Origin of the sequence: Chryseobacterium elymi, assembly GCF_003385495.1 — a bacterium.
GTDB lineage: Bacteria > Bacteroidota > Bacteroidia > Flavobacteriales > Weeksellaceae > Chryseobacterium > Chryseobacterium elymi.
Genome location: NZ_QNUH01000005.1, coordinates 115,344 through 173,014, shown reverse-complemented (window position 1 = coordinate 173,014; position 57,671 = coordinate 115,344). Strand labels below are relative to the sequence as shown.

The window sequence follows — 57,671 nt, the reverse complement described above, 5'->3', positions numbered from 1 at the left end:
AGAAAGGATAAACTCTTTGACATCAGTGAGCTTTTCGTCTGAATTCTCATTGAACCCATTGATAAGGGAAAAAGTTCCGTTGGTGGCAAAAACCAATGCCAAAACAATAGTGAGATTACTAATGCCTTTCATATTCGGGATGATATTGGTTTCAATATACCCTCTTACATCGCCCTCCATATCAGAAGGAAAAACGTTATGCATCAGAACTTCAAAAATATAAAACTGCAGCTTGTCATAATGCGGCATATATGGCAAAACGGAAAGCAAGAAGAGCAGAAAAGGAAACAAACTGATGGTAAAGCTCCATGAAATGGCTGCCGCCTTTCTTCCAATATTGCCTTTGAAAATTCCGGAAATATAGATCTGGAACATCTGCCAAAGTGATATTCCCAAAACAGGAATATGTATACCATCAAAAAACTCTTGAATCTTCAAGATAAATCTGGGAACTTTTATACTCATCTATTTGGTGCATTTTCCTTACTAAACAGCTTCTATACCTCCTAAAAGGAGAAGCATCCGCTGTTTCAAATAAGTCTTATATACAAATATAAACATTTTCTTTATCCTGTTATAAAGCTGAAATTGATTGTTATGCATCAATTGTACAGAATAGCTATTATCTCCCCATCTCAGGAAAGAAAACAGTATTTGAAAAGTAATAGATGTTCTAAAAGTTTTGAATCTGTATAACAGGTTTTAAGTGTTAAACTGTCGCAGATGATGATCCATATGCTTATAAACAAAAATCCCAATCTCTTCTCTCTTCATTTTACCAAAAAAATCATGAATAAAATCCGGATTTGAAAAGTTTTCATAAGCTATGATCTGCTGCATCCAGATCTTTTTTTCATTTTCCAAGTCTCCCTCGGTTTCTTTTATGGCAAAGCTTCCTGCAGGTATGTTTTTCTTAATCGGGGTTTCATCTTTTACAAGACCTTTTAGCGCCATTTTCCCAAACAACCGTCCTAAAAATTCCTGTCTGTAGGTCTGATTATTTTTTCCCAGTATCCAATCGTTCCATACCGTGCAGTGTCTTGTCATCTGGAAAAGATTCATTTTTCCCCATTGTGCCGTATTCTTTGGTCCCAGTGAACCAATTCTTGTAATCAGTTCTTCTCTTACGTTGTGATCAAATATTGTTTTCATAATACATCTTTTTGTAAAATTATGATGGTTAACATTAAATCCTGATACGCAAAAACGACATTCAACAGTGTATTTTGTGCCATAATTTACATAACTTTATAAACAATATACATATAGCGATGAAACATGTCTCGATTATAATATATGAAGGCGTACTGTCTACAGCCGTATCCAATACCGCTTCTCTTCTGATGAGTGCCAATGAAGCAGCTGAGAAAAAAGGGTTTGACGTTCCGTTCCTGATAGAACTGATCGGTGTCCAGAACAAAACAGTACAATCTAATCTTCCCTTACAATTCTGCTGCAGCAAAATGATCTCCGAAAAGTTTGAGACCGATGTTATCATTATTCCGCCAATGGATACGGATCCTGCACATATTGATGCATTTTTAGCTAAAAACAATGCCCTCATCAACTGGATCAAAAGAAAATACGATGAAAAAGCGCAAATGATCAGCCTTTGTACGGGGGCTTATTTTCTTGCAGAATCAGGTTTACTGGATCATATGTCTGCTACTTCACATTGGGGTGCCATGGAGGATCTGCAGAAAAGGTATCCACGCATAGATTTCAAACCTGATCATGTGGTGACGCATTCAAAGGCCATTATTACCGGTGGAGGCGGTTTTTCCTCTTTAAATGCCATGCTGTATTTTATAGAACAAAGCCTGAACAAAGAAATAGCTGTTGAGCTGAGCAAATTTTATGCACTGGATTATGGACGAACCTCACAAAACATTTTCGCTGTTTTTTCGGGACAGCGTCTTCATGACGATGATGAAATTCATAAGGCACAGAGCTACATTGAGAGAACATTCAGAACAGATATCTCCGTAGAGCAGATTGCCGGCCAGGTGAATATGAGCAGACGGAATTTTATCCGGAGATTTAAGAATGCGACCCGGTTAAATCCTATTGAATATATACAGCGTGTGAAAGTGGAAGCTGCAAAAAAAGCATTTGAAACCGGAGAAGCCAATATTGCAGATGTTACCTACAGCATGGGATATAATGATTTAAAAACATTCAGAACAGTCTTCAAAAAGATTACCGGATTCACACCTGCTGATTACAGGAATAAGTTTAAAGGACAGGAAATAAGCAGTTAATTGAAAGAATGAAAAAATTTAAAGATTTAATATTTAAGGCCGAGTCTTAAAATACTCTAAGGTTAACCTTTTCTTTTTTAGCATTAAAAAATGGTATCTTTGTTCTTTAAAATCCTCTATACATGCGAATCAGCTTACTTTGTATCGGTAAAACAGATGACAAGGAGATCATGTCCCTGATCAATTACTATCTTACCCGTCTTCCCAAACACTGGAATTTTGAAATCATTGAAATTCCGGATATAAAAAACGCAAAAAACCTCTCACCTGAACTTTTGAAGAAGGAAGAATCTAAGCTATTCTTAAATTATATTGATAAAAATGAACTTGCTATACTCCTAGATGAGAAAGGCAAGCAGTTCACCAGCCGTGAATTCGCGCAGAAAATTGATACTTGGATGAATTCTTCGGTAAAAAAAGTTCATATCCTTATCGGAGGTGCCTATGGTTTTTCTGAGGAGATGTACAGCCGGGCCAATGAAAAAATGTCTTTATCAAAAATGACTTTTACCCACCAGATGATCCGTCTGTTTATTGTTGAACAGCTTTACCGTGCTGATCAGATCTTGCAGGGAAAACCGTATCATAATGATTAATAGACTTCAGATATTAGATTTCAGATTGCAAGCTTAACACACAGACTAAAAACCAACAACCAATCCCCTACACCTTCAGATCAATCTGCCTTTTGGCTTCGCCAATGACAAAAGCAACGGAATTGGCAATATTAAAACTTCGGATCAGTTTTGACATAGGAATAGTCAAATGATTTTCGAACTGCTCTAAAACTTCCTTACTCAAACCCACACTTTCCTTGCCAAAAACCAACCAGTCACCATCCTGGAAATTATTTTCCAGATAGGACTTTTCAGCACGTGAACTCATTAAGAAAACGCGGGATGGATCTGGGATATTCCTTATCCATTCTTCAACATTTGCATATTCAGTAACATCAAGATGCACCCAATAATCTAAACCAGATCTTTTCAGGTTCTTATCATTGATTACAAATCCAAACGGATGAACCAGGTGCAGTTTACTTTCCGTCCCCACACATAGCCGCCCAATATTACCTGTATTATTGGGTATCTCGGGTTCTATAAGAACAATATTCAGCATTTATTTCTTTATTTATGACTTATTTTGGCTTATAATCATTCTTTACGGGCGCGGCATTTCATGCCGCGCCCGTAAAGAATGATTTATATAAGGTTTATTTTTTCACACATTTAGCATAATAGTCCGCTAAAATAGCTTTTTCATAGCCCAGGCTTACTGCTTTATCCAGATTTTCACAAGCTTCTTTAGGTTTTGCCGTGTCAAATAGAACCAATGCTTTGGTTACATAAGAATGGGAAAATTTCGGATCTATGGAAATGGCTTTATTAACGTCTGTGAGAGCCTCTTTGGACTTTTTCATTTTGAAGTAGACATCTGCCCTACCATTATAAAGAAGGGATTCCGGTTTTTCAGCAATCAACTGATTGTAGTCTTTTAAGGCACCGTCCAGATCACCGTTATTTTTCTTTAGATTGGCCAGTCCCGTTTTGGCAAAAATATTATCCGGTGCAAAAGTCAGGATCTGTTCAAGATCATTCAGGGCGAGATCTTTTTTCCCCTGGCTGTCATAGATCTTGGAACGGGTAAGATAAAATTCAGGATTTTCGGCATCGATTCTGAGACCGGTGGAAATGTATTCCAATGCTTTGATCTTATTTCCTTTCTGGCTGTTCAGTGATGCAAGATTGGCATATACAGGAGCTGATAAAGGATTGGCCTTTAAAGCGGATTCATAAGATTTCAAAGCTAGTGAAGACTTTCCAAGCCTCCTTTGGGCTGTCCCCAGATTATTATAGTATTCGGACTGAAATTTCTGGATCTGCTCTTTTTCTGCAAGCTTAGTGTATTGCTCTTCCGCACACTTGTAATCAGCTTTTTTAAAGCATTCTTCGGCTTTACTCTTATCCTGTGCAAAAAGACTGAATGAGGAGTATATGAATGCTGTCAGTAATAAAGATTTTTTCATGAAGCTATATTTTGTTTGTTGATGACTTTTTTGGCGAGTACTCCAAATATCACTCCCAATAAAGATCCAACAAACGCCCCCACCAAAATATCTATCGGGAAATGCACTCCTAAATATATCCGGCTGTAAGAAACCACCACAGCCCATGCAAATATAGCATATGGAAACCAATTGAGCTGCTTTTTCAATAAAATACTTAAATAAGCTGCCAGGAAGAAGGTATTGGATGCATGGGCAGAATAAAACCCGTACTGTCCACCGCACTTCACGATCCTCATGTAATGTTCTAAGCTGGGATCATGACAGGGCCGAAGCCTGGCCACTCCATATTTGAAAACACTTGCCAGCTGATCAGAAACGGTAGCTCCAAGTGCAATGAATATAAGAATAAAAATTAAGGATTTTAGTTTATAACTCTTGTATAAAAAGTAAAGAAACATGATGTAAAGCGGTACCCAGATCCATGTACTGGAAATGAGCATCCAAAACTGGTCGAAGGAAGTATCGCCCAAATTATTAAGGTATAGAAAAACCTTTTTATCTTCCTGAATGATTTCTTCCATGAATTATCTGCTTACAGGCCCTTCGTAGGTTTCGTCATCGGCAGGCTTTAGTTTTGGAGGTTCATTAGTAGCGGAAGGTTCTGTCACAATATCTTTTTCAATATTCTTCATAGGATTGAAATTTTTTGCAGCATCCTTTACCTTCTCAATTTCGCGTTTGATCTCAGAAACAGGATTGTCTGTTTCCTTCATGATCTCAGTTTTAATATCTTCCACAGCTCCACGCATTTTTCTAACACCTGACCCTAAGTCACGTGCTATCTGAGGAAGTTTATCCGGACCGAATAATACAACAATCGCCACCGCGATCAGTGCCATTTCTCCAATGCTTAATTCCATGTTGTAAAATTACGAAAGTTTATACATTTATTTATAGGAAACTAAAATTTTAAACAAATTTTAAGATTTTGGACGTTTTTAGGTTTCAAGTTGCAGAATTTGGGGTTTGAGTCTGTGGGTTTGAGCATTTTTGCTTTGTACTGTTCTTAAACGTTTTTGATTTACGCCTCTGTTTTTGATTGATCCGTTAAATTATTACGTCTGTTAAATATCCATCCGTCCATTGATAATTTTCCAGCACCCTCAAACAGTAAGGCTAAAGCAATTCCAATGACTAGAATATCAAACTGGCAGCCCTCTCCTTTCTGAGTTCCGAACCAGTTCATAAAGAAACCGTTCTCCACATGAGCCGTCAGCATAATTCCTGTCATTAATCCGATAAATGACAACGCCCAAAATCTTGTACCTAACCCCAAGAGCAGAAGAAATGATCCTAAAAACTCAACCATTATTACTGTAAACGCAGCAATAAAAGGCAGATTAAGATCATGTATAAAAAGGTCCATGGTTTTGGTAAATCCCATTCCACCAAAGAGTCCGAATGTCTTCTGCAGGCCATGCGGGATAAAAACAATGCTTAATGTCCATCTGAGAAAAGTTCCGGTCCATGTTTCATTCGTTTTAAAAAATAAATGTTTCATAATAAAGGATTAAATAAATTGTTTGATAAGTTTCAACAGGTTTAATTGTATAAAATAGTAAGCTTTATATTTTTAGTTAAATAATCTGGCAGCAGCAAATACCCCGTAATTCTGCTTACTTTCTTTAAAAGGTCCGTAAGTGTCAAAGTTGGCGCCTGCACCAAAAGTGATCAACTTATAGCTTACCCCAAGTCTGAGCATCAGATAGCTGCGGGCATGTTCTCCGTCTTTTATGGTTTCGGAATACAATCCCTGAATTCTTGAGTATCCGTTCCAGTTTTCACTGATTTTAGGTTTGTACTCTATCATAACAAAACCTTCGGCAATACTGCTTTTGGAAAAGCCAATAAATCTTGGATTAACCACCAATAAGAAATCATTAAAATTCCGGGAATACATAAATCCGGCAGTAGGACGCAGACCTGTTGCAGGTGTATAATGAGAACCGCCCAGTAAACGGATGTTTTTGATGATCTCAAAGGTAATGTTAGCCTGGATCATGGCATCTTTAGAATTATCCTCCGACCATTTCGAGGAGATATTGGCCACACTGAAGAACTCCAGTCTTTTGCTACCTTCAAATGCTTTATTCACTGTCATCTGGGAAGCAAATCCTTTGTTTCCGGCTAAAGCTTCAAATATAACAGGTGGATTTGAGAGCTGGATATTATTTTGAGAACAGAACAGTAAGGGAGCTAAACCGGCTGTTAGAAATAGTATTTTTTTCATGTTTTATCCGTCATCAATTATACCAGCAAAATTCTGAAATAAAATAGAATATGGTTAGAACAGACAAATCTATTATTAGGACAAATCAATCCCTTTACGATAATCCGAAGGGCTTACACCACTATGCTTTTTGAAAAAGCGGGAAAAATAGGAAACATCGTCTACTCCCAATGCAAAGGCAATTTCTGAAACAGAAAGATGAGATAGCGAAAGAAGGGCTTTGGCTTCCATCAATAAAGATTCATTGATAATTTCTGAGGCTGTTTTACCCGTAGCATTTTTTACAGATTTGTTTAAATGATTGGGTGAAACACTGAGCAGATCAGCAAATTCTTTCACTGAATGCAGGTTTTGGATCTGGCTGGTGATCAGCTTCCGGAAACGGAATACCAATGTTTCACTAACAGAAAGATTTGGAAGTGGAAGCTTCTCTATAAAATGCCGGATCTCTCCCAATAAGGTAAAAAGATACAGCCGGATAAGATCTAAGCTTTGATTTTGATGATAAAGGGCCTCCATCTGCTGAAGGACAAGAAAGATCCTCTCCCGATGTTCATCATCAAGAAAAAGGGTCGGATTGTAAATAATATCAGCATGATGCAGGATATCCTGTAAGTATTTCAGACCAGGGCCATCGGCAATGAATTCATTGGAAAAGTGGCAGTAAAATCCTTCTACATCAGGTGTATTATTGATGAATGTCCGGATTTTATGTGGTGGGAGAAGCATGATCATTCCTTCCTGCACTCCATACAGGCTGGAACATACCATTTTTTCTATACTCCCTTTCCTGATGAATATAAAATCATTGACTGTTTTCCTGTGCGGCAGAGAAGGGGTTTTAGCATCTTTGAGGACGTGAAGCGGTTCTATAAAAAATTCATTCAGATCTTTTTTTGCTGCACTTTTCTCGGTCCAATCTATATCAAGGATCGGATTAAAGTCATCGGGCTTATATTGAGGAATACGACCCATACGATCTATTTAATTTAAAACAATTTCAATCTTTAAGCTCCTTCTAATTACAATTTTTTGATCAGCTTTTTATCTTTTTTCTGAAAAGCATAATAGGTCATTATCACACTTATCGCCATTAAAATAAATGCCAGGAAGAATGGTGCTCCTGAAAATTCAAATGGGGCTTCATCGTGGGTAAAGAAATAAAACAGGTTGGTCATCAACGGCGGTCCTATGATGGAAGTGGCACTCATCAAACTGGTTAATGCTCCCTGAAGCTCTCCCTGCTCGTTGGAAGGAACGCTTTTCGTAATCACTGACTGCAACGCCGGCCCACAGATTCCTCCCAAACAGTAAGGAACCAAAAACGCAAACATCATCCAACCTTCTGTAGCAAACGCAAACAATAGCATCCCTAATGCATACAGTGCTAATCCGTAATAGATACTTTTTTCCTCGCCAAGTCTGGGAGTTGTCCAGCGTATAAGAACACCCTGAACTAAACCAACTAAAAGTCCTACAACTCCTAATGAAATCCCAACCATTCTTTCTGTCCAGCTAAATTTATACATGGTGAAAAAACTCCAGTTGCTCTGCACAGCATGTCCTGCAATATAGATTAAAATCAGGGCAAATATCAATCCTGAAATTTCCGGGTGCTTCCCTAAAAACTTAAATGAACCAACAGGATTTGCACGCTTCCAGTCGAATTCTCTTCTCTTATCTTTATCTAAACTTTCAGGAAGAACGAAATAACCGTAAAGGAAATTTAAAAGACATAAACCTGCCGCTGCATAGAAGGGCACTCTGGCACCATAATGTCCCAGAACTCCTCCCAATACAGGGCCAATAATAAACCCCAAGCCAAATGCAGCCCCGATAAGACCGAAATTTTTCGCTCTATCTTCGTCTGTAGAAATATCAGCAATATAGGCACTAGCCGTTGTTACACTGGCCCCCGTGACTCCGGCAATAACCCGCCCCAGGAAAAGCCACCAGATTGTGGGTGCAAGAGCAAGAAAAATATAATCTACGGCAAATCCAAAGAGAGAGATCAGTATAATAGGTCTCCTTCCGTATTTGTCACTTAGATTTCCTACCACCGGAGAAAAGATAAACTGGGTAAATGCATAGGCAAAACCAAGCCAGCCACCATATTTTGCTGCTTCACTGATATCGGCATGAATAAGTTCCTCAATTAATTTGGGAACTACCGGAATAATGATTCCCCATCCAGTAATGTCAATGAGCAGAGTAATAAATATAAAGCCGATAGCTGCTTTTTTCCTTGAATTTTCCATAATGCTGCAAAAATAATGAAATCTGGAAATATAATGGTTCTAAATTGTGGAGGAACAGCCAAGATCAAGAGTCAAGATTTTAGATGCCACACTTCAAATGCGGGTTATACAAATATCAATTTTAACCTTGAATTTTAAATATTAAATTGAAATCCTAAATTACAGGCTAACCTCAATCCGTTCTGTATAATTCAGACAAAAAGACCGCTTCTTTCGAAACGGTCTTTACTTATTTATTGTAGTTGATATTATTTTGAAGCAAGCACTTCTTTGCTGGAAGTGGATTTACCGTGTACCTCTTCTTCTTTTCCTTTCTTAAGGAAATCATAAGCGATTGCCGATGCAACAAAGATAGACGAATAAGTTCCAAATCCGATACCTATTAACATGGCAAACATAAATCCTCTCAGGTTTTCTCCACCAAAAATAAAGATTGCTAAAATTACAAGGATGGTTGTAAATGAAGTGTTGAATGTTCTGCCTAATGTACTTGAGATAGAGTCATCAAATAATCCAGCCAATGTTAAAGCTTTCTTCTCTCTTAGATACTCTCTAATTCTATCGAATATAATAACGGTATCATTGATTGAGTATCCTAATACCGTAAGAATTGCTGCAACGAAATCCTGATTGATCTCCATATTAAACGGCATGAATTTATGAAGCAATGAATACGTCCCTAAAATAATGATTGCATCATGGAATAGAGACACAACAGCTCCCAGTGAAAATTGCCATCTTCTAAATCTTAACAAGATATAGATAAAGATCCCTGCTAAAGCTGCTGCTACAGCAAGCATACCGTGAGTTTTGATATCATCTGCTACCGTAGGTCCTACTTTTTCAGAAGAAATGATTCCCGCTTGTTCTTTATCTGCAGATTTGAAATCACGCAGTGTAGTATTGGCAGGTAAGCTGGTCTTTAATCCTTCGTATAATTTTTGTTCTACAGTCTGGTCAGCTTTTAAAGATTCATCATTGATAAGATAATCTGTAGTGATTTTCAACTGTCTGGTGTTACCGAATGTTTTAGCTTCAACAGAAGAGTTCTTACCGTCTTCTGTTTTGAATACTTTTACTAAGTTTTTTTCGATATCCTCAGCATTAACATCTTTATCAAATCTAACCACATAATTTCTACCTCCTGTAAAATCAATTCCATATTTGAAACCGTTCATAGCAATAGATGCGATACAAACTAACGTCAAAATCCCGGAAATGACATAGGCATATTTTCTCTTTCCGATAAAATCGATCCAGGTATTTCTGAATAGGTTCTTCGTTGGAGCAGTCCAGACAGAAAGATGTTTTCCTTTATTTAATCTTGTGAAGATCATTACCCTGGAAAGCAATACAGAAGTAAAGAATGTCATTAAAATACCAATTCCTAAAGTCAGTGCAAATCCTTTGATAGGACCCGTTCCGAATAAGAAAAGTACACCAGCCGTCAGTAATGTTGTTAAATGACCATCAATGATCGCACTTAATGCATGTTTAAAACCGTCTTTATAAGCTTCCAGAATGCTTTTTCCTGCAAATAATTCTTCTTTGGTTCTTTCGTAAATAATTACATTCGTATCGACTGCCATCGCCATCGTAAGAACGATACCCGCGATACCAGGAAGTGTCAATGTAAAGTCTCCGGAATCCATAATTCCGAAAATATAGAATAAGTTGATGATCATTGCAATTACAGCGTATACACCTGCACCACCATAATAGAAAATGATATAAATAATAATGATAAGGAATGCGATAGCAAATGAGATAACTCCAGCATTAATAGATTCCTGTCCTAATGAAGGTCCTACTACTGTAGCCTGAACTACTTTTGCACCCGCCGGTAATTTACCGGCTCCTAAAACGTCTACCAGTTCTTTAGCTTCGTCCTGAGAGAAGTTACCTGAGATCTGTGTTCTACCGTTAGGAATAGCGTTCACAACATTTGGAGCAGTATATACTCTGCCATCCAATGTTACCGCTACCGGTCTACCAACGTTTTTCTCAGTTAATGTTTTCCATTCTTTAGCCCCTTTAGAATCCATCTGCATATCTACGACCACTCTGCTTAGCTCATCGTAGCCAATGCTCGCCGTCTCAACAGCACCGTCTACCGGAGCTTTTTGGTTGATATTACCTCTGATCGCATACAATACTAAACTTTCTGCATCTGTAGCTTCAGGTTTGTAACCCCACATGAACTGGGTATATTTAATGTTGGATGGACGTAATGACTGACCAACTTTGCTGCTTAAAATTTTATTTATCACAGCAGTATCTGAAAGTTTCACGCTTGCAACACCATTTGATCTTAATTTGTCAAGGTTTAAAAGGCTCATGAAGTTGGTATTCTTCGCAACCCCCATAGAATCACCTTTTATAGCCACCATTGTAGCCAATGTCTGGAAATATGGTGCTATTTCAGGAACCTGCTGTACTTCCCAGAACTGTAGTTTTGCGGAAGTCTGAAGCATTTTCTTCACTTTGTCGATATCTTTCATACCAGGCATTTCAACAGAAATTCTTGCCGTACCCGGTACTCTCTGAACGTTTGGCTGCACGGCACCCATTTTATCGATTCTGGTTCTGATTACTTCGAAAGCAGTACCTACAGAAAGGTCAATTCTTCTTTTAATAATACTTTTTACCTGATCATCAGTCGTATTGTACTTGATCTCCGATAAATTGGTATTCCCGAAAAGTTCAGTATCTGCAAGCTTAAGATTGGTCCCTTTTGCTTTGTTGATCGCTTCAAACTGATCGAAGAAATTATCGATGTAAGATTTTGTAGAATTCTTCTGAACTTCATCCGTCTTGTTTAAAGCCTCAATAAGGACAGGATTGGTAGAATAATTGGTTAAATCATTCACCAGATCTCTTTGGTTGATTTCCAAAAGAACGTTGATCCCACCTTTCAAGTCAAGACCAAGTTTCATTTCCTTGTCTTTGGCTTTAGTGTAATAAAGTTTTGTGAATCCCAGGTTCAAAGTATCCTTAGAAAGTCTTGTAATTTCTTTCTGATACTTTTCTGGATTGTCTCCTGCAACAGCAGTCGCCTGCCTTTCAATTTTGCTGGCGTACCAAGTTGGTAATAGCTCATTTAAGCAAATTAACCCTAGTACAATAGCAACAATTGTAATAAGTCCTTTTCCTTGCATTTTGTTATAACTACGTTAAATTAAGTCGGCAAATATAATGATTTTATTATTATTTTATGAATTTTTTAACAGCAGAAACGGTTTATTTTCAGATATATCCGGGTTTTAACTTCTATTTAAGATTTAATAATTTTTCTTCCTTATCGTAATGAAATTTTCAAATTCCGATTGGTATAAAATTTTCATTCACTTATCAATACACTAAATATCAAAATATTATGAAAAAACTATTTTTTACACTAGGCGTTTTTTCTTCTTTAATCGTTAATTCTCAAAACATTAATTTAGTAGAATTTGCGTCAGGGCTCACCAGCCCCGTTGAAATTACAAATGCCAATGACACCCGCCTTTTCGTTGTACAGCAGAATGGGATCATCAAGATCGTTCAGCCTAACGGAATGATCAACAGTGCTGATTTTTTGAATATCAGCTCTAAAGTTCTTTACGGAGGAGAAAGAGGCCTTCTTGGCCTTGCATTTCATCCCCAGTACGCAACCAACGGATATTTCTTTGTGTATTATAACAATACCGCCGGAAATATCATTGTAGCAAGATATTCTGTGAGTTCTGCCAATCCTGACGTTGCAGATCCTGTTTCTGAAAAAATCCTCCTGAATATCCCTAAACCGTTTGCCAATCATAACGGAGGAAGCATTCATTTTGCTTCCGACGGAAATCTTTGGATCGTTACAGGAGATGGCGGAAGCGGTGGAGATCCTAATAACAATTCCCAAAATATAAATTCACTTCTGGGAAAAATGTTAAGGATAGATGTGAATGCTACAGAACCGTATAATATTCCACCCGGAAATCCTTTTGCAGGAACTTCAGTAACCGGGGCTGATGAGATCTGGGCCTATGGACTTAGAAATGCCTGGAAATTTTCGTTTGATACTGATACAGGAAATGTAATGATCGCTGATGTAGGCCAAGGGGCCATCGAGGAGATCAATAAAATGCCTGTTACCCAAGCCGGAATCAATTACGGATGGCGATGTTATGAAGGCAATAATGCCTACAATACAACAGGATGTGCCCCCATGTCCACGATGACGTTCCCGGTTGCTGTGTATGATCATTCAGGAGGAAAATGCTCCATAACCGGAGGATATGTTTACAGAGGAAGTCAGTATCCCGCACTTCAGGGGAAATACTTCTTTGCAGATTACTGTTCTTCACAGATCGGAATTATGAATCCGGATAATTCCATTGTGTGGAATTCTGCAAGTACAGGTAACAATTTTTCTACTTTTGGACAGAATTCTCAGAAAGAATTGTTTGTGGCAGCGGTAAACAGCGGGAAAATATTTAAAATTACAACCGGAGCGCTGGCAACATATGAAACAGACCGCTTAACTTCCATATACGTCCATCCCAATCCTGCTTCCGAAAAGGTATTCATTGAAGGTCTGGCAGATATGAAAAGTACTGCAGATCTTATCAGTACGGAAGGAAAAATAGTTCTGGAGAAAGCAAAAATTGAAAATGACGGCAGCGTTGATATTACAGGAATTCCTTCCGGAGCTTATTACCTGATCATCAAATCGGGAGATGTGAAATCTTACAGCCAGAAACTTATTATTAAATGACAGCAATTTTACTTCAATAAAAAAGCGGTTCTGATGGGAACCGCTTTTGTTTTATATCGTCATAGAAAAAATTCTCGTTTCAGGTTTATTCCTCATCATTCTGAGATCGAAAACCATTGCAACATTTCTCGTAAACGCTCTTCCTTTTTCTGTAATCTTGATTTGACTGTCGTAGATCTCCACCAATTCATCTCTTTCCATTTCTTTCAGCATTTCAAACGCATTTTCCAGTTCCGGGAAAGAATTTTTATCAGTAAATGTCGTTTCAAGCTGACACATCAGATTCAGGATATGCCTTCTTACGGTAAGATCTTCTTCGTCCAGAATATGACCTTTTACCACTGGAATTTTACCTTCTTCGATAATCTTCTGGTATTCTTCCACCGTTTTTACATTCTGGGCAAAAGCATACCAGGAATCTGAAATGGCAGACATTCCAAGACCTACCATCAGCTGGGTGTTGCTTGAAGTATAGCCCATAAAGTTTCTGTGAAGCTTTTTATGAATCAGGGATTGGTACAGGTCATCATGTTCAAGAGAAAAATGATCCATTCCCACTTCTATGTATCCTAAATTCTCAAGCAGTTTTTTCCCGTCTTCATATAAACGGCGTTTTTCTTCGCCCGTTGGGAGATCATTTTCATCAAATCCTCTCTGTCCTACCCCTTTTACCCACGGAACGTGTGCGTAAGAATAGAATGCAAGCCTGTCCGGCTTCAGCTCCATTGTTTTTCTGATGGTATGCTCCATAGCATCCCAACTCTGGTGTGGAAGTCCGAAAACCAAATCATGACTAATTCCTCTGTAACCGATTTCCTTAGCCCATTCTGTTACATTTTTTACATTTTCAAAGGATTGTATTCTGTTGATGGCCTTTTGAACTTTAGGATCATAATCCTGAACGCCAAAACTTACCCTCCTGAAGCCAAGATCGTATAAAGTCTGAAGGTGATCCCTTGTTGTATTATTCGGATGTCCCTCAAAAGAAAATTCAGGATGTTCTGCTATTTCTACGGTTTCAAAAATACCTTCTAATAAGGTTTTTAAATTTTTTGGCGAAAAAAATGTAGGGGTACCGCCTCCAAGGTGAAGTTCTTTCAGCTTTGGTCTTTCTTCAAAAAGTTCCAGATAAAGCTTCCATTCCTTTAAAACACTTTCCAGATATGGAATTTCAACGCTGTGCTGTTTTGTAATACGCTTGTGGCATGCACAGAACGTACACAATGCTTCGCAGAAGGGCAGATGAATATAAATAGAAATTCCCTCCTCTGCATTGCTCTCATGAAATGACCTGATCACACTCTCCCTCCACTTTTCAGAAGAAAATGTAGATTCGTCCCAATAAGGAACTGTGGGATAAGACGTGTAACGCGGTCCGGGAATATTATACTTATCTATTAAAGAATCCATTTCAAAATTTAAAATATTATCATTATGAAATTTAACATAAAATAAATTTCATCCTGCAAAATTAACCATTACGAATGAATTTTAAACCATGAAATATATTAGGTCGTATTTTATAATGAGTCTAAATATGATTGCTACGGGAATCCTTCAAATAATGATAAATTCTATCCCTAAGATTTAAAATTTTAATTTCATGACTGAGATCCTGTCTTTTCCTGCAAAAACAACGGTATTGCCATCTATCCAACTGCAAACAAAAAATCCTTTCTCATCAGAAATCTTTTTCCAGGTTTTCCCGAAATCAGAAGAATAGCTGATATGTTTATCTCCTACCGAGATGATCTCTCTACCTTTTGAACCTGGCTTAATTTTCACACAGGTCGTGTAGCCTGCATTTTGTCCGGAAGCCTGTATTTGCCAGGTTTCACCACCATCGTTTGTCGTGGCAATATTATTGATGTTCTCATCCTGCTTGGTGTAATCTCCGCCTACTGCAATCCCAAATTTATCATCATAAAAATCTATTGAATACATTCCCTGAGAAGATTCTCCCTGGATAAAAGGGGTTTCGAAAACATGGATACTTTCTTTTTTTAAATCCATTCTTAAGATTCTTGATGCTTTTCCGCCAGTTGCAATCCACAGATATTTTTTTGTTGAAGCGATATTGGTATTGCTTGCTGCAAAAGCCGCTTCACCGCTGTTCAGTTTTATATCACTTTTGAACATTCTCCATTTTCCATTACTGTAAACAGCCAGTTTCAGTAGATTATCCTTATCTGCATCACTGAAAGTATAAGCCAGCTGATGATTCACGAAATGCAGAGCATCATAAAAAGCAGTTTTCACAGTATCAGTAAAGATAATTTCTGACTTCAGATCTTTTTTATTAATCTTAAAAAAATAGGCAGGACTTTCAATATTAATAGCATAAAAAGAACTCTTATCCTGTGCCAGCGTTCTAAACTGAAGCTTTTTATCCGATAGACCCAGCTGTTTTTGGTCTTTGTTATTTTTAAGATCAACAAAGCCAAACTTTGAATCTGTTCCGGTATACCAGACTTTATTATCATAAACTTCAAGAGCTCTTATGCTTATCTTGTCATTTAAAATAGTGGTAAAGCTTTCTATTTGCTGGGAAAACATAAATATTCCCAAGCATACCAATAAAATGGAAAAAGTTTTTTTCATAGAGACAAAAATAAAAAATCCACAGAATTCTGTGGATTTTAAGTTGATATTTTTTATAAATCTATATCAGGTTTTTCTAAAGGCTCCTGTTCTGCTTTAAAAGTTTCTCCAAAACCTCCGTTCTGAAGCTTGGAATGCTTTTTACTGTACAGGAAGTACACAAAGAATCCGATGATCAGCCATGCAAAAGAATACATCTGCGCTTCTTTGCTCAGGTTAAAGATCAGATAAACATTGATCGCGATACCTAAACAGGCAATAAGAGGTAAAGCCGGAACTTTAAAGTTTCTCTGTAAATTAGGCTCTTTCACTCTTAATACCCAAACTGCTACACATACCATTGTAAACGCGAACAAGGTTCCGAAACTGGTCATATGGGCAAGATCATTAATCGGTGTAAGAGAGGCAATAATAGCAATTACCACTCCTAAAATAAGAAGGTTTTTTGTAGGTACTCCAGTTTTAGGGTTTACTTTTGAAAAAGTAGCCGGGATCAATCCGTCTTTAGACATTCCAAGGAAAATTCTTGACTGTCCCATAATCATTACCATCAGTACAGAGATCAATCCTATTGTAGCAGCAATGGTAATAATGTAACCAGCCCATGCATATCCGGCAATATCAAATGCATATGCTACAGGTGCTTTGATCGCATCCGGATATTTACCCAACGGGTTAAAGTCTGTATAATGCATCATTCCTGTTAACACCAAAGAAACAAGGATATATAAAAGCGTACAGATGATCAACGAAGCGATGATTGCAAACGGTACGTCTTTTTTAGGGTTAATAGCTTCTCCCGCCTGTGTGGAAACGGCATCGAAACCTACATATGCAAAGAAAATAGCTGATGCTCCCGCAACCACACCTGCCAGACCGTAGGCGGAATGCGAGACTCCATTTTCGGTAATAGTGGTTGGATCAGGAATAAAAGGAACCCAGTTTTTAAAAGGTTCAGCTGAATTTAAAATAATAAATGCTCCTGCAACGATTACAAAAATAATGGCAGAAACTTTAAGAACTACAATAAAGTTATTGGCTTTAGCAGCACCTTTGGTTCCTCTTACCAGAATAGAAATTACAAAGAAAACAATTAAAAATGCGGGTAAGTTCATGGAAAACCCAGAGTTTCCTGCTGCAATATAGGTTTGCGGATCTGAGGTAAGATAAGCAGGAAGATGCAGTCCAAACATTTTGAGAAGCTTGGCAAAATATCCTGACCAGGATACGGCGACCGTCATGGATCCCATAGCGTATTCAAGTATCAGCCCCCATCCTATGATCCATGCAAAAATTTCTCCTACTGTACCATAAGCATAAGCATAAGCTGAACCTTCTACGGGAAGTATGGAAGCAAATTCTGCATAACAAAGTGCTGCAAATACGCAGGCTATCCCTGCAATTACGAATGAAAGTGCCAGTGCAGGCCCTGCATTATAATACGCACCTGTTCCTGTAAGTACAAAAATTCCTCCTCCAATGATTGCTCCGATTCCGATAGCAGTAAGGCTCCATTTTCCCAGAACGCGTTTCAGCTGACTCTTTTTGATATCAGCTTCATAAGCGCTCATTGGCTTCTTAACCCAAATTTTAGACATGTTTTTTTATTTAATTAAAGATTTACGAAAATATAAAAAATTTATAAACCTTAAGGTTTATTAATAAACTTTCGTGATTTATTTTAAATAAAAAATTTAAAAAACTGATTTACACATTATTTAATTTATTTTCAAAAGTGCTAATTTTTGCTTATTTTTGATCGCATGAATTTATATGATCTTTTTGTAAAGCCGTATGAAAACTACAGTAGTCTACAAATTTTACTGGAAGCCACCGGTACATTTTTCGGAATTTTGAGCGTCTATTTTTCAATAAAAAAGAATATCTGGGTATACCCTACAGGTATCATTTCTACGTTGATCTACGTTTATATTCTGTTTAACTTTGGTCTTCTGGGAGATTGTATGATTAATGTGTATTATACCGCAATGAGCATTTACGGCTGGGTACTTTGGTCAAAAAATTCTAAAGATCATATTCATGTAGAGGTAAGCTGGGCAACAAATAAGGAAAGAATATTCGCCGGGATACTTTTTGTATTAAGCATAGCACTGGTTACCCTTATTTATTATTACAAACCTTATATTGACAATCAATTTTCTCTGGAGGGCACTCATTTAGGGTTATATCATCTGGATTGGGCGAATTGGCTGGATGTGATCACCACTTCTATATTTTTAGTAGGTATGTGGTTTATGGCCAAACAGCGAATTGAGAACTGGATTTTCTGGATCATCGGAGATTTTATTTGCATCCCTATGATGATTTTTAAAGAACTCGCTATCACTTCGGTTCAATATTTGGTATTTACTATAATGGCGATCTTAGGATACCTTAATTGGAAAAAAAGTTTAAAAGAAAAAAGTACAATAAAGTCATGAAAAATTTATTTAAAATAGCATTCAGTATCGTAGCTATAAGCAGCTTAACATCGTGTTTGGCATATAGTGACGGATATGCAAACAATGGCGGCTACGGAGATCCGTATTATAATAACGGATATTACTATGCCCCTTCCGGATATTATGGAAACGGCGGTTATTATGGAAATGACGGCTATTATTACAGAAACGATATCAATTATTATTATGACAATGGTATTCCATATTATTACTATAATTCAGGGAACAGCCGAAGAAAAGTATACGTTGAGAGAAAAACTACGGTAACTTCACAGAGACCTAATAACGGATTCCAGAATACACGTACCAATAACAACAACGGAGGTAATAATAACAGTGGCTTCAATAACAACAGAGGAAGCAGCACAAGAAATAACAGTAGTAATAACGGATTCAGAAATTCGAATAACAACAATTCTAATAACAGCCAAAGACCACAGAGTAATCAGAACAATGGGGGCTTTAGAAATTCAGGCGGAAATTCTCAGAACAATCAGGGAAACCAGAAGAACCAAAGCAGTAGTGGGTTCAGAAATACACAGCAGTACAAACAAAACCAGAACAACACCAGAACAGAATCTTCCGGTGGGTTTAGGGGAAGCACAAGCACCCAGAATAACACTCAGCAAAACAGCAGTTCTACGAGACAGCAGTCAAGCGGAGGCGGATTTAGATAAAACGATTATAAATAAGAAAACGGACAGCTAACACTGTTCGTTTTTCATTTTAAATATATTAATTTTGCTCGTTAATTTTAGACTAAAAAATATGGAATTTTATAAATATCAGGGGACCGGAAATGATTTTGTAATGATTGATAACCGTGATCTGCAGTTCCCTAAGGAGAAAGATATTATTGAAAAATTATGTGACAGACGTTTCGGAATTGGTGGCGATGGGCTTATCCTTCTGGAAAATGACGATGCCTATGATTTCAAAATGGTATACTATAATTCTGATGGCGGCGAAAGCACTATGTGCGGAAATGGCGGAAGATGCCTGGTAGCCTTTGCTTTTTTTCTTGATATTTTTGAGGATAGATGCAAATTCATTGCGACAGACGGTGAACATGAAGCAGAAATCCATAACGGTATCATTAAATTAAAGATGATTGATGTGAATACAATTTCGGCCGATGGAGAAGACACCGTGATGAATACAGGATCACCTCATTATGTAAAATATGTGGAAGATCTTGTGAATTACAATGTTTTTGCAGAAGGACACGGCATCAGAAATTCCGAAAATTATAAGGAAAAAGGCATCAATGTGAATTTTGTAGAAAAAATTACTGATGATGAAATTTTTGTAAGAACCTATGAACGAGGCGTTGAGGATGAAACTTACAGCTGTGGAACAGGAGTTACGGCTTCTGCTTTAACTTTTCTCCAAAAAAACAATCTAATCTCCGTAAAAGTTAAAACTTTAGGGGGTAATCTTAAGGTTCATGCTGAAAGAAACGAAAATTCTTTTCAAAATATTTGGCTTGAAGGTCCCGCAAAGCAAGTTTTTAGAGGTAAAATAGATCTTATTTAAAAACTAAACTTTTAATCAAATTTTTAATAATGAAAAAAACTGTTCTCATTATCGCTCTCATTATTGTAGGAGCGGCAGGATTTTTTGGTTTGAGATTTTATAATAAATACTATGGAAACAACGTAAAGAAAGACGGATATGTACTGATTCCCCACAAAGCGGATTTCAAACAGATTCTTGACTCGGTGGCTCCATATGTAAAAGATAAGGAAGCTTTTGAAGCGGTTGCCAGGGATAAAAATCTTGATAGATTTTTTAAGCCGGGCCGCTACCATTTTCAGTCAGGAGCAGGAAACACTAACCTTGTGAATATGATCAAGGCCGGGAATCAGTCGGAAAATACCTTCAGAATCGGCGATTTTGGAGACATGTACCAAATGATTGGAAAAATCACAAAAAAAACGGAACTGGACTCTTTACATTTTGTAAACGATCTGAATAAAGTAGCATCAGAAAAAGGGCACAAAAATGCAGAGGATTTGAAAAAATATTTTTTCATTGATACTTATAATTTTTTCTGGACAGTAAGCCCGAGAGAGTTCTTCAAAAAATTTGATGAGCAGTATAATGAATTCTGGACAAACGAAAGAAAAAACAAGGAACAGCAATCCGGCCTGACGAGAGATCAGATCTATGCCCTGGCGTCTATCGTTTATAAAGAATCCGGCGGAAAAAAGGATGAAATGAAAACGATCGCAGGATTATATCTGAACCGATACAGAAAAGGAATGAAGCTACAGTCTGATCCTACGGTGATCTATGCAATTAACAAACAGACCAATTTTAAAGATCCGATCAAAAGAGTACTTTATAAACATTTGTCTACGCCATCACCATACAATACCTATGCAAATGCAGGAATTCCTCCAGGGCCTATCTGCGTGGTAGATAAAAGCTCTGTAGATGCGGTTTTGAATGCAGAAAACAACAATTATATATTTATGTGTGCTGACCCTGCAAGATTTGGCTATCATAAATTTACAGCAAGCGCTGAAGAGCATGCCATCAATGCAAAAGCTTATCAGGACTGGCTGAATTCAAAAAATATCAAATAAAAAATTAATTTAACTTTATTTAACAATACGCTAATTAACATTTAACAATTATATACGACTTATACATCTATAAATAATACATAAATCGTAATACTTTGAAATCAAACCCAATTAATGATTTCACAATATTAAGACTTATATTCTTACGATTTTACACAAAAAATACCTTATGAATCAGACGGAAATTGTCAACATTTTCACAAAAAAAACGTTAGCACTCACTTTTATACTTTCGGCAGCTGCAATGGCATTTGCCCAGGATAAAGCAGGCGTTACGGGAATGATTGTCAACAAAAACAACCAGCCGGTTCCCTATGCTTCTGTGACGTTCAGCAACAAAGCGAACAAATCATTAAGCGATGCTGTACTGACCGATGAAAAAGGACAGTACAAACTGGAACTTGCCCCTGGAAATTATGATATTACAGTAGAGGCAATCGACTATAAAAAAAGTATAGTCAATAAAAGTATTGCAGGTCCCGGAAATATTGGTGCATTATCCATACAACCTGAGGCAACAAGCACTTTAGACGGCAAAACCCAGGAAATACAAGGTGTGGTGATTACTGCTGCAGCTACAAAGCCTTACAAAGTTGAACTTGATAAAAGAACTTACGATCCTTCGCAGGACATTGTAAGTAAGGGAGGAAATCTTCAGGATGTCCTTTCGAATGTTCCTTCTGTTTCTGTGGATACCGACGGTACGGTTTCGATGAGAGGTAGCTCCAATGTGAAGTTCCTGATCAACGGGAAACCTTCTGCCCTTCTTGGGATAGATGATGGCGCCAATGCACTTCAGAGTATTCCGGCAGATCAGATCGACAGAATTGAAGTAATTACTAATCCTTCTTCTAAATTTGAGGCTAGCGGTACAGCGGGTATTTTGAATATTATTTTAAAGAAAAGCAAGAAAACTGGTTTTAACGGTAGTGTTATCGGAACGTTAGGCTACCTTCCTCAAACCAACCTGAATACTAATCTTAACTGGAGAAAAGGGAACTTTACATGGTTCCTAAATGGCGGAGGTGGCTACAGGGAATCAAAAAATACCAGTAGAACAGATGATTATTTTACTAATGCGGTGAAAAGTGATGATTTAATTACCAGAAATCAGGACTCTGAAACTAAAAGTAAAAATAATAACTATAATGCTTCTGCAGGTATCGTTTATGATGTTTCTGAAAAAACATCCGTAAACGCATCAGGAACTGTAAGAACTTTTGACAGTGAAAGTTTTGGAAATATTGATTATAAATATTCTTATTTAGCAAATCCGAATGGTGTTTCTAACAGAACAACCTTTGGAACTAATAATAATTTAGCCTTCCAGGGAGATTTTGGTTTAGACCATAAATTTGATGATAAAGGTCAGAATCTATTTCTATCATTAAGCTTACAAAGAAGCAGATCATATAATGACACTCATGTTGATGAGACTCAAAATGGAGCATTTTTACTTAAAAATGTGGTTAACCAGAATACAATAAATAAAGCTGTTATAGGTAAAGCTGATTATGAATTACCTATCGGTGAAAATTCAAAATTAGAGGCGGGTTACAGGATAGACATCAACACTAATGATTACAGTAATGATGTTTTGCAGAGTACTGTTTCAGCACCTACTTTAAGCTTCCTTAAACCATATACTTATGATGCGACATATAAAGAGACTTTCAATGCTTTTTATTTACAGTTTAAAAGTAAAATAGGTAAATTAGGATATCAGTTAGGATTAAGAGATGAATTATCTAAAGTAGATATTAATTATCAAAACCTTGACCCTACGAAACAACCGATTGTTACCACTAAAAATTACAATAACTTATTTCCAAGTGTTTATTTAAGTTATGAATTTGCAAAGAATAATCAGTTGTTGGTAAATTATACAAGAAGAATTGACCGCCCAAGATCTTTCTTTATGATTCCTAACCCAAATTATAGTGATAACCAAAATATTTTTGACGGAAATATTAACCTTAACCCATCATACGTAGATTCTTTTGAATTTGGTTATAGCATTTCAAAAAAGAAATTTACAGTCAACCCAACATTGTATTACAGACATCAGACTGATGATACAAAAATGTTAGTATTCAACCTCAAGGAAAAATATATTGATACAGATCTAACTGAACGTGAACGCATTGTATCCCATACAAAACCTATTAATCTCGGAACAGATGACCGTTTCGGTTTAGATTTAAACTTTAACTGGGATGCAACAAGTTGGTTGAAATTCTTAGGTAATGTAGATTTGTTTGGTTACAATACAAAAGGCAGCACTCTATATGATACCTTTGATAAATATGGCAATCCTATTCAGGCAGTTGCTGATTTTAATGGTAAAGGATTTTCAACAAGAGCGAGACTTACTTCAACGGTTAAAGTTGATAAAACATTCAGTTTCCAACTACAAGGGTTTTACAGAGGAGCCCAGAAAACGGCTTATCAGGACAGAAAAGATATGTATGCCATCAGCTTCGGCGCATCTAAAACAATTTGGAAAGGTGACGGAACTTTAGCATTTAATGTTCAGGATATTTTCAATACCAGAGCGATGAGATTTACAACATATACAGCAAATAGCGTAAGAGATTCTTATATGCAATGGCAGCCAAGACAGTTCTCAGTTTCTCTGACCTACAGGTTCAAGCAGGGTGAGAAGGTAGAGCAGCCTAAAAGGAAAAAAGATATTAACTCCAATGCAGCGGGCGACGACCAGCAAGTTCCCATGTAATACACAAAAAATCCCGGAAAAAATATTTTCCGGGATTTTTTTATTTTACGGTTTCAGTGTGTTTGGACTTTTCCTTCTCAGCTTCATAAATTCTTCTTCTAAGGTCGCTGGTTGAAAACCTGTGATCTCTTTTATTATAAAAAATCTCAATTCCTTTCTCTTCACAATACTTTTTACCGGTAAAATCCCTGTCCATATAATCATCACCAATAATTCTTACATCAATAACAAAAGACTTTAAAATATCTTCAAGATCTTCTTCTGTGTAATACGGGATAATTTCGTCAACAGCATTTACAGCCTTTAACTGAATGTATCTTTCTACAATGGTCTGGCTCGGCCTGTTCTTATTGGGCCGGTCGTGGGAAGGGTCTATCTGAAGCCCTACAATTAAGTAATCACATACTGTTTTAGCTTCTTCAAGCATTTTGATATGCCCTGCATGCAGCAGATCAAATGAGGAAAATGTAATGCCTATTTTCTGTGTTTTCATAATAGTTCAATTAAATTCCGCTACAACAATTATTCTTTTAGCCGATAAAAGACCAATATTGAGGGAAGGGTTTTATAATTTGTTTTATCTTTTAAATTTATTAAACAGCTTTGGATTCAAGGTACTGCTGCCATTTCCAAACGGTTCTCAAAGCTTCTTCCAATGGAGTTTCAGACTTCCAATGAAGCTCTTTTTCGGCTTTATCAGCATTAGCATAAGCAATGGTAATATCACCTTCTCTTCTCGGACAGATCTGGTAAGGAACCTTTACGTCATTGGCTGTTTCAAAAGCCTTCACCACTTCCAATACAGATGAACCCTTTCCTGTCCCTAAGTTGAATATATCAATCACTGTTTCTTCGCTGCTCTCGAGTAATCTTTTAAGAGCACTTACGTGGGCCTTAGCCAGATCTACAACATAAATATAGTCGCGGATCGCTGTCCCGTCTTCCGTATCATAATCGTCACCCCAGATATTCAGTTTCTCGCGGATTCCTGCTGCTGTTTGGGTAACATAGGGAATTAAGTTATTAGGAACTCCTAGTGGAAGTTCACCTAATTTCCCTGAAGGATGAGCTCCTATCGGATTAAAGTATCTTAAAAGAGAAATTTTTCTGTTATACGCTTTTGCAAAATCAATCAGAATTTCTTCTCCCATCTGCTTTGTTTTACCATAAACACTTTCAGGAAGCTTCAACGGTGTATTTTCGTCAATAGGCATTTTCTCTGCCTGTCCGTACACCGTACAGGAAGAGCTGAAAATAAAATTAGAGATCCCCCTTTCTTTAAATTCCTGAAGGATGTTAATCAGCGTAAATAAATTATTTTCATAATAATCCACAGGTTTTACCTGACTTTCTCCAACTGCTTTGGATGCTGCAAAATTGATACACCCTTCAATTTTATGGGCATCGAACACCTGGGTAAGAAGTTCTCTTCTCTTTAAATCAAAAGGATAAAAAACGGGCTTTTTACCTGTAATTTCTTCGATATTTTTTAAAATAAACCTCTCCGAATTGGATAAATCATCCACAATTACAACTTCATAACCATTATTGATGAGTTCTACTACGGTGTGGGAACCTATATATCCTAATCCTCCTGTAACAAGTATTGCCATTTTTTTGTTTAATATTTTTTAATCGTTGTGTTTTCCTATATTTTCAATTTCGTTTTTTGCTGGAGTATGTTTAAAGTAATTTATAAATAATGTTGGCCCTATTAAAAACAAAGTAAGACCAAATAAAAAAGAATATATATACTTTCCCCATATTTCATCATAGTTGATATAAAAGCTCAGTGATCCCAAAATTATTATCAAAACACATGTCATGTTTAAATACATAAACATTTTTTTTGATTCTTTGAAAACATGTACAAATGTCACAATCAATAATGTAAATACTATAAAATTTAAAAAATAAATAGGAATTCTGAATTTAATATACTTTTCTACTAATCTATAGCCTTTTAGTAAAACATTAATTACAAATACTCCATAATAAATAATCCAACCTAAAATAAAAATAATTGTAAAAAAATAGGCAAACTTATTTTTAAGTATTCTTTCATCGTGAAGCATAGTCTTACTTCATAAATTCCAATACAGCATCCGTAATATACTTCAGCTGTTCTTCATCCAGTTCTGTATGCATTGGAAGAGAAATTACCTGATCCAAAAGCTTGTCTGTATTCACAAAATCCGCATCATTACTTTCCTGATAGTATGCTTTCTGTTTTCTCAATGCCACTGGATAATAGATCATTGCCGGAATTTCTTTTTCTGTAAGGAACTTTTGAAGTTCATTACGTTTTCCATTCAGGATTTTTAAAGTATATTGATGGAATACATGGGTAGAATTTTCAGATCTTTGAGGGGTAAGGATATCTGCATGTCCTGCAAAAGCTTCGTCATAATAATCCGCAGCTTTTCTTCTAGCTTCGTTGTAAGAATCCAGGTGAGGAAGTTTTTTTCTCAAAACCGCAGCCTGAATACTGTCTAATCTTGAATTCACTCCTACCTCATCATGATAATATCTCTCGTACATCCCGTGGTTAACAACTCCTCTTAAACGGTGCGCCAGTTCATCATTATTGGTAAAAATAGCTCCACCATCACCATAACAGCCTAAATTTTTAGAAGGGAAAAATGAAGTAGTTCCCACAGTTGCCATGGTTCCTGCATATTTCACAGTTCCGTCAGAGAATGTATATTGCGCTCCTATTGCCTGTGCATTATCTTCAATGACATAAAGATTATGCTCTTCTGCAATTTTTAAGATCTCCTCCATATTGGCACACTGTCCGAAAATATGCACCGGGATAATCGCTTTTGTTCTTGGCGTAATCGCTTTTTTAATTTCTTCTGTAGAAATGGTGAATGTATCGTAATCTACATCTACCAGCACTGATTTCAGTTTAAGCAGATGAATAACTTCTACTGTAGCAGCAAAAGTGAAATCTGCGGTGATTACTTCATCTCCTTCTTTAAGATCCAAAGCCATCAGCGCAATCTGTAAAGCATCCGTTCCGTTAGCACACGGGATCACATGCTTTACATCTAAATAAGATTCCAATTCATTCTGGAAAGACTTTACTTCCGGGCCATTAATAAAAGCCGCAGAATCCATTACATTTAAAACTGCATTATCTACATCATTCTTTATTTTGTAATACTGACTTTGCAAGTCAACCATCTGAATTTTTTTCATAAATAAATATTTGTGTAAAAATAAGGAATTTAAAATCCTATCAAAAATTTTATTGATTTTGTTTTATCTTTATAGAAAATAACTTTATGAAAAAACTTTTACTCTTTTGTCTTTTAGTGGGTTACTCTACCGTAAATGCACAGACGGAGCTTGTTTTTGTTTATTTTACGGGTAAACCGAATAAAGCTGCTTTTTATACGAATCCGCTTTCAGAACTTACTCAAAAATCCCTTACCAGACGTATTTCGCTGGGTATTCCGCTGAATGATCAGGATGCCCCGATTGAACAGTCCTATATCCAAAATCTTCAAAACCTTGGTTTTACTGTTACAGATTATTCCAAATGGCTTAACGGAGCGGCTGTAAATGCAACTCCGGCACAGATAACAGTTTTACAGGCTCAACCCTATGTATCGTCAGTAGAACGCTTTGCAAGAAACAATAGTTCTGTTCCCAAAACAGCTCAGCAGGATAAATGGAATTATTCTTCTGAGGCTCAAAAGACTCAGACCTTTTTTGATTATGGTTCGGGTTCTGCACAGATCGACCAGATCAATGTAAGACCTCTTCACCTTGCCGGATTTACAGGGACAGGAATTTCCATTGCAGTTATCGATGCAGGTTTTCCTTATGTAGATACAGGATCTGCTTTTGAAAGATTAAGAAATAACAATCACATTAAAGCTGTTTACGATTTTGTCACCAAAACAAACAATGTGTACAGCACTGCTATCAGCAATCACGGGTCTGCTGTGCTGGGAGCCATCGGAGGTTATATAGAAAACACCTTCGTGGGATCCGCACCGGATGCCGATTTTTATCTTTACCGCAGTGAAAATGCTGTTGGTGAAATTCCGGAGGAGGAATTGTATTGGATTGAAGCTGCAGAAGAGGCTGACAGAAAAGGGGTTGATATCATTACGTCTTCTCTTGGATACAATGTTTTTGACGATTCCCGGTACAGTTACAGCTACTCCGACATGAATGGAACCACTTCTTTTATTGCAAGAGCTGCTGAAATAGCTGCCAATAAAGGAATTTTTGTGCTTGCAGCATCAGGAAATTCAGGACTTCAGCCGTGGCATTACATCATGACTCCTGCAGACAATGCCAAGGTATTCAGCATAGGATCAGTAGATGCGACAGGGAGCTCTTCAGGATTTTCATCATATGGCCCAAATGCGCTTGGCGTGGTAAAACCTGATGGAAGTGCAAGAGGAACTGCATCTGCTACAGTTAACAATAGCACCCTAGTTTCGGTAAACGGAACTTCTATTGCAACGCCAATTGCAGCTGGCGGCGTTGCATGTTTCATCCAGGCTTTCCCTTCCATGAACAGGGAGCTGATGAGAACAAAATTACGCCAGACCGCTTCTCTCTATCCAGCTCACACAGACCAGATGGGTTACGGTATTCTTAATTTTGGAAACCTTTATAATCAGGTATTAAATACTTCTGAAATGGTGAAAAAAGAAAAGTTGGCCATTTTCCCTAATCCTGCTAAAAATATTTTAAATGTTGCTTCTGAAAATGAAGTTATTTCGTTGGAAATCTATGATAATTTAGGAAGATTGATTACAAAAGTTAACCATCAGAAATCTGTAAAAGTTGAAGATTTTGCAAAAGGAGTCTATTACCTGAAAATTCAGACAAAGGATAAATTTTATTATGAAAAGTTTATAAAAGAATAATTTTTCTAAGTTTAATTCTACGCTGCAAAAAGTTCAGGAAGCTATTTTTTGTTATAAAAATCTCATTTTTTGAAATTTAATTGAAAAACAACCAAAAGTTGTCATAAAACAACTAAAAATAGCGTAATTACAACTATTAGATTCCGTTTTCATCACAGTTTTTGGAACTGACATAAATATCTTTGCTTCATCAAACAAAGAAAAAATTACATTATGTTAAACACTAAAATCATTGGCAATAAAATTGTCAAAGCACGAAAAGAGACTAATATGTCTCAGGCACAACTTGCAGAACTTTTATTTATCAGCCCTCAGGCAATCGGAAAATGGGAACGAGGAGAATCAATTCCGGACCTTATCACCTTCAATCGTCTTGCGGAAATTTTAAATGTTGATCTTAATTATTTTTCAGAAAACTTTCAGTCTACAACCAATAAGTTGATATCCAATGAAGTTTTGGAGAAGCAGACTTCTGAATCTACACCCGAAAAAACGGACAAAAAGCCTAAATGGAATATGTCACTCGGAAATTGGATAGATGCCGACTTTTCCGGATTGAAAAACCTTCATGAAAAATTCAGTTCCTCTAATATGCAACGTTGTAAGTTTATCGGCTCAGACTTGTCAGGACTTATTCTAAAAAATAACCAAGTGGATAGCTGTGACTTTTCAAGGTCTGACATTAGCAATAGCTATTTTCATTACTCCCACATCGTTAACACCCTTTTTAAGGATTGCTCTCTTAATGAAACCGAGTTTTCAGGAAGTCACATCAAAGGCTGCGATTTCTCCGGGGCCGATTTTACCGGAACAGTCATTAAATCAAGTTCTTTTCAGAAAAGTATACTAACCAATGTAGTATTGAACCGTACTTCTTTCAATGCTACAGATATTTCTGATATGATTTTTGAAGGCACAATAGAAGATTGTTATTTTGAAAACAGCACATTTTCAAAGGTTACATTTCAGAATTCAAAACTTATTCATACTTTCTTTAAAAGCAGAAGTCTGAAACACATAAAATTTATTGATTGTCAGGCTGATCGTATAACTTATGAATTCTTAAAAAACGGTAAAGCCGATGTAAGCGGCATTATTTTGTTAACTTCATAAAATGGATATAAAAGTAAAGAGACTGCCTCGGAGAGAAACAGTCTCTTTAAATAATTTTACGCTGAATTCCTACTCGCATTAATATTCCCAAACAAAGAGCGTGTCACAAGCTTCTCATAAGCTTCTTTATTTCCCTCTCCTTTCTGGATCTTCATCAGTGCATACTGCTGGATACTCAACAGCGGAAGGACTATTTTTTCACGAATCTTGACTGACTTTCTGGATAACGGATCTTCTTCCTGCAGCATGTTGAAACCGGTAAGCTCAAGCATAATATCTCTTGAAAGAACATATTCATCAAAAAGCACATTCCAGAATATTCCGAATTTCGGATTGTTTTTAATGTAATACGTCAACGGAAAATAAGATTTGTTCATACTCATCATCGAATTCAGAACTAAGGTTTTAAAGAAATCAGAACCTTTATACAGCTCTTTTACTTCATCCAGTCTTCCCTGCTCTTTCATCTGCTGCATAGCAAATCCGAACCCGAAAAATCCGGGAACATTCTGCTTCAGCTGAGACCATGAACCTACGAATGGAATAGCTCTAAGGTCTTCGAATTTCAGTTCAGTGCCATTTCCTCTTTTGGACGGGCGGCTTCCTATATTTGTTTTACCGTAATATTCCAAAGTACTCATCTCCTGGAGATAAGGAACAAACATTGGGTGAGCTTTAAGGTCTGAATATTTTTTGTAACTGATATCGGCAAGCTCGGCGATCAGTTTTCTTTCTTTTTCTGTAAGATCTTTTTTGGAGTTTTTAAAGACATCATTTTCAACTCCGGCAGTAAGAAGCTGCTCAAAATTGTATTTGGCCTGTTCTTTATTTCCGAAAATACTGGTGATCGTCTGTCCCTGAATGGTCAGTTCAATTTTATTGTTGGCAATCGTATTTCCCTGTGATGCATAAAAATCATGGGTCTTCCCTCCTCCTCTTGCCGGCGGACCACCTCTGCCGTCGAAAAACACTATTTTAATTCCATTCTGAACGGAAAGTTTAGTTAAAACTTCTTTCGCCTTATAAATTTCCCAGTTGGCTTTCAGATATCCGCCATCTTTTGTTCCGTCTGAAAAGCCAAGCATAATGGTCTGCTGATTTCCTCTGCTTTCAAGATGCTTTTTATAAACCGGATTCTGGTAAAGCTCGTTCATTACATTTTCGGAATTGGCAAGGCCTTCCATGGTTTCAAAAAGCGGAACAATATCCATTTTAATCTCTTCATCCTGATATCCGCAGATCTTAAAAAATGCATATACATTCATTACATCCTTTACAGCATCGGAATTGGAGATAATATAGCGGTTCATTCCCCTTTGTCCGTTCAGATCCTGGATCTCAGAAACCTGTGAAACCGTTAATAAGGTATCTTTAACAATATCTTCAAACTGATCTGCATCAACTTTGTTATCAAGCTGGATAAGCTTATTGAATTTTTCTTCTGAGCTGGCTTCAATAGTCCCGTATACTTTTGCAAAAACCTCATCAATAACCTTCTGATGGATCCTACTATCCTGACGGATATCCAGTGTTGCAAAGTGAGTACCGAAAATTTTCACCCGGTCCCTGAAATTCGCCAGAAGATCTAAAAACAGGGAATTGTGATCATTCACCAGTATTTTTTCTGCTTCATCTGCCTTTTTTAATATATCCTCTGCTGTGATCACATTTCCGTTGAAAATGGCACCGTAAAGCTCATCACTTAGCGCCGTCAAGACTTCAGATACACCCCTGAAGCTTAATCTTCTCCTAATAAATTTCAAATGGCTGTAATAGGATTTCAGAATTGCAGAACGAAGCTCTTCTGCCACTCTTTTGGTAACATCAGCGGTTACAAACGGATTACCGTCCCTGTCACCACCCGGCCAGAAACCAAGCTGAATAATATCTTCATGAAGATGGAAATGTCCGTTTCCAAAAGTCTTTTTGATTTTGGTAAACAGCTCTCCGATCGTATCGTAATAGACATATCTTAAATAGGAAATAATGCTAAGCGCTTCATCAATTGGAGTTGGTTTTTCTTTATTAACGAAAGGTGTTTTTCCCAACTGCTGCAGAAGCATATCGATCTGGGTAACGGAATCGCTGGTAATAGCCCCCCGTAAATCCTGAATGATCCTCTGTACCGAGCTTGGATAAAATTGGGTCGGGTGCGCTGTAAAAACTACTTTTACTGTAAAATCCTTCAGTTTTTCACGAACTTTTTCAAGCTTATGGTCCTGATATGAGCGTTCAAACAGATTGGTTACTGTTCCGCTGTCACTTTCAGAATGGAGGTTTGGAAATGCAGCATCTTCTATACTGTCAAATAAGACCACCTGTCTTTCGATGTACTGGATAATTTTAAAAAGCAGTTCTACTTTCTGTTCCTCCGCCTGGAGATCGGTATGGTTTTTAAAGAATTCTTCGACAATTTCCTCAGGGGTTTTGCCATCTTCATATCCGTTTCGGCTTTCCTCGTAAAGGAAGGGAAGAAGCATTCCGATATTGGTCATTTTATCATAAGGCAGGCTCATAAACAATGAATTGTAGATCTGGAACTTATTCTCCACGATCTGCCTGAATTTTTCTGCTCGTTGGTCGTGTATCATATAACAAATGTAATGGATTTTGAAATTAAACCAATTGACAAATGACAAAAAACGGAGTGTCCCGGAACAAAAATCATATTTTCTAAGGACTTCCGTAGATTGAGTTTAAAATATATCTTTGCAAAAAATTTACAGCATAAATGAAATTTGGAATCATTTTCTATACAATTTTAGGGATTTTAGCTTTATCAATAGGCGTTTATTTACTTCAATATTTTTTCATCCTTTCCATAATATTTTTTATTGGAGCATTTATCAATGGAGTTTTTATCTATAAAGAATATAATATTCATAAAAGCGATAAAATTGAATATGATGAAAATACACTGCCTGATGAAATTATAATCAAATACTCACGTTCAGGCAGAATCATTGCTATTTCTGCCTATAGTATTTTTGTGATTCTGGGAATATTTTTTCTTTCCTGCATCATTATTACGTTCAACTTTATGACGATGTTTATAGTTGCATTATTAACAGCATTTACGATTTATTTTCTTGCAAAAGTTATTTTGGAAATTAAGAAAATATCTACAGTAATGATTTTCATCAGTGGAAAAGGAATTCAAATAAAAGATAACCCAACCTATTTGTGGAATGAAATTAAGCTTGAAAAAATTATTGTAAAACGTTTAGTAAGTCGTGAATCCAAACATAATTACCAACCTGAAGTTAATTATTTATATTTTTTTCATAACAATGAAAAAATAGAAGTTAACATCGACGATTTTGATATTACGGATTATCAGCTTGCACAGGTTCTAAAAATATTTAGGATCCGTCATAACAATTCAGGTTTATTATAGTTTAGAATACAACAGTTTAAATGATTAATTTTACTTTTAACAGAAATTAATCAACATCTCATGAAAAATATATTCATATTCCTTTTAATCGCTTTTATTTTCACAGGCTGTGGTGAAGACTGCTATAATGCTCCTCAGACGATAGCTTTTAAACTCGTTAATGCTGATGATGAAAATCTGATCACGAACGGAACACTTATTGCCTATTCGATAAAGGACGAAAATCAGGTTGCAATACAATTGACCAAAACATCCGACGATATGATTATTTTAGAAAATGTGGGTGCTTATAATGGAACAAAAAATTATACTTTCCAATCTAATGTTAAAGCTTTTGACTTTTCAATACAGTCTTCAGAATTTAAAGGGGGTTGTGACGGGTACCAGATCAATAAATTAACATTTACCGGTATAGGTATTGATGTAACAGACGAAAAAGGATACTATAAAATTGTACTGCAATAATATAAGTAGTCTTCATACTATTTTAAGATAATAATAATTATGAAAATTATTTCGGTCATTTCTTTTCTGATACCAGGTTTGCTGCTTTCCCAAAATGCAGTTCCTGCCGATTTCAAAAAAATCCCGGAAATCCTTGACAATACCGAACTCCTCTATCCATTTATTATTCCCGATAAAGAATATAGCTATTGGAGAGTACTGACTAATGATCCTGACCCAGAGAAGGCTGTGATCTACGAGAGCCAGATGCCGGATTTCATGACCATCAATGAGCCTCTTCCTGAGAGAGGTTTCTTCCAGCAATGTATAGGCAATCGGTGCTTCTCATACATTCTTGCCTGTAAAAAAGACAGATCCGTATATTTCTCTAATGAACAGCAACTGAGGGATTTCATCGGAACTGTTGACAATCTTCCGGAAGCAATTTTATTAGCCCAAACCTATGGTTTTAAGATAGATACAAGCAATAAACTGAGTAACTCTTATAAAATTGAAGATAAACATATGTATCTGTATGTCTCAAAGTCCAAAGGCTGCCCGGAAATTAAAGAATCTTATTTTATAAAGATCAACAGAAAAACCGGCAGGCTGGAATCTACAAACAATGGTGTTTATTTTAAAAATGAGAATTGTAATCAACCCATTTCTCAGTAGAAGTAAGAAAGTAATGCCAATATATTTTATATTTAAAATTCTCGCTGATTAAAGCAGATTGCGCAGATTTTTTTATGCTATAGCTTGGATGAAATCAACTTTGCTGATTCCTGCTTTGCAACCTCAAATTATATAAACTTTGTGTTAAAAACGTATTTTTTATCCGAATTAAAATCCCGTGAGGAAAATCAGAACCAAGATCTCACAGAACAGGTAAAATTTATATTGTTATTATAAAACACTATGATAGGAATTTTAAAATTTCATTAACTCTGTTTTCATATTGCTTTCCGTAAATTTGGATCAAATAAATTTAGAACAATGCTTAATTTCGAATTTAAAAATCCGACAAAAATACTTTTTGGAAAAGGTGAGATCGCTAAAATTTCCCGTGAAGTTCCAAAAGATGCCAAAATATTAATGATTTATGGTGGCGGAAGCATCAAAAACAATGGTGTTTATGATCAGGTAAAGGAAGCTCTGAAAGATCATGATTTGTATGAATTCGGAGGTGTGCCTGCCAATCCGGAATATGAAGTACTGATTAACGCTTTAAGCTTTATCAAAGAAAAAAATATCAACTACCTTCTTGCTGTAGGTGGTGGATCTGTAATCGATGGAACTAAATTCCTTTCTGCGGCTGCTAACTATGCAGGCGAGCCTTGGGAAATCCTTAAAAACTCAGTAAGAACTTTTGAAGGGGAAGGAATGCCTTTCGGAAGTATCCTGACTTTACCTGCAACAGGTTCTGAAATGAATTCCGGCTACGTCATTTCAAGAAGAGAAACTAATGAGAAATTATCTTCCGGTGGTCCGGGGCTTTTCCCACAGTTTTCTGTTTTAGATCCGGAAGTAATCAGAACGATTCCTAAAAACCAGATTGTGAACGGAATTACCGATGCTTACACCCACGTTCTGGAACAGTATATGACAGCGCCTTCTTCTGCTGATCTTCAGGAAAGAATTGCAGAAAGCATTCTCATCAGTCTTCAGGAAACGGCTCCGAAAGTTCTGGCTGATGATTTTGATTATAATGCTGCCGGAAACTTTATGTGGTGCTGTACGATGGCGCTGAACGGGCTTATCCAGAAGGGAGTAATCACGGACTGGGCAGTACACGCCATGGGACATGAGCTGACTGCTTATTTCGGGATCGATCATGCAAGAACCTTAGCCGTTATTGCACCTTCCCATTACCGTTATAATTTTGAAACGAAAAAAGGAAAGCTGGCGCAGTATGCTGAAAGAGTCTGGGGAATTAAAGAAGGAACCTTAGAGGAAAAAGCAGAACTTGGAATCAAAAAAATGGAGGGATTCTTCCACAGCCTGAACATCAAAACAAAGCTTTCTGAATATACGGAAGATTACAAAGGTACTGCTGAAAGAGTGGAAAAAGCATTTACAGAGAGAAACTGGTCCGGGCTTGGTGAGTACAAGAAACTGACCCCTCAAGATGCTTATAAGATTGTTGAGATGAGTTATTAAGTTTGGGAGTGATAGATTTGAAGGTTTGAGAGTAATGAGTGCAGATACGAGTTGCTGTCGATTGAGCGTCTGATATATGATCAAAGGGAATTCTCGAACCATGATTAATTCCTGCAACCTAAAAATCTTCATATTTAGTCTCCTCTTCTATAAAAAAAACGGTTATTTATAAACATTCGTTTAAAAAAGCTTGATTTCATTATAGATATTTCAAATTTATTTATATTTTAGCGTATTCTTAAATTTGTGAAAATGAAAAAACAGCTACTTTTATTTGCCTTTTCAGCTTTGGCGCTAACTTCATGTAAAGATGACAATATCGAAGCCTATGAATTAGAAATGATGAGCGGAGACTGGAAGGTAAGCAAAATAGAAATTATTTCCGGAAAAGACAATAAAACAGTACTTGAGACAGAAACTCCGTCTGACTGTCAAGCTAAAGATATTCTGCACTTCAGAAGTGATTATTATACCAGCTATACGTATTACTCTGCCATCGGGCTTGAATGCCAGATGAGCGGAAAAACTGAAGGAAAGTTCACGTATACAGAAGAGTCTAAGCTGATGAGCATTAAAAATGACAATGATACTGAAAGATGGTACAGAGTGGAAGTCCTTACAAGCCACGATCTAAAACTGGCCCACCTGTTTGGGGCATTTGATCAGAACGGTGATGGTACAGATGATCTCACTTATGTGACCTACAAAAGATAAACACAGACTCTCGATTTTATCGGGAGTTTTTTATTACATTTATCAGATATTTTAAAATTGATTACAATGAAGAAGATTCTTTCAGCATTTCTACTGCTGTATTTTGCCTTGTCCTTTTCACAGGAAAAGAAACCAACGTTCTGGCAGGACATTCAAAATTTCAAAAAAACGGATCAGGAAAATCCTCCGCCTAAAGACGCCATTCTTCTGATAGGAAGCTCTTCTTTTACGAAGTGGACAGATGTTGCGAGCTATTTCCCTGATAAAACAATTATCAACAGAGGTTTTGGAGGTTCAAGGTTGACAGATTTAAATGATTTTGCTGACGATCTTTTAAGCCCTTATCAGCCTAAACAGATTATTATCTACTGCGGCGAAAATGATTTTGCAGATAACCATGACCTGAAAGCAAAAGTTGTTGTGAAAAGGTTTAAAGCATTCTACCAAAAGATCCGTGAAAGATTTCCCAATATAGAAGTGGACTATATTTCTATAAAATATTCGCCGAGCCGCGAAATGTTGTGGCCACAAATGAAAGGAGCGAATAAAAAGATTGCCGCTTTCATGAAAAAAGAACCGAATGCAGAATTCATAGATATTACGAAAGTCATGGAAGATTCCAGCGGAAATGTAAGAAAAGATCTTTTCGTGGAAGATATGCTCCATATCACCCCGGAAGGCTACGAAATCTGGGCAAAGGTTATGAAACCTTATATGAAATAATACCTGTTATAAACAAAAAAATCCCTGAACGGGATTTTTTTTATTTCTTTTTCTTAGATTTCGATACTGATATCGATTTCTGCTGGGCTCTGTTAGCTCCAAATTTCTTCGGTGCTTTTCTTTTGGAAGGTCCACCCCAGTTTTCTTTCTTGTTTTTATCTTTTTTCTCGTGAAATGCTCCTCCTCCTTCATACAGTTTTACCTGCGCAGGATTTTTCATAATGATCACATCTTCTTCGGAAGCAATTTTCTTAGGATTGATTTTCACCTCTGCAGGGAAATCATTGAACTTAAGATCTTTATCCATTAAGAGCTCAATGTCAAGAACATAAGCTTCTTCTTTCTTAGTCACGAAAGTAATTGCCTTACCATCTTTATCCGCCCTACCCGTTCTTCCTATTCTGTGGATATACTGCTCAGGAATTTCCGGAGTCTCAAAGTTGATAACATGGGTAATATCTGAAATATCAAGACCTCTGGCCATTACATCGGTAGTAATTAATCCTCTGATCTCTTCGTTTTCAAACCTCTTCATAGCTTTAAGCCTGTAGTTCTGGGATTTGTTTGAGTGAATGACGTCAAACTGCTCAGGGAAAAGTTCATCAATTTTAGAAAACAGAAGATCAGAATTCTTCTTATTGTTTGTGAAAATTAATACTTTAGACATTTCATCTTCATTATTTTTCAGTAAATATTCAAGAAGATTGATTTTTGTATTAAAGTTTTCTACCTTGTATCCGGTTTGGTCAATTTTTTCAAGAGGTGTTCCTGATTTTGCCAATGAAATTTCTACCGGGCTGGCAAAGTACTGATCCAGCATTTCATCTACAGCATCTGTCATGGTAGCCGAGAAAAGAATATTCTGCCTTTTCGGCTTCATCATTTCGAAAATATGAGTAAGCTGTGGTCTGAAACCTAAGTTCAGCATCTCATCAAACTCATCAATGATTAATTTCTGAACCTCCCTCAATGAAATCGCATTGTCAATGGCAAGGTCCATTACCCTTCCCGGAGTTCCTACCAGAATATCACATCCGTTATTAAATAAAAGTTTCTGTGTATTGATATTTTTTCCTCCATATATTCCGATTACCCTTGCTGTAATATTTTCTGTCAGTTTCTCAACAATTTCAGCTACCTGTACCACCAATTCTCTTGTAGGAACAAGAATCAAAACAGTAGGATTCCCTGTTTTGTTGTATTTCCATGTTTTAAGAACGGGCAGAAGATAAGCCAATGTTTTCCCGGTTCCGGTCTGCGCGATCCCCATTACATCTCTTCCGGAAAGTATAGGGCCAATGCTCTTTTCCTGAATAGGTGTAGGTTCGAATAGTTCCAGATCCGCTAAAACATCAAGAATTTTAACCGGCAGGTCAAAATCCGCAAAAGTGAGTTTTTCCATGGTGCAAAGATAGGTATTTAAATTTAGAGGTTAAAGAGACAAGAATCAAGATATCAGACCTGAGATGCTGAATCATTAACTCATCAACTCTAAACCAGCAACTCATTTTCTCTAAAAGAATCTCACCTAATTCTGAAATCAATTCACCTTAACACTTTCACTTTTAATCCTGATATCATCATCTTTCCAAATACTTGAAGTAATGATCACGTACCCTTTCTTTTTTGGATCTTTTCTGATTGGGAATTTTTCTTCTTCCCACTGCGAACAGTGTGTGGAAATAGAAGGCACAAGTGTTTTCCATCCGATTTTATCTAAGGTATAGACAAGAAAACCATGCCAGCAGCTTGTACACCAACCGGGATAAAAACCAATCTCATCTTTTCCATCTTCATTAAGGTCTCCCAAGTTATACAAAGTACCGTCATAAGCGGGTGAAACTATGAATGACTTTATTTTTTTATCACTGAAATAAATAGTCGTTTCACATTTCCCATCGCATTCATCAGAACAATCACTGACTTTGGTGTAGGCATATTCTTTTGTTCCATTACCGTCAAAATCTCCTAAAAGTCTATCTTCATTAGTTTTCTGGGCTATAAACAATGAACCACAGAAGGTCAGAGTTATTAAGATAAGTTTTTTCATAGGCTACTTTTTTGTTTCAGGTTGGGGATCAAAATGCAAAATTATAAAAGTAAATTTTGGGATTCCCGACCGGTTTAAATCTCCAAACTAAGGTATTCATTTATTTCCTGGTTACTCTCAGTAAAAGAACCAAAACCAATATAACAGAAAATACAAAGCCTAAAACTGCAACTAAAGACATTTCACCGATCCGTGGACCTGATTCTGAAACAAAAACAATAGCTGTGGCAATAATATTGGCCCCAAGAACCATGGCTAAAATTAAATTGACAATACTGGATTTAATTAGTTGGTTGGTTTTTTCAATATTTTTAATCTCACTGGATACCGTGAATTTATTATCATCCAGCTTCTGAAGCACAGATCTCAGCTCTTTAGGAATTTCATCTACATTATCTGTGAAATTCATCATCCGGTCCATTCCGGTTTTTAAAAGATTTTTCGGTTTGATCTTTTTCGTCAGGATTCTTCTGGTATAAGGATGCAGACTCTTCACAATATCCAGATCCGGATTGATCGTCCTCCCAACACCTTCTATCAGACTGATCCCTTTAAACAGAAGATAAAAATAGTCCGGCATATAAAGCCTGTTATCCTTCAGAATATCCTTCATTTTATTAATGATCACTTGAACATTGATATCCTGCAGCGATGAACTGTGAACAAAATTCAAAATATCTTCTACATCATTTTCAAACCTCCTTTCATCAGGAATCTCGTAGCTAACAGCCATTTTTTTGAGATAGCGGACAATTTTATGTGGATTTTTAGCTACAAAACTTACGATCAGGCTTTCAAGAATTTCCTTATCATTCGGCTGGATCTTTCCTACCGCACCGAAGTCTATAAAAACAATTTTACCATCTTTTTTTACTAAAATATTACCAGCGTGCGGATCAGCATGGAAAAATCCGTAATCCAGAATCTGTGAAACAAACAGTCTTAAACCTACTTCCGATACTTTTACAGGATCAATGTTATGGGCTAAAAGAGAAGCTTTGTCAGTTACCTTAATCCCGTCAATAAACTCCATGCATAGAATATTATTGTTGGAATATTCTTCATAGATCTTCGGAACATAGGTTTCCTTATTATTCTTAAAATTTCGGGCAAAATGCAGAATATTTTCTTTTTCATTGATGAGGGAAACTTCTTCCAGCAAAGATTTTTCAAAAGTAGAGATCGCCTGTTTCAGATTGAGCTTTTCTCCTATTTCAGAATAAGCAGAGATCAGTTTTTCCAGGTCTTTTATGAGAAGTAGATCATCTTCAATAACGGTCTGTACATCAGCTTTCTTGAGTTTGAGGATCACAGGACTTCCATCCAGCAAAACAGCTTTATAAACCTGTGCAATAGATGCAGTGGCCAAAGGTTCTTTCTGAATTTCCTGAAAATGATCTTTAACAGATATATTGAATTCATTCTCAAGAATTTCTTCTACATCCATATCGACCGTATCTACCTTGTCCTGAAGTCTCTGTAACTCCTGGATCAGTTCTGGCGGAAGCAGGTCTTCCCTATTACTGAAGGTCTGGCCAAGCTTTACAAATGTAGGTCCAAGCTCTTCCAGCACCAGTCTGATCCTCTCATATACTGTCCCTTTAGAAATGACCTCATCCGGATCAACAGAAACTGTTTCCTGCTTATTTCCTGTATTCATCCTTGCCAGCATATCTTTAAACCCGTATTTACTCAGTACGGAAATGAGTCTTGCTGATCTTTTCAGTTTTCGTTGCTGCTTGTCAAACATATATTTCTAAATAGTTGGTGCAAATTACTCCAAAAATTGTTCCTATTGCTATTTTTATTTGCATACGAACGTATATCATATGACTCAATTGTCTTTCAATCATTGAAGTTCAAATTAAAAAGGAACCATCACTTACATAGGTTCCATAAAAAAAGCCGCCTGAAATGGCAGCTTTATTTTAAACAATATCTTTAATAAGTGATTATCCTACTACTTTAACATTGTCTGCCTCAGGTCCTTTTTTACCTTCTTTAATCTCAAATTCTACTGCCTGTCCTTCTTTTAAAGATCTAAGGCCTGAAGACTGAATGGCTGAATGATGGCAAAAAATATCGTTTCCGCCTCCGTCTGGTGTAATAAAACCAAAACCTTTTGTTTCGTTAAACCATTTTACTGTTCCTGTCATTATATTTTATTTAAATTGATCAGTGAAGATAGTAAATTTAAGAATATCCTCAAAAAAAATATATATTCTTAGCTTATTTTTTTCAAATCGCTGAAAATGCTGAAGAAAAAAATTTACATTCCTGATATTATTTAATGTATTTTTTTATCTTTATACCCATCAAACTAACCTATAAATATTAAAAAATGAAAAATTTACGAAACAACAAACTTTCAAGAGAGCAATTAAAAGGAATTAATGGAAGCGGCATTATTATCGGAAACTGTTCAAATGAATGCTGTCCTACTGACGGAAGACCAAGATGTCCAAAACTGATATGCCCTGCCGTGGTATGCCCTCAGTATATGTAAAAAGAACTTATCTAAACAAAATATCCTGTTCAAATTGAACAGGATATTTTTATTTAAAATGATAGTTTTCTTATTTAAGGTAAGTTTCATACAGATCTTTTCTGCGGTCATTCATCACCTGAACAGAGCCGTTGTGATGAAGATCTTTTAATAAGTTCAAATCTACGTCTACAATCAATGTCATTTCTGTATTGGGAGTAGCTTCTCCTTTTACGGCATTGGACGGAAAGGCAAAATCTGAAGGTGTAAATACGGCAGCCTGTCCGAACTGGATATCCATATTGTTCACTCCCGGAAGATTTCCTACACAACCTGCGATAGCAACATAGCATTCATTTTCGATAGCTCTTGCCGCTGCACAGTGACGTACTCTTATATATGCATTCTGAGTATCCGTAAGATAGGGTACGAACAGAATTTTCATTCCCTGGTCTGCCAGAATTCTCGGCAGTTCGGGAAATTCCACATCATAACAGATGACAAGGCCTATTTTTCCACAGTCAGTATCGAAAACCCTGATCTCGTTTCCGCCTTTCATTCCATAGTATTTTCTTTCATTCGGAGTGATGTGAATCTTCCGGTATTCATCGATCCGGCCATCACGGTGAAGGAGATAACTCACGTTGTACAAATCGTTATGATCATGATCAAAAACAGGCATGCTTCCGGAAATAATATTGACGTTGTAGCTGATGGCCAGTTCGGAAATTTTATTCTTAATATCCTCACTTAATTTAGCCAGTTCTATCATACTGTCTCTTTCTGAAAGCTTATTGAACGGCGCCAGCAACGGAGTATTGAACAGTTCCGGGAAAAGGACAAAATCGGATTTGTAATCCCCCATTACATTGACAAAAAACTCTACCTGCTCATAAAATGCATCGATATTTTTAAAATGTCTCATCTGCCACTGTACAAGTCCCAAACGAATGATGCTGTCCTGCATCGTATTCGGCTTTTTACTGTAGTAGATATTATTCCATTGAAGCAAAACAGCATTTTCCAGTGACGATTCATCTTCGGGAAGATATTTTTTGAGGATTTTGATGGGAAGAAAGTTATTGGAAAGCTGAAAGGACAATACAGGATCGTAAATTTCCTTGTCTCTTACTCTTCTGATGTATTCTCTCGGGGAGAGCTCGTCGCTGTATTTATGATAGTTTGGGATTCTTCCACCCAAAATGATGGATTTGAGATTAAGCAGTTCACATAATTCTTTTCTGGCATCATACAGTCTTCTTCCCAGACGCAATTCACGAAACTCAGGGTCAACAAAGACTTCAATCCCATAGAGTACATTTCCTGTGGAAAGATGGGTATTGAAGGTATAATTTCCTGTAATATCGACATAGGTATGATCGTCTCCGAATTCGTCATAATTCACAATAATGGAAAGTGCTACAGCAGCCAGTTTTCCGTCTACCGTGATGCAGATCTGACCTTTAGGGAATATTCTGGTGAGCTTTTCGATGCTTTTTTTAGACCAAATAGATTCAGACATCTGCGGGTAAGCGCGTTTCATTGTTACTACCAGTTCATCATAATCCTGAAGGGTCAGGGCTCTTGTTTCTATTTGCATTTGACGTAATTTTACTTAAATTTAGTGAAAATTTATTTTAATAAATAATTACTCAGCAAAACATTATCCAAAATATCAATTAGGAATGGCAATAATTTTTCTGAATCAAAGTGAATGTCCTATTTGTAAAAAAACTTTAGACAAAGGACAAGATATTGTTTTATTTCCATCTTTTACTTCGGATAAGAATGATAAGTTTTACGTATTCAATGATGAGGGAGCTCACCGTTCTTGTTTGCAGAAAACAAAACTTGGAATAGAAGCATTAAAATTTTTAAAAACAAAATCTCCAATATAACAAAAAAATCCCACCCAAAACGGGCAGGATTTATATTATCAATTCAAGTCAAAAATTATTCCCACTCAATCGTTGCAGGCGGTTTGCTTGAAATATCGTAAGCTACTCTGTTGATTCCTCTTACTTCGTTGATGATTCTGCTGGATACAGTATCAAGGAACTCATAAGGAAGTCTGCTCCATGTTGCCGTCATAAAATCGATGGTGTTGGCAGAACGGACTACAGCTGTATATTCGTAAGTTCTTTCATCTCCCATTACTCCTACTGATTTTACAGGAAGAAGCACTACGAAAGCCTGGGATACTTTTTCATAAAGATCATTTTTGTATAATTCTTCGATGAAAATATCATCAGCTTCCTGAAGGATTTTCACTTTTTCCGCGTCTACAGCTCCTAATACCCTGATTCCTAATCCAGGACCCGGGAAAGGGTGTCTGTGTACCAAATGATGCGGAATACCTAGCTCCTCACCTACTTTTCTAACCTCATCTTTGAAAAGCTCTCTTAATGGTTCCAATAATTCGAATTCCATATCTTCAGGAAGTCCTCCTACATTATGGTGAGACTTGATCACTGCAGACGGTCCGTTGACAGACTGGCTTTCGATAACGTCAGGATAAATGGTTCCCTGAGCTAAGAATTTAGCGCCTTCAATTTTATGGGATTCTTCATCAAAAACGTGGATAAACTCGTTTCCGATAATCTTTCTTTTCTGTTCCGGATCATCTACTCCTGCCAATTTTGAAAGGAATCTTTCTTTAGCATCAACCATTTTAATGTTCATATGGAAATGTTCCCCATAGTTATCCATTACTTTCTGGCCTTCGTCTTTTCTCAATAGCCCTGTATCAACAAAAATACAGGTCAGCTGATCTCCGATTGCTTTGTGAATTAACACTGCAGCTACAGAAGAATCTACGCCTCCTGAAAGTCCAAGGATCACTCTGCTGTCTCCTACTTTTTCACGGATCTCTTCAACAGTTTTCTCGATATAGTTGGTCAGTTTCCAGTTTTTCTCAGCATTACAAATGGCAAAAACAAAATTTTCAAGCATTTTTCCGCCTTCTTCTGTGTGAGAAACCTCCGGGTGGAACTGTACGCAGTAGATTTTTCTGTCTTCATTGGACATGGAAGCCATTACTCCTGATTTTGCATTCAATTCAAAACCTGCAGGCAATGCTCCTACTTCATCAAAGTGACTCATCCATACGATAGAATTCTGAGTAACTCCTTTGAGTAAAGAACTTTCTTTAATGATATCCAAATGGGCTTTTCCGTACTCTCCTTTTTCACCTTTGTTTACTTTTCCGCCTAAAAGGTGAGCCGTAAGCTGCATCCCGTAACAAATTCCCAAAACAGGAATTCCCTGCTCATACAGTTCTTTTTCAACCAGGTGAGCATTTTCTGCGTTCACAGAGCTTGGTCCTCCGGAAAGGATAATTCCTTTGGGTTGTTTTGCTAAAATATCCTGTAAAGGTGTATTGAAAGGAAGGATTTCAGAATATACCCCCATCTCACGGATTCTTCTTCCGATAAGCTGGTTGTACTGTGATCCGAAATCTAATATGATAATACCGTTGTTCATTATTATAATTGATAAATGATGATTGATAAATGATGAGTTTTGGCTAAAGCCAAATTTGATTTCTTTTGTTTAATCAGGCTAAAGCCCGATCCTATTGATGAAAACTTTACAAAAAAAGACTTGGAAATGTTCCAAATCTTTTTTTTGATTTATTTTAAAACTTTCCGATGTCTTCTCTGTAGAATCCGTAATCGAAATGGATGTGGGCTGCATCTTCGTATACCTTTTTGCGGGCATCGTCGTAGGTAGCTCCGGTAGCCACCACGTTCAGAACCCGTCCGCCGTTGGAAACTACTTTATCTCCTTTTCTTACTGCGCCTGCATAAAGAAGTTTAGAATGTTTCAGTTTGCCCTCTCCTACAATTTCATATCCTGTTTCGATATTTCTAGGGTAACCTCCTGAACACATTACAAGACATACTGCCTTTTCGTCCTTAAACTTAAGCTGGATATCTTTTCCATTCATACAGTCCTGAATCACATCAAGAAGGTTGTTTTCCATTAGTGCCATTAATACCTGAGTTTCAGGATCTCCGAATCTCATGTTGTATTCAAGAAGGTAAGTTCCGTTTTTAGTGACCATCAATCCGAAGAAAATAATCCCTTTGAAGCTGAATCCTTCTCCTTTAAGACCGTTAATGGTAGTCTGTAAAATATTTTTTTCAAAATCAGCATAATGCTCCTGAGTAAAATCCGGGCTTGGCGCTACAGATCCCATACCACCGGTATTTGGTCCTGTATCACCGTTTCCGGCTTTTTTATAATCTTTTGCAGCAATACAAGGGAAAATCTTTTCACCGTTTGAGAATGCAATGATTGAAGCTTCAAAACCTTCTAAATATTCTTCGATAACCAGACGGATTCCGGCATCTCCATAAATTCTTCTGATCATGAAGTCGTGGATGGTAGCTTCAGCTTCTTCAAGATTGTCACAGATGACCACCCCTTTTCCGCCAGCCAGACCGCTTGCCTTGATCACCAAAGGATACTGCTGTGTCTGAACATATTCTTTAGCATCGTTGTATGAATCAAATACTACAGCTTTAGCTGTTTTGATATCATAGGTCTGCATAAATTTCTTAGAGAAAGCCTTACTTCCTTCCAGGCTTGCTACTTTTTTGTTGGGACCGAAAACTTTAAGATCGTGCTTTTTGAATTCATCTTTCAGACCTGCTACAAGAGGTGCTTCAGGTCCTACGATGGTAAGATCTACCTTTTCTCTAATGGCGAAATCTCTCAGTTCTTTGATCTCTGATAAATGAACATTTTTCCCTATTACATCGGTGGTAGCATTACCGTTAGCAAAAAACATTTTAGAAATTCTCGGATCGTTCTGAAGCTTTGCCGCTAAAGCAGATTCTCTACCGCCTTCACCTATGATTAATATTCTCATACTTTATTTATTATCTAGTCTATTTTACAAATATATAATTTTGAATGCTATAAATACAATCCCCAATTATTTTTTAATTCTATTTTAATTAATGTAAAAAGTGTCTAACCCCTGTAAACATCATTGGGATACCGTGCTCATTGGCAGCATCAATACTGTCCTGATCTTTTACACTTCCGCCTGGCTGGATGATGGCTTTAATTCCTTCTTTAGCGCAGAAATCTACCACGTCACGGAAAGGGAAAAACGCGTCGGAAGCTAAAACAAGATCTCCTATGAATTTTTCTTTTGCTCTTTCGATGGCCTGTTCAGTAGCCCAGATTCTGTTCACCTGTCCGCCACCGATTCCGAAGGCCTGAATACCATTGGAAACAACAATTGCATTAGATTTTACATACTTCACCACTCTCTGGGAGAAAAGAAGCGCTTTTTTCTGCTCTTCTGAAGGCTGTATATCAGTTACTACCTTGATATCGTCTGAGAAATGAGTGTCATTATCCTGAACCAGGATACCACCATCGATCTTCACCCACGTTTGTTTATCAGAAACAGGGTTAACGATTTTTATAATTCTAAGGTTTTTCTTTTTTCTTAAAACTTCAAGAGCTGCTTCATCAAATTCCGGAGCCATTACGATCTCAAGGAACGTTTTGTTCAGTTCTTCAGCTGTAGCCGCATCGATTTTGTAGTTCATTGCAACAATTCCGCCAAAAATAGAAACCGGGTCACATTCGAAAGTCTTTTGGTAAGTTTCTAAAGCTGAAGTTCCGATCGCTACTCCACAAGGTGTAGAATGCTTCACCGCGCAACATGCCATTTCTTCTTTGAACTCAGTGACTACTTTCCAGCAAAGGTCCATATCACGAAGGTTGTTGAAAGAAAGTTCTTTACCACCCAGCTGTTCAAAATCTTTCATCGCACCGTTCTCAAACGTAGAAACGTAATAAGCAGCAGTCTGGTGAGGGTTTTCACCATATCTTAAATCTGATGCTTTTTTGTATGAAGCATTAAGATAGGTAGGATATTCTTCATCTAAAAGCATTCTTGAAATAGCCCCGTCGTAAGCTGAAGTAAGGTTGAATACTTTTCCTGCAAGCTTTTTACGTGTTTCGATGTAGGTATCACCATTCTGTTCCATTTCCAATCTTACCGTTGCATAGTCTTCCACATCGGTAATTACGGTAACGGAATCAAAATTCTTAGCGGCAGAACGAAGCATTGAAGGACCTCCGATGTCGATAAACTCTACCTTCTCATGTAAAGAAATGTCTTTGTTCACATTTTCAAAGAAAGGATAAAGGTTTACGATTACCATGTCGATCAGGTCAATTCCGTGTTCCTGAACAGTTTTCATGTGCTCTTCATTGGAACGGACTGCTAAAAGACCTCCGTGCACTTTCGGGTGAAGGGTCTTCACTCTTCCGTCCAGCATTTCAGGGAAATTGGTTACCTCATCGATCTGAATCGGATTTAAACCAGCATCTTTCAAGTGTTTGAACGTTCCTCCTGTAGAAATCAACTCATAATTCCGGGCTTCCAAGAACTGGGCGAACTCGATCAATCCGCTTTTGTCAGAAACACTGATTAAAACTCTCTTTTTACTCATTTTACTTTCAATTTTTTACTTTTTACAGCTATTTCAAACTGTAGCCCGGTCTTTCACCCCCGGCCTTACTTTTATTTACTTAGATTTTTTTTAATGTAGCAATGTATCAGTCTAGCAATGTAACAATGAATTTAATTGACACACCGGTACATTGTTATATTGGTATATTATTTAATTTCCTAAAACTTTATTGATGGCTTTTGGAAATATTTCATATTCAATATGGTGAACTTTCTCTGCTATGGTTTCCGGAGTATCTTCTGCGGTTACTTCAAAAGATTTCTGAAGAATAGCTTCCCCTTCGTCAATTCCCGGAGTTACAAAATGTACGGTTGCACCGCTTACTTTTTCTTTGGCTTCAATAACTGCATGGTGAACATTCATTCCCCACATTCCTTTTCCCCCGAATTTCGGAAGCAGTGCCGGGTGGATATTGATAATCTTTCCGGACCAGCTTTCACAGAACTCAGGTTTCAGAATGGATAAGAATCCCGCCAATACGATCAGATCTGTATCTTTCGGAATCACATTTCCCAATTCACTGCTGAAATTCTTTCCTCTGGGAATCAGAACGTTTTCTATATGATGATTTTTGGCTCTTTCAAGTCCGTAACATTCTCTGTCTGCCACGACCAAAGATACTTTTGCATTTTGGATCTCTCCGCTGTCAATGGTATCTATGATTCTCTGCAGATTGGTTCCGGAACCTGAAACGAGTATAACGATGTTTTTCATGTTGTTAATGTAACAATGTATCAGTCTAACAATGTAACAATGAATTTAATTGGTACACTGGTACATTGATCGATTGTTATATTGCTAAATTAATTTTCTCGCTTCCTTCCGTGATTTCCCCGATTTCGTACGCATCATCTAAAAGGTGCAATACTTTTTCAGCGTGCTCTGCATCTGCAACGATGATCATCCCTACTCCCATATTGAAGGTTCCGAACATTTCTTCTCGGGATACTCCGCCTCTTTTTTCCAATTCAAGCATCACACTAGGAATTTTGATTTTGGCAGCATCAATAGAAGCACATAATCCTTCAGGAATAATTCTTGGAACATTTTCATAAAGACCACCACCTGTAATGTGGGCAATACCGGAAACTTTTACTTCTTCCAATACTTTGTGGATGTCTTTATAATATAATCTTGTAGGTACTAAAAGAGTCTCGTATAAAGGTTTTCCTTCAAATTCTTCTTCGAAGTTAGGGAACACTTTTCTTACCAATGAAAATCCGTTGGAGTGGAATCCTGAGCTTGGCAGAGCAATGATTTTGTTTCCTGCTTTAATAGTAGAACCATCAATGATCTGATCTTTTTCTACAATTCCTACACAGAATCCGGCAACATCATAATCTCCGGGCTGGTACATTCCCGGCATTTCAGCAGTTTCACCACCAATCAATGCGCAATTGTTGTCCTTACATGCTTTCACCATTCCAAGAACGATTTCAGCAGCAATTTCTGAATCAAGCTTACCGCAAGCTAGATAATCTAAGAAAAATAATGGTTTTGCACCGTGGCAAAGGATATCATTGGCACACATGGCGAAGCAGTCGATACCGATAGAGTCATACTGTTTGGTATCCAAAGCTACTTTCAGCTTGGTCCCCACTCCGTCTGTTCCTGAAACCAGCACAGGGTTTTTATATCCTCCGATCTCATAGAAAGCTCCAAAACTTCCCAAATGGTTCAATACATTTGAGTTGTGGGTTTCGCCTACTGCTTTTTTGATCTTATCAACCGTTTTGTACCCTTCTTCTTTGTCTACGCCTGCTGATTTGTAAGTGTTGCTCATGTTTAATAATTTTTATTAATGTAGCAATGTATCAGTTTAACAATGTAACAATCATCTTGTTGGGAAAACCAAAAAACTGGTAAATTGATACATTGGTATATTGGTACATTTTATTTCTATAATTACTTTTTATATCGATTTTAGAAAATAAAAAAGCCGACAATCTTGGTAGATCATCGGCCGTTATTTTATCTCAGAATTTCAGAGCCCACAGTTTTCCCTTTCTCTGAGAAACATTCTTTAAAAGTGGTCTGAATTTTCATCTTTTTTCTTTTTGCAAAAATAGTAATTTTAAATTAATATTCAAATTCTATTTTTCAAGGATGATTTCAATGGCTGCAATCTTTTTGATTTTCTCTTTTAACTCGCTGTCTTTCTCTGTATTAGAAATCTTATGAGCCGCTTTATCAAAGTTGTCATTAAAGAAAGGAAGTGAGAAAGTTTCTACAATATTTCCACCGTGAAAAGGGAAACGCTTCGATGCAGCTTCTAAAACTCCGGCTCCTCCTCGGCCTCCCGGAGATGTAGACATCAATAACATTGGAACTTCATTCCATACGGTTCTGTCTTTGATTCTGGATACCCAGTCGAACACATTTTTGAACGCTGTAGAGTAAGTTCCGTTATGTTCAGGTAATGAAACCAAAAGAAGATTAGCTCCGTCAATTTTTGATGCAAAATCATGGGCTTCCTGGGGAACGCCACCTGCCAATTCTCTTTCGTGCTTATAGATCGGCATTTCGAAAGGATTAAGATCTACTACTTCTACTTCTGCATTTTCAAAAAGCGATGATGCATACGCTACTAATTGTCTGTTCATTGAAGCATCTGAATTGCTTCCTGCTATTGCTAAAACTTTCATTATTATCTATTTTTATATACTGTGTTCTATTTGTTATTTTAAATAAGCCGGCAATTCCATCGGTACTTCCATTAATAAGATCTCAGCATCTTCTATTGCTTCAATATTAAAGCTCTGAGTATCCCAGATTCCCAATCCGTCTCTTTCATTCAAAATTCTGTCTCCTACTTTAGCGCTTCCTTTTAAAACGAAGGCATATACCCCGTTTCCTTTTTTATTGAGCATATAGTTTTTTCCATTTCCTGCCTTAAAGTTAGCCAAATTAAACCATGCATCCTGATGGATCCAAACGCCATCATCATTTTTATTGGGAGATAAGATCTGCTGGAATCCATTGATCTTTTCACCTTCTTTAATGCTTTTCTGATCATATCTCGGTTCAACATTCAGTTCTTTAGGAAAAACCCAGATCTGAAGAAATTTCACCGCTTCATCTTTATTTTTATTATATTCACTGTGCATTACACCGGTCCCGGCACTCATTACCTGGATCTCTCCTTTTTTGATAACGGCAGTGGTTCCCATTGAATCTTTATGTTCCAGATCTCCTTCCAGAGGAATAGAAATAATTTCCATATCCCTGTGCGGGTGTGTTCCGAATCCCATTCCCTGTGAAACGATATCGTCGTTCAATACTCTTAATGCTCCAAAGTTCATTCTGTCCTTGTTTTGATAATTAGCAAAACTGAATGTGTGGTAGCTGTTTAGCCAGCCGTGATCTGCGTGGCCTCTTGAATCTGCTTTATGATATACTGTTTTCATACGTGATTATTTATAGTACAAATGTAAGGGATGAGAGCCTTTGAAACTGTTGATGTAGGTTAAGAAAGGTTTTAGGCCGTAGAAAAGGTGAAAATGTAATTGTTTTGGATGTCATTTGGGGTTAAATGTAATGGCGTAATTTATTCCTATTCTTTTGTTTTAAGTCGCAAGGATTTTATCGAAGTAAAATTGACTGAGGATATAAACTAGTTTTGAAATCTAATATTTGGCTAAAGCCTTCGACATGCTTTATTAGTATTTATTTCAATTTTTCTCTCTCTACTGGAGTTCCGAAAATATGTTTGCGGTGATTTTCGCCCCAATCTTTCAGGGATTCCACAACAGGGTGTAGTGTATTGGTATATTGTGTGGGATAGTATTCTATACTTACCGGATAGGTATCCTTAACTATTCTTTCAACTAACCCGTTTTGTTCGAGTTCTTTTAGTTCTTTGGCTAAAACTTTTGAGGTCAGTTTCGGAATGCTTCTTTCAATTTCAGTAAAACGCTTATTTCCTGCATTCAAAGAAATGATAATTTGTAATTTCCATTTCCCATTAATAACATCCAGGGTATCGCGGACAGGTTTTAACGCCTGCATGCAATCTTTATGATTGTGTTGCTTTTCCATTTTTTTACTTTCCTTTAGGTAACTACTATACTTTGGAAAGTAAAATTACAATAATTTTGTTATTCATAAAAACGAAAAAATATAAAACAAAATGGCAAATATTTTAAATATCCAAACCAGCATTAGTGGAGAAAACTCTGTGAGTAACAAGCTTTCTCAAGCTGTAATTAATCAGTTATTGGATAAAGACCCAAACAGCAAAGTGGTAATCCGTGATCTGGCTTTAAACCCGATTCCGCATTTGGAAATTCATCATTTCAGCGCTTCCCGAATTCCGGATGAAGAAAAGAATGATGAACAGAAGGAAGCTTCCAAATATTCTAACGAAGCATTGAAGGACATTCAGGAAGCTGATATTATTGTTATTGGTGTTCCTTTTTATAATTTCACTTTCCCTTCGACTTTAAAATCATGGATCGACAGCATTGCGGTTGCCGGAAAAACATTTTCGTATGCAGACGGAACACCAAAAGGTCTTTTACAAAACAAAAAACTGTTTTTAAATTTTGCCATCGGCGGAGTGTATGAAAACGGGCTCATTGAAAATATGGAGCATTATTTAAGAACTTTATTTGGATTCATCGGGATTACAGATGTAGAAGTTTTCAAATCTCAGGGAATGATGGTTCCTCAATTAAAAGAGGAGAATTTTTCAAAGGCAGTTGCAGATATTGAAACTGCTTTGGCGTAAATCGTGAATTATCATGGTGAATTTTTGCAATTTGTTATTGACAATTTCATTTTTAAACCATTAGCAAAATTAAATATTTAGATCATTAAATTTTGGCTAAAGCCCTTTGGTGATGGCATTAATTGAAAAAGCGGGCTAAAGCCCGCTTCTATTGAATTGTATTATGATTGACTGACATTCGAGGTTTCTGTGCTTCCAACATCCGACTTCTTCCTCTAGCTTCTAACCTCTAATTTCTAACTTTTTCCTTTAAAAATGTACCTGCTGGATTTCCTCTTCTATTTCCTTAGGGGTTTCATCTTCTGATTTTACAAAAATCATTGTAAGGACAGCTCCGATTAGCATGCAGATGCCTCCGACTACAATATAATCTATGGCTTGCTTTCCAAAGACACTGCTTACAATGGGTCCTCCGAAAATACCATTAATAATTTGCGGGATTACAATGAAGAAATTGAAAATTCCCATATAAACCCCCATTTTCTTTTGCGGAATCGAATCAATTAGCATGGCATAGGGCATTGCAAGAATACTTGCCCAGGCAAATCCTAATCCTATCATTGAAATCCAAAGACTATTAATGTCTTTAATAAAATACATTGAAATAAGACCTAGCCCTCCACAAACCAAAGCTAAAGCGTGGGTTTGCTTTTTGCCGATAAACTTAGCAATCGGAGTCAGGGCGAATGCAAAGAAAATTGCATAGAAATTATAGCTTCCGAATAAACTTCCCGTCAGATCTCCGGCTTTATTAAATTCCACTGAATGGGTATCATCAGGAGAAAGCCCGAAATGATGGGTTGCCAGAGCACTGGTTGTGAAAACCCACATGGTGAATAATGCAAACCATGAGAAGAACTGAACAATTCCCAGTTTTTTCATTTGAGAAGGTGCATTTTTGAAATCTTTAAAAATATCTGAGAATTTGGATTCATTTTTCACAATGGGTTTTCCACCTTCAAATGATGCGAACTCTTCCGGAGAATATTCTTTGGTCGTAATAATGGTATATAAAATTGATACAATTAAAACTCCTGCTCCAACGTAAAACGAGTAAATCACATTGTCTGCCACAAAACCTTTGGGAGCGGCATTTGACACTCCTAATTTTGTCAGCCAGTTCGGCAAATCAGACCCGATAACGGCACCGATTCCAATTAGGATTGTCTGAACGGAAAATCCAATCGTTGCCTGATGCTTTGGAAGCATATCTCCCACCAATGCCCGAAAAGGTTCCATTGCCACATTGATTGAGGCGTCCATCATTGCCAGAAAAATCACTGCTATCAATAAGACATTGGCAGCCATCATTTGTGTGGCAGAAGCAGCATTGGGAAGCATAACCAAACCTATTGCGCATAAAACCGCCCCGATTAAAAAATAAGGCTTTCTTCTTCCGAGCGGACTCCAGGTATTATCTCCCATATGCCCGATAATCGGCTGAACAATCAATCCTGTGATCGGCGCAACCAACCAGAACCAGGATAATTCATGAACATCTGCCCCGAAATTGGCAAGAATTCTACTTGCATTACCATTTTGCAAACCAAAAGCCATCTGGATTCCCAAAAATCCCATACTCATATTGATGATCTGAGCCATGGAAAGATTCGGTTTTATTTGTTTCGTAAAAGTACTGTGCGGAGGGTTCATTAATGTTTTTTTAATTCTTGGATTAAGATATTCTCAATGGCTGCTTTCTCTGCAACCACTTTATCAACTACATCATTCGGAACAGTTACAGAAAGTACATACTGTTTTACTTTCCAGCTTCCGTTTATTTTTTCTACAACGCCTGAACCTCTGCAGATTTTCATTTGGGTATCCAGAAGCTCATCAAACCATGCAAGTTTACCATCTTTGCTAAAATAGATATTCCTTTTAAGGGAAGTAAAATTCCAGGTTTTCTTTTTGTCAAAATAAGGTTTAGCCCAAACCATAAAAGCTTTTTTATCCCAAACTTCTGTAGCATCGGTTCCGATAAACGTGGACTCGTCTGCAAAGTAGTTAAAATAGGTATTGAAATCAGCTTTTGCAGCAGCAGTATTAAAGCCGTCCAGCATAATTCCTATTTCTGTTTTGTCTTTTTCAAATTTGGTCCCGTTGGACTGGGCGTGTACTCCCATAAAACCAAGTATAAAAAGCACTAATGTGTAAACTATTTTTATTTTTTTCATAGTATCATTGATTTAGTTTTAGAATTCGATGATCATTGGAGTTTTTGCAGGTACAGTAAGACTGTTTTCCATAGAAAATTCCTTTCCTGAAATGACATCTTTACCTTTTATCACACCATTTAATGATTCCGCAAAACGTTTTAAGTCTAATATCTGATCTTTTTCATTATTGTTGATGACTACCATTACATTATCCTTGGCATCATATCTGAAATAGACAAATAGGCCATCCTGAGGAACGTAATTTTTAGTTTTTCCGGTATGAATCACTTCTTTTCCTTTTCTCCAGTTTAATAATTTTTGGCTAAACTGATAAAATTCTTTCTGCTCTGGCGTCTGTAATGAAGGATTAAAAGCATTCTGTGTATCCGACTTCCACCCACCAGGAAAATCTCTGCGGATATCGGCATCACCTCCTTTAGCTTTATCTCCTCTCATCCCTACTTCTGAGCCGTAATAAATCTGTGGGATCCCTCTGACCGTAGAAATCAGGGTCAATGCCATTTTGTAGGCTTTGGGATCGGCATTGAATATCTCATTCCACCTTTCGGTATCGTGATTTTCAAAGAAGACCAGAAGATTATTAATGTCAGGATACAGGAAGTCGCTGGTAAAAACGTTGTAAAGCTTTACCATTCCTGTGTCCCAGCTTTCTTTTTCTTTAATAGCTTTCGGCATATCACCGTACAGCATAAAGTCCATAACGGAAGGCAGGTTAGAATTGTAGCCTGCTGCTTCTCCTGTCTTAGAATCTTTTTGCCACGCTGAAATCTGTCCTGCGGTATTAAGCCATGTTTCACCTACGATATTGAATTTTGGATATTCATCGGTAATGGCTTTTGCCCATTTAGCCATACCTTCTTTATCGTTGTACGGATAGGTATCTACGCGCAGCCCACCCAATTCGGCATATTCAATCCACCAGATTGCATTTTGGGTAAGGTATTTTAAAACCAATGGATTTTTTTGATTGACATCCGGCATGGTGGTATCAAACCAGCCATCCAGTGCATATTTTTTATCAATTTCTGAGGCATTGGTGTCAAACTGGGTCGTTGTTTTGTAATTGGACCGGTAAAAACCATTTTCTCCTTCATCAAACCAATGAATCCAGTCTTTTGAAGGCAGATCTTTGATAATCCAATGGGAGACTCCCCAATGGTTGGTTACATAATCCATGACCAGCTTCATATTCCGTTTGTTCAGCTTCTGGGAAAGTTCGCGGTATTCTTCATTAGTCCCGTAGCGGCCATCTATTTTATAAAGATCAGTTTGTGCATATCCGTGATAAGAATATACTTTTTCATTGTCTTCGTTAACGGGTGTAAGCCAAACAGACGTGGCTCCAAGGTTTTGGATATAATCAAGGTTGTTGATGATTCCACGAAGATCTCCGCCATGTCTCCCGTTCGGTAAGCTACGATCTGCTTTTTCAATAAGACCAGGTATGGAGTCATTTTTTTCATCACCGTTAGCAAAACGGTCCGGCATGATGAGATACATAACATCTTTTGAAGTAAAAGATTCACGGTCTGCGGATCCGGGCGCTCTTTGTTTCAGCTCATAAGTATAGGAGCTGATATTTTTCTTTCCTTTCTTGAGATTAATTTTAAACTTCGGAACATTGATCTCATTGGTATTGACTGTTACAAAAACATAATTGGGATTTTCAACTTTTTTTATGTCTTTTATCTGAATACCGTCGGAAAGTTCAATTTCATTTTGGGCAATATCTTTTCCGTATACCAGGATCTGAAGTTCAGGATTTTTCATTCCTTTCCACCAAAAAGCAGGTTCTACTTTCTGAATCTGAGAAAAAGCCACAGATGCTGCTGAAAGGGCAAAAATTGTATATATTTTTTTCATTTATGATTGTATTTTGATCAATAGTTTTGTTAAAAAGTAATGCCCCGGCCCATTTTTCCGAATATAATGAACCGGGGCAAACAAACTTATGAATTAAATCTTAATTGACAGGCTTTACAGAAACAGCAAAACCACCGCTTCTCGCCATTTTGAAATTCAATTTAGATTTGCTGGTGATCTGTTTTTTGTAGATGTTATAACTTTGAGGATTATCAATATAATCGGCATCTTTTCCATCTTCGTAAACGGTTACCTCATATTTTTTCCCTTTATCCAGGAAAGAGAAATCTACGGTGTACTCACGCTTATTTTCATCAGTAATACCTCCTACAAACCAATTGTCAGTACCTTTTGCCTTTCTGGCAGTGATGACATAATCTCCCGGCTCTGCCGATAAAATCTTAGTATCATCCCAGTCTGCAGCAACATCCTTGATAAACTGGAATGCATCCATATGCTT

General features: G+C 37.0%; 55 protein-coding genes (2 of these 55 cut by a window edge). 19 read left to right on the top strand and 36 right to left on the bottom strand.

Annotated elements, in window-relative coordinates; all coding sequences use genetic code 11:
* On the bottom strand, positions 1 to 465 hold the 5' portion of the coding sequence (locus DRF60_RS07700; protein WP_116011519.1) for a YihY/virulence factor BrkB family protein. 546 nt of this gene lie to the left of the window's left edge; only the first 465 of its 1,011 coding nucleotides appear in the window; it begins with the start codon at positions 463 to 465; its stop codon lies beyond the left edge, outside the window.
* A 237-nt stretch (positions 466 to 702) separates the two neighbouring features.
* Positions 703 to 1,152: a DUF1569 domain-containing protein gene (locus DRF60_RS07695; RefSeq protein ID WP_116011518.1), complete on the bottom strand. Its 450-nt coding sequence runs from the start codon at positions 1,150 to 1,152 to the stop codon at positions 703 to 705.
* A gap of 119 nt (positions 1,153 to 1,271) precedes the next feature.
* On the opposite strand from DRF60_RS07695, the gene DRF60_RS07690 reads away from it, so the two are divergent.
* Together DRF60_RS07690 and DRF60_RS07685 are read left to right on the top strand one after the other, a co-directional pair.
* Positions 1,272 to 2,261, top strand: a complete 990-nt coding sequence (locus tag DRF60_RS07690; protein ID WP_116011517.1) for a GlxA family transcriptional regulator — start codon at positions 1,272 to 1,274, stop codon at positions 2,259 to 2,261.
* Between the two features lie 122 nt (positions 2,262 to 2,383).
* The gene (locus DRF60_RS07685; RefSeq protein ID WP_116011516.1) at positions 2,384 to 2,857 is read left to right on the top strand and encodes a 23S rRNA (pseudouridine(1915)-N(3))-methyltransferase RlmH; all 474 of its coding nucleotides are present in this window, start codon (positions 2,384 to 2,386) and stop codon (positions 2,855 to 2,857) included.
* Between the two features lie 67 nt (positions 2,858 to 2,924).
* On the opposite strand, the gene DRF60_RS07680 is transcribed toward DRF60_RS07685, so the two are convergent.
* From DRF60_RS07680 to secD, 9 genes are all read right to left on the bottom strand, one after another.
* Positions 2,925 to 3,380: a tRNA (cytidine(34)-2'-O)-methyltransferase gene (locus DRF60_RS07680; RefSeq protein ID WP_116011515.1), complete on the bottom strand. Its 456-nt coding sequence runs from the start codon at positions 3,378 to 3,380 to the stop codon at positions 2,925 to 2,927.
* Between the two features lie 94 nt (positions 3,381 to 3,474).
* Positions 3,475 to 4,287, bottom strand: coding sequence for a tetratricopeptide repeat protein (locus DRF60_RS07675; protein WP_116011514.1), 813 nt, complete (start codon positions 4,285 to 4,287; stop codon positions 3,475 to 3,477).
* Positions 4,284 to 4,850, bottom strand: a complete 567-nt coding sequence (locus DRF60_RS07670; protein WP_116011513.1) for a phosphatase PAP2 family protein — start codon at positions 4,848 to 4,850, stop codon at positions 4,284 to 4,286. The genes DRF60_RS07675 and DRF60_RS07670 overlap by 4 nt, the downstream gene beginning before the upstream one ends.
* A gap of 3 nt (positions 4,851 to 4,853) precedes the next feature.
* Positions 4,854 to 5,189 carry a Sec-independent protein translocase subunit TatA/TatB gene (locus DRF60_RS07665; RefSeq protein ID WP_116011512.1) on the bottom strand — a complete coding sequence of 112 codons (336 nt, stop codon included), beginning with the start codon at positions 5,187 to 5,189 and terminating at the stop codon, positions 4,854 to 4,856.
* Between the two features lie 161 nt (positions 5,190 to 5,350).
* Positions 5,351 to 5,830, bottom strand: coding sequence for a DoxX family protein (locus DRF60_RS07660; RefSeq protein ID WP_116011511.1), 480 nt, complete (start codon positions 5,828 to 5,830; stop codon positions 5,351 to 5,353).
* Between the two features lie 72 nt (positions 5,831 to 5,902).
* A complete protein-coding gene (locus DRF60_RS07655; RefSeq protein WP_116011510.1) occupies positions 5,903 to 6,559 on the bottom strand; it encodes a hypothetical protein in 657 nt (218 codons plus the stop codon).
* A gap of 75 nt (positions 6,560 to 6,634) precedes the next feature.
* On the bottom strand, positions 6,635 to 7,534 hold the full coding sequence (locus DRF60_RS07650) for a helix-turn-helix domain-containing protein (protein WP_116011509.1): 900 nt from the start codon (positions 7,532 to 7,534) through the stop codon (positions 6,635 to 6,637).
* 47 nt (positions 7,535 to 7,581) lie between these two features.
* Positions 7,582 to 8,817, bottom strand: coding sequence for a TCR/Tet family MFS transporter (locus DRF60_RS07645; RefSeq protein WP_116011508.1), 1,236 nt, complete (start codon positions 8,815 to 8,817; stop codon positions 7,582 to 7,584).
* A gap of 248 nt (positions 8,818 to 9,065) precedes the next feature.
* A complete protein-coding gene (gene secD / locus DRF60_RS07640) occupies positions 9,066 to 11,975 on the bottom strand; it encodes a protein translocase subunit SecD (protein WP_116011507.1) in 2,910 nt (969 codons plus the stop codon).
* A gap of 218 nt (positions 11,976 to 12,193) precedes the next feature.
* Between secD and DRF60_RS07635 the strand changes: the two genes are divergently transcribed.
* Positions 12,194 to 13,564, top strand: a complete 1,371-nt coding sequence (locus tag DRF60_RS07635; protein WP_116011506.1) for a PQQ-dependent sugar dehydrogenase — start codon at positions 12,194 to 12,196, stop codon at positions 13,562 to 13,564.
* A gap of 51 nt (positions 13,565 to 13,615) precedes the next feature.
* Here DRF60_RS07635 and hemN read toward each other — a convergent pair whose 3' ends face one another.
* The 3 genes from hemN to DRF60_RS07620 form a co-directional block, all read right to left on the bottom strand.
* Entirely contained in the window at positions 13,616 to 14,974 is a 1,359-nt protein-coding gene (gene hemN / locus DRF60_RS07630) for an oxygen-independent coproporphyrinogen III oxidase (protein ID WP_116011505.1), read from the bottom strand.
* A gap of 177 nt (positions 14,975 to 15,151) precedes the next feature.
* The gene (locus DRF60_RS07625) at positions 15,152 to 16,165 is read right to left on the bottom strand and encodes a WD40/YVTN/BNR-like repeat-containing protein (protein ID WP_116011504.1); all 1,014 of its coding nucleotides are present in this window, start codon (positions 16,163 to 16,165) and stop codon (positions 15,152 to 15,154) included.
* Between the two features lie 53 nt (positions 16,166 to 16,218).
* Positions 16,219 to 17,763, bottom strand: a complete 1,545-nt coding sequence (locus DRF60_RS07620; RefSeq protein ID WP_116011503.1) for an APC family permease — start codon at positions 17,761 to 17,763, stop codon at positions 16,219 to 16,221.
* 165 nt (positions 17,764 to 17,928) lie between these two features.
* On the opposite strand from DRF60_RS07620, the gene pnuC reads away from it, so the two are divergent.
* From pnuC to DRF60_RS07595, 5 genes are all read left to right on the top strand, one after another.
* A complete protein-coding gene (pnuC, locus tag DRF60_RS07615) occupies positions 17,929 to 18,606 on the top strand; it encodes a nicotinamide riboside transporter PnuC (protein WP_116011502.1) in 678 nt (225 codons plus the stop codon).
* Positions 18,603 to 19,304 carry a hypothetical protein gene (locus DRF60_RS07610; RefSeq protein WP_116011612.1) on the top strand — a complete coding sequence of 234 codons (702 nt, stop codon included), beginning with the start codon at positions 18,603 to 18,605 and terminating at the stop codon, positions 19,302 to 19,304. The genes pnuC and DRF60_RS07610 overlap by 4 nt, the downstream gene beginning before the upstream one ends.
* A 91-nt stretch (positions 19,305 to 19,395) precedes the next feature.
* Positions 19,396 to 20,163 carry a diaminopimelate epimerase gene (dapF, locus tag DRF60_RS07605; RefSeq protein WP_116011501.1) on the top strand — a complete coding sequence of 256 codons (768 nt, stop codon included), beginning with the start codon at positions 19,396 to 19,398 and terminating at the stop codon, positions 20,161 to 20,163.
* 29 nt (positions 20,164 to 20,192) lie between these two features.
* Positions 20,193 to 21,218 carry an endolytic transglycosylase MltG gene (mltG, locus tag DRF60_RS07600; RefSeq protein ID WP_116011500.1) on the top strand — a complete coding sequence of 342 codons (1,026 nt, stop codon included), beginning with the start codon at positions 20,193 to 20,195 and terminating at the stop codon, positions 21,216 to 21,218.
* Between the two features lie 169 nt (positions 21,219 to 21,387).
* Positions 21,388 to 23,955 (top strand): TonB-dependent receptor domain-containing protein, encoded by a 2,568-nt coding sequence (locus tag DRF60_RS07595; protein ID WP_116011499.1) that lies wholly within the window; start codon positions 21,388 to 21,390, stop codon positions 23,953 to 23,955.
* Positions 23,956 to 23,995: 40 nt separating this feature from the next.
* Here the strand turns inward: DRF60_RS07595 and DRF60_RS07590 are convergent, their stop codons facing one another.
* The 4 genes from DRF60_RS07590 to DRF60_RS07575 form a co-directional block, all read right to left on the bottom strand.
* The gene (locus tag DRF60_RS07590) at positions 23,996 to 24,448 is read right to left on the bottom strand and encodes an adenylyltransferase/cytidyltransferase family protein (RefSeq protein WP_116011498.1); all 453 of its coding nucleotides are present in this window, start codon (positions 24,446 to 24,448) and stop codon (positions 23,996 to 23,998) included.
* Between the two features lie 100 nt (positions 24,449 to 24,548).
* The gene (gene galE / locus DRF60_RS07585) at positions 24,549 to 25,568 is read right to left on the bottom strand and encodes a UDP-glucose 4-epimerase GalE (protein ID WP_116011497.1); all 1,020 of its coding nucleotides are present in this window, start codon (positions 25,566 to 25,568) and stop codon (positions 24,549 to 24,551) included.
* Positions 25,569 to 25,586: 18 nt separating this feature from the next.
* Positions 25,587 to 26,030, bottom strand: a complete 444-nt coding sequence (locus DRF60_RS07580) for a hypothetical protein (RefSeq protein ID WP_116011496.1) — start codon at positions 26,028 to 26,030, stop codon at positions 25,587 to 25,589.
* A gap of 4 nt (positions 26,031 to 26,034) precedes the next feature.
* Positions 26,035 to 27,159 carry a DegT/DnrJ/EryC1/StrS family aminotransferase gene (locus DRF60_RS07575; RefSeq protein ID WP_116011495.1) on the bottom strand — a complete coding sequence of 375 codons (1,125 nt, stop codon included), beginning with the start codon at positions 27,157 to 27,159 and terminating at the stop codon, positions 26,035 to 26,037.
* Positions 27,160 to 27,245: 86 nt separating this feature from the next.
* Between DRF60_RS07575 and DRF60_RS07570 the strand changes: the two genes are divergently transcribed.
* Positions 27,246 to 28,850: a S8/S53 family peptidase gene (locus DRF60_RS07570; protein WP_116011494.1), complete on the top strand. Its 1,605-nt coding sequence runs from the start codon at positions 27,246 to 27,248 to the stop codon at positions 28,848 to 28,850.
* A 213-nt stretch (positions 28,851 to 29,063) separates the two neighbouring features.
* Positions 29,064 to 29,963 carry a pentapeptide repeat-containing protein gene (locus DRF60_RS07565; RefSeq protein WP_116011493.1) on the top strand — a complete coding sequence of 300 codons (900 nt, stop codon included), beginning with the start codon at positions 29,064 to 29,066 and terminating at the stop codon, positions 29,961 to 29,963.
* 56 nt (positions 29,964 to 30,019) lie between these two features.
* On the opposite strand, the gene DRF60_RS07560 is transcribed toward DRF60_RS07565, so the two are convergent.
* Positions 30,020 to 32,554, bottom strand: a complete 2,535-nt coding sequence (locus DRF60_RS07560; protein ID WP_116011492.1) for a phosphoenolpyruvate carboxylase — start codon at positions 32,552 to 32,554, stop codon at positions 30,020 to 30,022.
* Between the two features lie 140 nt (positions 32,555 to 32,694).
* On the opposite strand from DRF60_RS07560, the gene DRF60_RS07555 reads away from it, so the two are divergent.
* From DRF60_RS07555 to DRF60_RS07530, 6 genes are all read left to right on the top strand, one after another.
* The gene (locus DRF60_RS07555; protein WP_116011491.1) at positions 32,695 to 33,360 is read left to right on the top strand and encodes a hypothetical protein; all 666 of its coding nucleotides are present in this window, start codon (positions 32,695 to 32,697) and stop codon (positions 33,358 to 33,360) included.
* A 60-nt stretch (positions 33,361 to 33,420) separates the two neighbouring features.
* Positions 33,421 to 33,825 (top strand): hypothetical protein, encoded by a 405-nt coding sequence (locus DRF60_RS07550; RefSeq protein WP_116011490.1) that lies wholly within the window; start codon positions 33,421 to 33,423, stop codon positions 33,823 to 33,825.
* A 39-nt stretch (positions 33,826 to 33,864) separates the two neighbouring features.
* Complete coding sequence (locus tag DRF60_RS07545; protein WP_116011489.1) at positions 33,865 to 34,479, top strand: hypothetical protein; 615 nt, start codon at positions 33,865 to 33,867, stop codon at positions 34,477 to 34,479.
* Positions 34,480 to 34,800: 321 nt separating this feature from the next.
* On the top strand, positions 34,801 to 35,964 hold the full coding sequence (locus DRF60_RS07540) for an iron-containing alcohol dehydrogenase (protein WP_116011488.1): 1,164 nt from the start codon (positions 34,801 to 34,803) through the stop codon (positions 35,962 to 35,964).
* A 252-nt stretch (positions 35,965 to 36,216) separates the two neighbouring features.
* Entirely contained in the window at positions 36,217 to 36,678 is a 462-nt protein-coding gene (locus DRF60_RS07535; RefSeq protein WP_116011487.1) for a lipocalin family protein, read from the top strand.
* Between the two features lie 66 nt (positions 36,679 to 36,744).
* Entirely contained in the window at positions 36,745 to 37,401 is a 657-nt protein-coding gene (locus DRF60_RS07530; protein WP_116011486.1) for a GDSL-type esterase/lipase family protein, read from the top strand.
* Positions 37,402 to 37,441: 40 nt separating this feature from the next.
* On the opposite strand, the gene DRF60_RS07525 is transcribed toward DRF60_RS07530, so the two are convergent.
* From DRF60_RS07525 to DRF60_RS07510, 4 genes are all read right to left on the bottom strand, one after another.
* Positions 37,442 to 38,803 (bottom strand): DEAD/DEAH box helicase, encoded by a 1,362-nt coding sequence (locus tag DRF60_RS07525; RefSeq protein ID WP_116011485.1) that lies wholly within the window; start codon positions 38,801 to 38,803, stop codon positions 37,442 to 37,444.
* A 138-nt stretch (positions 38,804 to 38,941) separates the two neighbouring features.
* Complete coding sequence (locus tag DRF60_RS07520) at positions 38,942 to 39,451, bottom strand: hypothetical protein (RefSeq protein WP_116011484.1); 510 nt, start codon at positions 39,449 to 39,451, stop codon at positions 38,942 to 38,944.
* Positions 39,452 to 39,551: 100 nt separating this feature from the next.
* Entirely contained in the window at positions 39,552 to 41,201 is a 1,650-nt protein-coding gene (locus DRF60_RS07515; RefSeq protein ID WP_116011483.1) for an ABC1 kinase family protein, read from the bottom strand.
* A 202-nt stretch (positions 41,202 to 41,403) separates the two neighbouring features.
* A complete protein-coding gene (locus DRF60_RS07510; RefSeq protein WP_167409426.1) occupies positions 41,404 to 41,607 on the bottom strand; it encodes a cold-shock protein in 204 nt (67 codons plus the stop codon).
* Positions 41,608 to 41,792: 185 nt separating this feature from the next.
* Between DRF60_RS07510 and DRF60_RS21355 the strand changes: the two genes are divergently transcribed.
* Entirely contained in the window at positions 41,793 to 41,957 is a 165-nt protein-coding gene (locus DRF60_RS21355; RefSeq protein ID WP_167443717.1) for a hypothetical protein, read from the top strand.
* A 70-nt stretch (positions 41,958 to 42,027) separates the two neighbouring features.
* Here DRF60_RS21355 and DRF60_RS07505 read toward each other — a convergent pair whose 3' ends face one another.
* Entirely contained in the window at positions 42,028 to 43,536 is a 1,509-nt protein-coding gene (locus DRF60_RS07505) for a carbon-nitrogen hydrolase family protein (RefSeq protein WP_116011482.1), read from the bottom strand.
* A gap of 85 nt (positions 43,537 to 43,621) precedes the next feature.
* Here DRF60_RS07505 and DRF60_RS07500 point away from each other — a divergent pair, with 85 nt between their 5' ends.
* Positions 43,622 to 43,834, top strand: coding sequence for a hypothetical protein (locus DRF60_RS07500; protein ID WP_116011481.1), 213 nt, complete (start codon positions 43,622 to 43,624; stop codon positions 43,832 to 43,834).
* A gap of 55 nt (positions 43,835 to 43,889) precedes the next feature.
* Here the strand turns inward: DRF60_RS07500 and guaA are convergent, their stop codons facing one another.
* The 8 genes from guaA to DRF60_RS07460 form a co-directional block, all read right to left on the bottom strand.
* Entirely contained in the window at positions 43,890 to 45,419 is a 1,530-nt protein-coding gene (gene guaA, locus DRF60_RS07495; protein WP_116011480.1) for a glutamine-hydrolyzing GMP synthase, read from the bottom strand.
* A gap of 154 nt (positions 45,420 to 45,573) precedes the next feature.
* Complete coding sequence (purD, locus tag DRF60_RS07490; protein ID WP_116011479.1) at positions 45,574 to 46,812, bottom strand: phosphoribosylamine--glycine ligase; 1,239 nt, start codon at positions 46,810 to 46,812, stop codon at positions 45,574 to 45,576.
* Positions 46,813 to 46,900: 88 nt separating this feature from the next.
* On the bottom strand, positions 46,901 to 48,418 hold the full coding sequence (purH, locus tag DRF60_RS07485) for a bifunctional phosphoribosylaminoimidazolecarboxamide formyltransferase/IMP cyclohydrolase (RefSeq protein ID WP_116011478.1): 1,518 nt from the start codon (positions 48,416 to 48,418) through the stop codon (positions 46,901 to 46,903).
* Between the two features lie 171 nt (positions 48,419 to 48,589).
* Positions 48,590 to 49,153 carry a phosphoribosylglycinamide formyltransferase gene (gene purN / locus DRF60_RS07480; protein WP_116011477.1) on the bottom strand — a complete coding sequence of 188 codons (564 nt, stop codon included), beginning with the start codon at positions 49,151 to 49,153 and terminating at the stop codon, positions 48,590 to 48,592.
* A gap of 76 nt (positions 49,154 to 49,229) precedes the next feature.
* The gene (gene purM / locus DRF60_RS07475) at positions 49,230 to 50,222 is read right to left on the bottom strand and encodes a phosphoribosylformylglycinamidine cyclo-ligase (protein WP_116011476.1); all 993 of its coding nucleotides are present in this window, start codon (positions 50,220 to 50,222) and stop codon (positions 49,230 to 49,232) included.
* Between the two features lie 310 nt (positions 50,223 to 50,532).
* On the bottom strand, positions 50,533 to 51,084 hold the full coding sequence (locus DRF60_RS07470; RefSeq protein ID WP_116011475.1) for an NADPH-dependent FMN reductase: 552 nt from the start codon (positions 51,082 to 51,084) through the stop codon (positions 50,533 to 50,535).
* A gap of 33 nt (positions 51,085 to 51,117) precedes the next feature.
* On the bottom strand, positions 51,118 to 51,846 hold the full coding sequence (locus DRF60_RS07465; RefSeq protein ID WP_116011474.1) for a pirin family protein: 729 nt from the start codon (positions 51,844 to 51,846) through the stop codon (positions 51,118 to 51,120).
* Between the two features lie 259 nt (positions 51,847 to 52,105).
* Positions 52,106 to 52,477: a winged helix-turn-helix transcriptional regulator gene (locus tag DRF60_RS07460; RefSeq protein WP_116011473.1), complete on the bottom strand. Its 372-nt coding sequence runs from the start codon at positions 52,475 to 52,477 to the stop codon at positions 52,106 to 52,108.
* A gap of 91 nt (positions 52,478 to 52,568) precedes the next feature.
* Between DRF60_RS07460 and DRF60_RS07455 the strand changes: the two genes are divergently transcribed.
* Positions 52,569 to 53,168, top strand: coding sequence for an FMN-dependent NADH-azoreductase (locus tag DRF60_RS07455; RefSeq protein WP_116011472.1), 600 nt, complete (start codon positions 52,569 to 52,571; stop codon positions 53,166 to 53,168).
* Between the two features lie 249 nt (positions 53,169 to 53,417).
* Here DRF60_RS07455 and DRF60_RS07450 read toward each other — a convergent pair whose 3' ends face one another.
* The 4 genes from DRF60_RS07450 to DRF60_RS07435 form a co-directional block, all read right to left on the bottom strand.
* A complete protein-coding gene (locus DRF60_RS07450; RefSeq protein ID WP_116011471.1) occupies positions 53,418 to 54,821 on the bottom strand; it encodes an MFS transporter in 1,404 nt (467 codons plus the stop codon).
* Positions 54,821 to 55,345, bottom strand: a complete 525-nt coding sequence (locus DRF60_RS07445; protein ID WP_116011470.1) for a nuclear transport factor 2 family protein — start codon at positions 55,343 to 55,345, stop codon at positions 54,821 to 54,823. The genes DRF60_RS07450 and DRF60_RS07445 overlap by 1 nt, the downstream gene beginning before the upstream one ends.
* An 18-nt stretch (positions 55,346 to 55,363) precedes the next feature.
* Entirely contained in the window at positions 55,364 to 57,211 is a 1,848-nt protein-coding gene (locus DRF60_RS07440) for a glycoside hydrolase family 13 protein (protein ID WP_116011469.1), read from the bottom strand.
* A 100-nt stretch (positions 57,212 to 57,311) separates the two neighbouring features.
* Positions 57,312 to 57,671, bottom strand: the 3' end of a protein-coding gene (locus tag DRF60_RS07435) for a glycoside hydrolase family 97 protein (RefSeq protein ID WP_116011468.1). The gene runs 1,797 nt beyond the window's last position; the window shows 360 of its 2,157 coding nt (coding positions 1,798-2,157); its start codon lies off the right edge, out of view; it ends in the stop codon at positions 57,312 to 57,314.

Bases quoted from the DNA above. Each gene is read 5' to 3' on its own strand.
- DRF60_RS07695 (WP_116011518.1), bottom strand. From the start codon at position 1,152: ATGAAAACAATATTTGATCACAACGTAAGAGAAGAACTGATTACAAGA.
- DRF60_RS07690 (WP_116011517.1), top strand. From the start codon at position 1,272: ATGAAACATGTCTCGATTATAATATATGAAGGCGTACTGTCTACAGCC.
- DRF60_RS07685 (WP_116011516.1), top strand. From the start codon at position 2,384: ATGCGAATCAGCTTACTTTGTATCGGTAAAACAGATGACAAGGAGATC.
- DRF60_RS07680 (WP_116011515.1), bottom strand. From the start codon at position 3,380: ATGCTGAATATTGTTCTTATAGAACCCGAGATACCCAATAATACAGGT.
- DRF60_RS07675 (WP_116011514.1), bottom strand. From the start codon at position 4,287: ATGAAAAAATCTTTATTACTGACAGCATTCATATACTCCTCATTCAGT.
- DRF60_RS07670 (WP_116011513.1), bottom strand. From the start codon at position 4,850: ATGGAAGAAATCATTCAGGAAGATAAAAAGGTTTTTCTATACCTTAAT.
- DRF60_RS07665 (WP_116011512.1), bottom strand. From the start codon at position 5,189: ATGGAATTAAGCATTGGAGAAATGGCACTGATCGCGGTGGCGATTGTT.
- DRF60_RS07660 (WP_116011511.1), bottom strand. From the start codon at position 5,830: ATGAAACATTTATTTTTTAAAACGAATGAAACATGGACCGGAACTTTT.
- DRF60_RS07655 (WP_116011510.1), bottom strand. From the start codon at position 6,559: ATGAAAAAAATACTATTTCTAACAGCCGGTTTAGCTCCCTTACTGTTC.
- DRF60_RS07650 (WP_116011509.1), bottom strand. From the start codon at position 7,534: ATGGGTCGTATTCCTCAATATAAGCCCGATGACTTTAATCCGATCCTT.
- DRF60_RS07645 (WP_116011508.1), bottom strand. From the start codon at position 8,817: ATGGAAAATTCAAGGAAAAAAGCAGCTATCGGCTTTATATTTATTACT.
- secD (WP_116011507.1), bottom strand. From the start codon at position 11,975: ATGCAAGGAAAAGGACTTATTACAATTGTTGCTATTGTACTAGGGTTA.
- DRF60_RS07635 (WP_116011506.1), top strand. From the start codon at position 12,194: ATGAAAAAACTATTTTTTACACTAGGCGTTTTTTCTTCTTTAATCGTT.
- hemN (WP_116011505.1), bottom strand. From the start codon at position 14,974: ATGGATTCTTTAATAGATAAGTATAATATTCCCGGACCGCGTTACACG.
- DRF60_RS07625 (WP_116011504.1), bottom strand. From the start codon at position 16,165: ATGAAAAAAACTTTTTCCATTTTATTGGTATGCTTGGGAATATTTATG.
- DRF60_RS07620 (WP_116011503.1), bottom strand. From the start codon at position 17,763: ATGTCTAAAATTTGGGTTAAGAAGCCAATGAGCGCTTATGAAGCTGAT.
- pnuC (WP_116011502.1), top strand. From the start codon at position 17,929: ATGAATTTATATGATCTTTTTGTAAAGCCGTATGAAAACTACAGTAGT.
- DRF60_RS07610 (WP_116011612.1), top strand. From the start codon at position 18,603: ATGAAAAATTTATTTAAAATAGCATTCAGTATCGTAGCTATAAGCAGC.
- dapF (WP_116011501.1), top strand. From the start codon at position 19,396: ATGGAATTTTATAAATATCAGGGGACCGGAAATGATTTTGTAATGATT.
- mltG (WP_116011500.1), top strand. From the start codon at position 20,193: ATGAAAAAAACTGTTCTCATTATCGCTCTCATTATTGTAGGAGCGGCA.
- DRF60_RS07595 (WP_116011499.1), top strand. From the start codon at position 21,388: ATGAATCAGACGGAAATTGTCAACATTTTCACAAAAAAAACGTTAGCA.
- DRF60_RS07590 (WP_116011498.1), bottom strand. From the start codon at position 24,448: ATGAAAACACAGAAAATAGGCATTACATTTTCCTCATTTGATCTGCTG.
- galE (WP_116011497.1), bottom strand. From the start codon at position 25,568: ATGGCAATACTTGTTACAGGAGGATTAGGATATATAGGTTCCCACACC.
- DRF60_RS07580 (WP_116011496.1), bottom strand. From the start codon at position 26,030: ATGCTTCACGATGAAAGAATACTTAAAAATAAGTTTGCCTATTTTTTT.
- DRF60_RS07575 (WP_116011495.1), bottom strand. From the start codon at position 27,159: ATGAAAAAAATTCAGATGGTTGACTTGCAAAGTCAGTATTACAAAATA.
- DRF60_RS07570 (WP_116011494.1), top strand. From the start codon at position 27,246: ATGAAAAAACTTTTACTCTTTTGTCTTTTAGTGGGTTACTCTACCGTA.
- DRF60_RS07565 (WP_116011493.1), top strand. From the start codon at position 29,064: ATGTTAAACACTAAAATCATTGGCAATAAAATTGTCAAAGCACGAAAA.
- DRF60_RS07560 (WP_116011492.1), bottom strand. From the start codon at position 32,554: ATGATACACGACCAACGAGCAGAAAAATTCAGGCAGATCGTGGAGAAT.
- DRF60_RS07555 (WP_116011491.1), top strand. From the start codon at position 32,695: ATGAAATTTGGAATCATTTTCTATACAATTTTAGGGATTTTAGCTTTA.
- DRF60_RS07550 (WP_116011490.1), top strand. From the start codon at position 33,421: ATGAAAAATATATTCATATTCCTTTTAATCGCTTTTATTTTCACAGGC.
- DRF60_RS07545 (WP_116011489.1), top strand. From the start codon at position 33,865: ATGAAAATTATTTCGGTCATTTCTTTTCTGATACCAGGTTTGCTGCTT.
- DRF60_RS07540 (WP_116011488.1), top strand. From the start codon at position 34,801: ATGCTTAATTTCGAATTTAAAAATCCGACAAAAATACTTTTTGGAAAA.
- DRF60_RS07535 (WP_116011487.1), top strand. From the start codon at position 36,217: ATGAAAAAACAGCTACTTTTATTTGCCTTTTCAGCTTTGGCGCTAACT.
- DRF60_RS07530 (WP_116011486.1), top strand. From the start codon at position 36,745: ATGAAGAAGATTCTTTCAGCATTTCTACTGCTGTATTTTGCCTTGTCC.
- DRF60_RS07525 (WP_116011485.1), bottom strand. From the start codon at position 38,803: ATGGAAAAACTCACTTTTGCGGATTTTGACCTGCCGGTTAAAATTCTT.
- DRF60_RS07520 (WP_116011484.1), bottom strand. From the start codon at position 39,451: ATGAAAAAACTTATCTTAATAACTCTGACCTTCTGTGGTTCATTGTTT.
- DRF60_RS07515 (WP_116011483.1), bottom strand. From the start codon at position 41,201: ATGTTTGACAAGCAGCAACGAAAACTGAAAAGATCAGCAAGACTCATT.
- DRF60_RS07510 (WP_167409426.1), bottom strand. From the start codon at position 41,607: ATGACAGGAACAGTAAAATGGTTTAACGAAACAAAAGGTTTTGGTTTT.
- DRF60_RS21355 (WP_167443717.1), top strand. From the start codon at position 41,793: ATGAAAAATTTACGAAACAACAAACTTTCAAGAGAGCAATTAAAAGGA.
- DRF60_RS07505 (WP_116011482.1), bottom strand. From the start codon at position 43,536: ATGCAAATAGAAACAAGAGCCCTGACCCTTCAGGATTATGATGAACTG.
- DRF60_RS07500 (WP_116011481.1), top strand. From the start codon at position 43,622: ATGGCAATAATTTTTCTGAATCAAAGTGAATGTCCTATTTGTAAAAAA.
- guaA (WP_116011480.1), bottom strand. From the start codon at position 45,419: ATGAACAACGGTATTATCATATTAGATTTCGGATCACAGTACAACCAG.
- purD (WP_116011479.1), bottom strand. From the start codon at position 46,812: ATGAGAATATTAATCATAGGTGAAGGCGGTAGAGAATCTGCTTTAGCG.
- purH (WP_116011478.1), bottom strand. From the start codon at position 48,418: ATGAGTAAAAAGAGAGTTTTAATCAGTGTTTCTGACAAAAGCGGATTG.
- purN (WP_116011477.1), bottom strand. From the start codon at position 49,153: ATGAAAAACATCGTTATACTCGTTTCAGGTTCCGGAACCAATCTGCAG.
- purM (WP_116011476.1), bottom strand. From the start codon at position 50,222: ATGAGCAACACTTACAAATCAGCAGGCGTAGACAAAGAAGAAGGGTAC.
- DRF60_RS07470 (WP_116011475.1), bottom strand. From the start codon at position 51,084: ATGAAAGTTTTAGCAATAGCAGGAAGCAATTCAGATGCTTCAATGAAC.
- DRF60_RS07465 (WP_116011474.1), bottom strand. From the start codon at position 51,846: ATGAAAACAGTATATCATAAAGCAGATTCAAGAGGCCACGCAGATCAC.
- DRF60_RS07460 (WP_116011473.1), bottom strand. From the start codon at position 52,477: ATGGAAAAGCAACACAATCATAAAGATTGCATGCAGGCGTTAAAACCT.
- DRF60_RS07455 (WP_116011472.1), top strand. From the start codon at position 52,569: ATGGCAAATATTTTAAATATCCAAACCAGCATTAGTGGAGAAAACTCT.
- DRF60_RS07450 (WP_116011471.1), bottom strand. From the start codon at position 54,821: ATGAACCCTCCGCACAGTACTTTTACGAAACAAATAAAACCGAATCTT.
- DRF60_RS07445 (WP_116011470.1), bottom strand. From the start codon at position 55,345: ATGAAAAAAATAAAAATAGTTTACACATTAGTGCTTTTTATACTTGGT.
- DRF60_RS07440 (WP_116011469.1), bottom strand. From the start codon at position 57,211: ATGAAAAAAATATATACAATTTTTGCCCTTTCAGCAGCATCTGTGGCT.